Origin of the sequence: Kitasatospora sp. NPDC059795, from assembly GCF_042732175.1 — a bacterium.
Taxonomy (GTDB): domain Bacteria; phylum Actinomycetota; class Actinomycetes; order Streptomycetales; family Streptomycetaceae; genus Kitasatospora.
In genome coordinates, this window is the sequence record NZ_JBHWID010000002.1 from 642,528 (window position 1) to 700,198 (window position 57,671).

45 protein-coding genes and 1 riboswitch (2 of these 46 cut by a window edge) are annotated in these 57,671 nt (G+C 72.2%); of the genes, 32 read left to right on the plus strand and 13 right to left on the minus strand.

Annotation, left to right across the window (positions count from 1 at the left end; all coding sequences use genetic code 11):
* The 3 genes from ACFV4P_RS06835 to ACFV4P_RS06845 all read right to left on the minus strand — a co-directional run.
* Positions 1 to 9, minus strand: the beginning of a protein-coding gene (locus ACFV4P_RS06835; RefSeq protein ID WP_380468053.1) for a maltokinase. 1,479 nt of this gene lie to the left of the window's left edge; the window shows 9 of its 1,488 coding nt (coding positions 1–9); its start codon is at positions 7 to 9; its stop codon lies off the left edge, out of view.
* A 264-nt stretch (positions 10 to 273) separates the two neighbouring features.
* Positions 274 to 1,992 (minus strand): maltose alpha-D-glucosyltransferase, encoded by a 1,719-nt coding sequence (treS, locus tag ACFV4P_RS06840; RefSeq protein ID WP_380468055.1) that lies wholly within the window; start codon positions 1,990 to 1,992, stop codon positions 274 to 276.
* A complete protein-coding gene (locus tag ACFV4P_RS06845; RefSeq protein WP_380468181.1) occupies positions 1,989 to 3,944 on the minus strand; it encodes an alpha-1,4-glucan--maltose-1-phosphate maltosyltransferase in 1,956 nt (651 codons plus the stop codon). Before ACFV4P_RS06845 ends, treS begins: the two co-directional genes overlap by 4 nt.
* A gap of 968 nt (positions 3,945 to 4,912) precedes the next feature.
* Here ACFV4P_RS06845 and glgP point away from each other — a divergent pair.
* Complete coding sequence (gene glgP / locus ACFV4P_RS06850) at positions 4,913 to 7,588, plus strand: alpha-glucan family phosphorylase (RefSeq protein WP_380468057.1); 2,676 nt, start codon at positions 4,913 to 4,915, stop codon at positions 7,586 to 7,588.
* Between the two features lie 60 nt (positions 7,589 to 7,648).
* Here the strand turns inward: glgP and ACFV4P_RS06855 are convergent, their stop codons facing one another.
* Both ACFV4P_RS06855 and ACFV4P_RS06860 read right to left on the minus strand, forming a co-directional pair.
* Positions 7,649 to 9,370 (minus strand): ABC transporter ATP-binding protein, encoded by a 1,722-nt coding sequence (locus ACFV4P_RS06855; RefSeq protein WP_380468059.1) that lies wholly within the window; start codon positions 9,368 to 9,370, stop codon positions 7,649 to 7,651.
* Positions 9,367 to 11,091 (minus strand): ABC transporter transmembrane domain-containing protein, encoded by a 1,725-nt coding sequence (locus ACFV4P_RS06860; protein ID WP_380468061.1) that lies wholly within the window; start codon positions 11,089 to 11,091, stop codon positions 9,367 to 9,369. Before ACFV4P_RS06860 ends, ACFV4P_RS06855 begins: the two co-directional genes overlap by 4 nt.
* A 139-nt stretch (positions 11,092 to 11,230) precedes the next feature.
* Here ACFV4P_RS06860 and pnuC point away from each other — a divergent pair, with 139 nt between their 5' ends.
* Both pnuC and ACFV4P_RS06870 read left to right on the plus strand, forming a co-directional pair.
* Positions 11,231 to 11,806 carry a nicotinamide riboside transporter PnuC gene (gene pnuC, locus ACFV4P_RS06865; protein WP_380468063.1) on the plus strand — a complete coding sequence of 192 codons (576 nt, stop codon included), beginning with the start codon at positions 11,231 to 11,233 and terminating at the stop codon, positions 11,804 to 11,806.
* A complete protein-coding gene (locus ACFV4P_RS06870) occupies positions 11,803 to 12,921 on the plus strand; it encodes an AAA family ATPase (protein WP_380468065.1) in 1,119 nt (372 codons plus the stop codon). The genes pnuC and ACFV4P_RS06870 overlap by 4 nt, the downstream gene beginning before the upstream one ends.
* Positions 12,922 to 12,925: 4 nt before the next feature.
* Here ACFV4P_RS06870 and ACFV4P_RS06875 read toward each other — a convergent pair whose 3' ends face one another.
* Together ACFV4P_RS06875 and ACFV4P_RS06880 are read right to left on the minus strand one after the other, a co-directional pair.
* Complete coding sequence (locus ACFV4P_RS06875) at positions 12,926 to 14,758, minus strand: ABC transporter ATP-binding protein (protein WP_380468067.1); 1,833 nt, start codon at positions 14,756 to 14,758, stop codon at positions 12,926 to 12,928.
* Positions 14,755 to 16,599: an ABC transporter ATP-binding protein gene (locus ACFV4P_RS06880; protein ID WP_380468069.1), complete on the minus strand. Its 1,845-nt coding sequence runs from the start codon at positions 16,597 to 16,599 to the stop codon at positions 14,755 to 14,757. The genes ACFV4P_RS06875 and ACFV4P_RS06880 overlap by 4 nt, the downstream gene beginning before the upstream one ends.
* Before the next feature lie 319 nt (positions 16,600 to 16,918).
* Here ACFV4P_RS06880 and ACFV4P_RS06885 point away from each other — a divergent pair, with 319 nt between their 5' ends.
* The 3 genes from ACFV4P_RS06885 to ACFV4P_RS06895 are packed head-to-tail and all read left to right on the plus strand — an operon-like array spanning position 16,919 to position 20,447.
* Positions 16,919 to 18,328, plus strand: a complete 1,410-nt coding sequence (locus tag ACFV4P_RS06885; protein ID WP_380468071.1) for a family 2B encapsulin nanocompartment shell protein — start codon at positions 16,919 to 16,921, stop codon at positions 18,326 to 18,328.
* 29 nt (positions 18,329 to 18,357) lie between these two features.
* A complete protein-coding gene (locus ACFV4P_RS06890; protein WP_380468073.1) occupies positions 18,358 to 19,551 on the plus strand; it encodes a family 2 encapsulin nanocompartment cargo protein terpene cyclase in 1,194 nt (397 codons plus the stop codon).
* Positions 19,552 to 19,586: 35 nt separating this feature from the next.
* Entirely contained in the window at positions 19,587 to 20,447 is an 861-nt protein-coding gene (locus tag ACFV4P_RS06895) for a geranyl diphosphate 2-C-methyltransferase (RefSeq protein WP_380468075.1), read from the plus strand.
* 55 nt (positions 20,448 to 20,502) lie between these two features.
* On the opposite strand, the gene glgX is transcribed toward ACFV4P_RS06895, so the two are convergent.
* A complete protein-coding gene (glgX, locus tag ACFV4P_RS06900) occupies positions 20,503 to 22,725 on the minus strand; it encodes a glycogen debranching protein GlgX (protein WP_380468077.1) in 2,223 nt (740 codons plus the stop codon).
* A 214-nt stretch (positions 22,726 to 22,939) separates the two neighbouring features.
* Here glgX and ACFV4P_RS06905 point away from each other — a divergent pair, with 214 nt between their 5' ends.
* From ACFV4P_RS06905 to ACFV4P_RS06920, 4 genes are all read left to right on the plus strand, one after another.
* Positions 22,940 to 24,127 (plus strand): Ig-like domain-containing protein, encoded by a 1,188-nt coding sequence (locus tag ACFV4P_RS06905; RefSeq protein WP_380468079.1) that lies wholly within the window; start codon positions 22,940 to 22,942, stop codon positions 24,125 to 24,127.
* A gap of 166 nt (positions 24,128 to 24,293) precedes the next feature.
* Positions 24,294 to 25,541 (plus strand): Ig-like domain-containing protein, encoded by a 1,248-nt coding sequence (locus ACFV4P_RS06910; protein WP_380468080.1) that lies wholly within the window; start codon positions 24,294 to 24,296, stop codon positions 25,539 to 25,541.
* A gap of 164 nt (positions 25,542 to 25,705) precedes the next feature.
* Entirely contained in the window at positions 25,706 to 26,899 is a 1,194-nt protein-coding gene (locus ACFV4P_RS06915; RefSeq protein WP_380468082.1) for an Ig-like domain-containing protein, read from the plus strand.
* 103 nt (positions 26,900 to 27,002) lie between these two features.
* The gene (locus ACFV4P_RS06920) at positions 27,003 to 27,575 is read left to right on the plus strand and encodes an ATP-binding protein (protein WP_380468084.1); all 573 of its coding nucleotides are present in this window, start codon (positions 27,003 to 27,005) and stop codon (positions 27,573 to 27,575) included.
* 309 nt (positions 27,576 to 27,884) lie between these two features.
* Here ACFV4P_RS06920 and ACFV4P_RS06925 read toward each other — a convergent pair whose 3' ends face one another.
* From ACFV4P_RS06925 to gcvT, 4 genes are all read right to left on the minus strand, one after another.
* Positions 27,885 to 29,252, minus strand: a complete 1,368-nt coding sequence (locus tag ACFV4P_RS06925) for an L-serine ammonia-lyase (RefSeq protein ID WP_073814109.1) — start codon at positions 29,250 to 29,252, stop codon at positions 27,885 to 27,887.
* A gap of 147 nt (positions 29,253 to 29,399) precedes the next feature.
* Positions 29,400 to 30,668: a serine hydroxymethyltransferase gene (gene glyA, locus ACFV4P_RS06930; RefSeq protein ID WP_380468086.1), complete on the minus strand. Its 1,269-nt coding sequence runs from the start codon at positions 30,666 to 30,668 to the stop codon at positions 29,400 to 29,402.
* Positions 30,669 to 30,683: 15 nt separating this feature from the next.
* Positions 30,684 to 31,058 (minus strand): glycine cleavage system protein GcvH, encoded by a 375-nt coding sequence (gene gcvH, locus ACFV4P_RS06935; RefSeq protein WP_073814105.1) that lies wholly within the window; start codon positions 31,056 to 31,058, stop codon positions 30,684 to 30,686.
* A gap of 102 nt (positions 31,059 to 31,160) precedes the next feature.
* Positions 31,161 to 32,279 (minus strand): glycine cleavage system aminomethyltransferase GcvT, encoded by a 1,119-nt coding sequence (gcvT, locus tag ACFV4P_RS06940; RefSeq protein WP_380468088.1) that lies wholly within the window; start codon positions 32,277 to 32,279, stop codon positions 31,161 to 31,163.
* A gap of 150 nt (positions 32,280 to 32,429) precedes the next feature.
* A riboswitch (glycine riboswitch) is annotated at positions 32,430 to 32,534 on the minus strand.
* A gap of 138 nt (positions 32,535 to 32,672) precedes the next feature.
* Here gcvT and ACFV4P_RS06945 point away from each other — a divergent pair.
* The 10 genes from ACFV4P_RS06945 (at position 32,673) to ACFV4P_RS06990 (ending at position 43,636) form a co-directional block, all read left to right on the plus strand.
* Entirely contained in the window at positions 32,673 to 33,440 is a 768-nt protein-coding gene (locus ACFV4P_RS06945) for an enhanced serine sensitivity protein SseB (protein ID WP_380468090.1), read from the plus strand.
* Between the two features lie 119 nt (positions 33,441 to 33,559).
* The gene (locus tag ACFV4P_RS06950; protein ID WP_073814099.1) at positions 33,560 to 34,384 is read left to right on the plus strand and encodes an enhanced serine sensitivity protein SseB C-terminal domain-containing protein; all 825 of its coding nucleotides are present in this window, start codon (positions 33,560 to 33,562) and stop codon (positions 34,382 to 34,384) included.
* Positions 34,385 to 34,930: 546 nt separating this feature from the next.
* Positions 34,931 to 35,929, plus strand: a complete 999-nt coding sequence (locus ACFV4P_RS06955) for an ABC transporter permease (protein ID WP_380468092.1) — start codon at positions 34,931 to 34,933, stop codon at positions 35,927 to 35,929.
* Positions 35,930 to 35,957: 28 nt separating this feature from the next.
* Positions 35,958 to 37,718 carry an ABC transporter substrate-binding protein gene (locus tag ACFV4P_RS06960; protein WP_380468094.1) on the plus strand — a complete coding sequence of 587 codons (1,761 nt, stop codon included), beginning with the start codon at positions 35,958 to 35,960 and terminating at the stop codon, positions 37,716 to 37,718.
* Between the two features lie 121 nt (positions 37,719 to 37,839).
* Complete coding sequence (locus ACFV4P_RS06965) at positions 37,840 to 38,838, plus strand: ABC transporter permease (RefSeq protein WP_073814093.1); 999 nt, start codon at positions 37,840 to 37,842, stop codon at positions 38,836 to 38,838.
* On the plus strand, positions 38,835 to 39,899 hold the full coding sequence (locus tag ACFV4P_RS06970) for an ABC transporter ATP-binding protein (protein WP_380468096.1): 1,065 nt from the start codon (positions 38,835 to 38,837) through the stop codon (positions 39,897 to 39,899). The genes ACFV4P_RS06965 and ACFV4P_RS06970 overlap by 4 nt, the downstream gene beginning before the upstream one ends.
* Positions 39,900 to 39,927: 28 nt before the next feature.
* On the plus strand, positions 39,928 to 40,977 hold the full coding sequence (locus tag ACFV4P_RS06975; protein WP_380468098.1) for an ABC transporter ATP-binding protein: 1,050 nt from the start codon (positions 39,928 to 39,930) through the stop codon (positions 40,975 to 40,977).
* Positions 40,978 to 41,093: 116 nt separating this feature from the next.
* Positions 41,094 to 42,008 carry a DUF6891 domain-containing protein gene (locus ACFV4P_RS06980; protein WP_380468100.1) on the plus strand — a complete coding sequence of 305 codons (915 nt, stop codon included), beginning with the start codon at positions 41,094 to 41,096 and terminating at the stop codon, positions 42,006 to 42,008.
* 143 nt (positions 42,009 to 42,151) lie between these two features.
* A complete protein-coding gene (locus ACFV4P_RS06985) occupies positions 42,152 to 42,931 on the plus strand; it encodes a ferritin-like domain-containing protein (protein ID WP_380468102.1) in 780 nt (259 codons plus the stop codon).
* Positions 42,932 to 42,976: 45 nt separating this feature from the next.
* The gene (locus ACFV4P_RS06990; RefSeq protein WP_380468104.1) at positions 42,977 to 43,636 is read left to right on the plus strand and encodes a trimeric intracellular cation channel family protein; all 660 of its coding nucleotides are present in this window, start codon (positions 42,977 to 42,979) and stop codon (positions 43,634 to 43,636) included.
* 4 nt (positions 43,637 to 43,640) lie between these two features.
* Here the strand turns inward: ACFV4P_RS06990 and ACFV4P_RS06995 are convergent, their stop codons facing one another.
* Positions 43,641 to 44,462: an IclR family transcriptional regulator gene (locus ACFV4P_RS06995; protein ID WP_073814083.1), complete on the minus strand. Its 822-nt coding sequence runs from the start codon at positions 44,460 to 44,462 to the stop codon at positions 43,641 to 43,643.
* Positions 44,463 to 44,565: 103 nt separating this feature from the next.
* Here ACFV4P_RS06995 and ACFV4P_RS07000 point away from each other — a divergent pair, with 103 nt between their 5' ends.
* The 12 genes from ACFV4P_RS07000 to gatA form a co-directional block, all read left to right on the plus strand.
* The gene (locus ACFV4P_RS07000; RefSeq protein WP_380468106.1) at positions 44,566 to 45,747 is read left to right on the plus strand and encodes a cysteine desulfurase family protein; all 1,182 of its coding nucleotides are present in this window, start codon (positions 44,566 to 44,568) and stop codon (positions 45,745 to 45,747) included.
* Between the two features lie 51 nt (positions 45,748 to 45,798).
* Positions 45,799 to 46,293 carry a MarR family winged helix-turn-helix transcriptional regulator gene (locus tag ACFV4P_RS07005; protein WP_380468108.1) on the plus strand — a complete coding sequence of 165 codons (495 nt, stop codon included), beginning with the start codon at positions 45,799 to 45,801 and terminating at the stop codon, positions 46,291 to 46,293.
* A gap of 104 nt (positions 46,294 to 46,397) precedes the next feature.
* Complete coding sequence (locus ACFV4P_RS07010; RefSeq protein ID WP_380468110.1) at positions 46,398 to 47,789, plus strand: MFS transporter; 1,392 nt, start codon at positions 46,398 to 46,400, stop codon at positions 47,787 to 47,789.
* Between the two features lie 41 nt (positions 47,790 to 47,830).
* Positions 47,831 to 48,958 (plus strand): tRNA 2-thiouridine(34) synthase MnmA, encoded by a 1,128-nt coding sequence (gene mnmA, locus ACFV4P_RS07015; RefSeq protein WP_380468112.1) that lies wholly within the window; start codon positions 47,831 to 47,833, stop codon positions 48,956 to 48,958.
* Between the two features lie 77 nt (positions 48,959 to 49,035).
* The gene (locus tag ACFV4P_RS07020; RefSeq protein ID WP_073814072.1) at positions 49,036 to 49,569 is read left to right on the plus strand and encodes a TIGR00730 family Rossman fold protein; all 534 of its coding nucleotides are present in this window, start codon (positions 49,036 to 49,038) and stop codon (positions 49,567 to 49,569) included.
* 8 nt (positions 49,570 to 49,577) lie between these two features.
* Entirely contained in the window at positions 49,578 to 50,267 is a 690-nt protein-coding gene (locus tag ACFV4P_RS07025) for an SDR family oxidoreductase (protein WP_380468114.1), read from the plus strand.
* 77 nt (positions 50,268 to 50,344) lie between these two features.
* Positions 50,345 to 51,157 carry an alpha/beta fold hydrolase gene (locus tag ACFV4P_RS07030; RefSeq protein WP_380468116.1) on the plus strand — a complete coding sequence of 271 codons (813 nt, stop codon included), beginning with the start codon at positions 50,345 to 50,347 and terminating at the stop codon, positions 51,155 to 51,157.
* A gap of 83 nt (positions 51,158 to 51,240) precedes the next feature.
* Entirely contained in the window at positions 51,241 to 52,212 is a 972-nt protein-coding gene (locus tag ACFV4P_RS07035; protein WP_380468183.1) for a methionine synthase, read from the plus strand.
* Entirely contained in the window at positions 52,209 to 54,608 is a 2,400-nt protein-coding gene (ligA, locus tag ACFV4P_RS07040; RefSeq protein ID WP_380468118.1) for an NAD-dependent DNA ligase LigA, read from the plus strand. Before ACFV4P_RS07035 ends, ligA begins: the two co-directional genes overlap by 4 nt.
* A gap of 296 nt (positions 54,609 to 54,904) precedes the next feature.
* Positions 54,905 to 56,494: a putative bifunctional diguanylate cyclase/phosphodiesterase gene (locus ACFV4P_RS07045; protein ID WP_380468120.1), complete on the plus strand. Its 1,590-nt coding sequence runs from the start codon at positions 54,905 to 54,907 to the stop codon at positions 56,492 to 56,494.
* A gap of 185 nt (positions 56,495 to 56,679) precedes the next feature.
* The gene (gene gatC, locus ACFV4P_RS07050; protein ID WP_035866399.1) at positions 56,680 to 56,976 is read left to right on the plus strand and encodes an Asp-tRNA(Asn)/Glu-tRNA(Gln) amidotransferase subunit GatC; all 297 of its coding nucleotides are present in this window, start codon (positions 56,680 to 56,682) and stop codon (positions 56,974 to 56,976) included.
* A gap of 5 nt (positions 56,977 to 56,981) precedes the next feature.
* A protein-coding gene (gene gatA, locus ACFV4P_RS07055; protein WP_380468122.1) for an Asp-tRNA(Asn)/Glu-tRNA(Gln) amidotransferase subunit GatA crosses the window boundary here: on the plus strand, positions 56,982 to 57,671 show its 5' portion. Its footprint extends 804 nt past the window's final position; only the first 690 of its 1,494 coding nucleotides appear in the window; its start codon is at positions 56,982 to 56,984; its stop codon lies off the right edge, out of view.

Genomic DNA, 57,671 nt, shown 5'->3' on the forward strand with positions numbered 1-57,671 from the left:
TTCGGACATGACTCCCTTTCCCCGGAAGCGGGCGACTGCCCGACGGGTCGTGGCCGGGCCCTTCACTCTTCCGGATTTCGACGGCGCGGCGGCGACGGCACGCGAGCCGCGGGCTCGGTGTCACGCCTTCGTGTGGATGGCCGTTGGGCTGTTCTCCGTACGCGGTGGTGCGAAGACCTCCGGGGGCGCGCGGAACGATTCGCGCGCCCGCGGAAGGGGTGTCCCGATCGGGGCCTGCGGGATCTTCGGTGCACGGGCGTGCGGCCCCTGCCGCTACTTGGCCCCGGACGCCTTCGCCGGGGACTGGCGCAGCTGGAACCAGTAGAAGCCATGGCCGGCCAGCGTCAACAGGTACGGCCACTCGCCGATGGTGGGGAAACGCACGCCGCCGATCAGCTCGACGGGGTACCGCCCTCCGTACTGCCGCAGGTCCAGTTCGGTCGGCTGCGCGAACCGCGAGAAGTTGTTCACGCACATGACCAGGTCGCCCTCGTACTCGCGCACGAAGGCCAGCACCGCGGGGTTGCTGGAGGGCAGCTCGGTGTAGCTGCCGAGGCCGAACGCGGGATTGAGCTTGCGGATCTCGATCATGCGACGCGTCCAGTGCAGCAGCGAACTCGAACTGCTCTGCTGCGCCTCGACGTTGGTCACCTGATAGCCGTACACCGGGTCCATGATGGGCGGCAGACTGAGCCTGCCCGGGTCGGCCGAGGAGAAACCCGCATTGCGGTCCGGCGTCCACTGCATCGGGGTGCGGACGCCGTCGCGGTCGCCGAGCCAGATGTTGTCGCCCATGCCGATCTCGTCGCCGTAGTACAGCACCGGGCTTCCCGGCAGCGAGAGCAGCAGGGCGGTGAACAGTTCGACCTGGTTGCGGTCGTTCTCCAGCAGCGGGGAGAGCCGGCGGCGGATGCCCACGTTGGCCCGCATCCGCGGGTCCTTCGCGTACTCCGCGTACATGTAGTCGCGCTCCTCGTCGGTGACCATCTCCAGGGTCAGCTCGTCGTGGTTGCGCAGGAAGATGCCCCACTGGCAGCCGGACGGGATCTCCGGGGTCTTCGCCAGGATCTCGGAGACCGGGTAGCGGGACTCCCGGCGGACCGCCATGAAGATCCGCGGCATCACCGGGAAGTGGAACGCCATGTGGCACTCGTCGCCGCCGGAGCCGAAGTCGCCGAAGTAGTCGACGACGTCCTCCGGCCACTGGTTGGCCTCCGCCAGCAGCACGGTGTCCGGGTAGTCGGCGTCGATCTCCTTGCGGACCCGGCGCAGGAAGTCGTGGGTCTCCGGCAGGTTCTCGCAGTTGGTGCCCTCGCGGGCGTACAGGTACGGCACCGCGTCCAGCCGGAAGCCGTCGATGCCGAGGTCCAGCCAGAACCGCAGCGCCGCCATCACCTCCTCCTGCACCCGCGGATTGTCGTAGTTCAGATCCGGCTGGTGGCTGAAGAAACGGTGCCAGTAGTACTGCTTGCGGACCGGGTCGTACGTCCAGTTGGAGCTCTCGGTGTCGACGAAGATGATGCGGGCGTCCGGGTACTGCTTGTCGTCGTCGGCCCACATGTAGAAGTCGCCGTACGGGCCCTCCGGGTCGCTGCGGGAGGCCTGGAACCACGCGTGCTGGTCGCTGGTGTGGTTCACCACGAAGTCGATGATCACCCGCATGCCGCGGGCGTGCGCCGCGTCGACGAACTCCACGAAGTCGGCCAGATTGCCGAACTCCGGAAGCACCGACTGGTAGTCCGAGACGTCGTAACCGCCGTCCCGCAGCGGGGAGTTCATGAACGGGGGGAGCCAGAGGCAGTCCACACCCAGCCACTGGAGGTAGTCGAGCCGCGAGGTGAGCCCCTTGAGGTCTCCGACGCCGTCGCCGTTGCTGTCCTGGAACGACCGCACCAGGACCTCGTAGAAGACCGCGCGTTTGAACCACTCGGGGTCGCGGTCCCGGGCGGGGGTGTCGGCGAAGGTGTCGGGGACGGGCTCGTTGACTGTCACTGCGGGTTCCTCCGAACCGTGAGGAGGTGGGCCGGCCCGGTAGAGGGATCGAGCCGGACGTAGTTGTGACGGCCCCAGGCGTACGTCGCGCCGGTCAGCTCGTCGTGCACCGTCAGCGGCCCCGGCACGTCGAGCGTGACGGTGGCCTCCTGGACGTGGTGCGGGTCCAGGTTGACCACGCAGATCACCCGGTCCTCCAGGCCGTCCTCGGTGACGGCGCTCTTCGAGAACGCGAGGATCCACTCGTTGTCGACGGGGTGGAAGCGCAGGTCCCGCAGCTGCTGGAGCGCGGGGTGCCGGCGGCGCAGCCGGTTCAGGGCGGTGAGCAGCGGCGCGAGGGAGTCCGGGCGGGTCCAGTCGCGGGGCCGCAGCTCGTACTTCTCCGAGTGCAGGTACTCCTCCGAGCCGGGCTTCGCGGGCTCGTTCTCGAACAGCTCGAAGCCCGCGTACACCCCGAAGGTCGGCGACAGCGTCGCCGCCAGCACGGCGCGCACCGCGAACGCCGCCGGGCCGCCGGTCTGCAGGTACTCGGGCAGGATGTCCGGGGTGTTGGCGAAGAAGTTCGGCCGCATCCAGGCGGCGGACTCGCCGGTCAGCCCGGTCAGGTACTCCGTCAGCTCGGCCTTGTCGTTGCGCCAGGTGAAGTACGTGTAGGACTGGTGGAAGCCGACCTTGCCCAGGGCGTTCATCATCGCCGGGCGGGTGAACGCCTCGGCCAGGAACAGCACGTCGGGGTCGGTGCGGGCGATGTCCGCGAGCACCTTCTCCCAGAAGTTCACCGGCTTGGTGTGCGGGTTGTCGACGCGGAAGATCCGCACCCCGTGGCCCATCCAGTAGCGCAGGATCCGCACCGTTTCGCGGACGATCCCGTCGAAGTCCTGGTCGAAGTTGACCGGGTAGATGTCCTGGTACTTCTTCGGCGGGTTCTCGGCGTACGCGATGGTGCCGTCCGCGCGGTGGCTGAACCACTCCGGGTGCTTGTGCACCCAGGGGTGGTCCGGGGAGCACTGCAGCGCGAAGTCCAGGGCCACTTCGAGGCCGAGCGCGCCGGCCTCCGCGACGAAGTGGTCGAAGTCCTCGATGGTGCCGAGGTCCGGGTGGACGGCGTCGTGGCCGCCCTCCGGGGAGCCGATCGCCCACGGCGAGCCGACGTCGTGCGGGCCGGCCGTCAGGGAGTTGTCCGGACCCTTGCGGTAGGCGCGGCCGATCGGGTGGATCGGCGGCAGGTAGACCACGTCGAAGCCCATCGCGGCGACCGCGGGCAGGCGTTCGGCGGCCGTCCGGAAGGTGCCGGAGACCGGCGGCTGCACGCCGCTCGGGTCCACCACCGCGCCCTCCGAGCGCGGGAAGAACTCGTACCAGGCGCCGAACAGCGCCCGCTTGCGGTCCACCTGGAGCGGCTGCGGACGGGTGGCCGAGAGCAGCTCGCGCAGCGGGAAGCGGTCCAGCAGCGCCGTCACCTCCGGCACCAGCGCCGCCGCGTAGCGGCTCAGCGGCGGCAGGCCGGCGTCGCGCAGCGCGTCCACCGCCGCCAGCACCTGGGCCCGGCCCTCCTTCTTCGGCACCCCGGCCGCCGCGCGTTCCAGCAGCTGGGCGCCCTCCTCCAGCACCAGCGCGGTGTCGATCCCGGCCGGCAGCTTCACCGCGGCGTGCTTGCGCCAGGTCGCCACCGGGTCGCTCCACGCCTCCACCAGGTACGACCAGCGGCCCGTCGCGGTCGGCGTCACGTACGCGCCCCAGCGGTCGCTGCCCTCGGACAGCTCGCGCATCGGCGTCCACGGGCCGGAGCGGCCGCGCGGATCGCGCAGCACCACATTGGCCCCCACCGCGTCGTGGCCCTCGCGGAACACCGTCGCGGAGACCAGGAAGCGTTCGCCCTCCACGGCCTTGGCCGGACGCCGGCCGGCGTCGACGAGCGGGGTCACGTCAAGCACGGGGATGCGGCCGATCACGGTGTCGCTCTCTGTCGTCGTGCGGGCGGTGCGGGCCGGCCGGGCGGCCGGGGACTTGCGGGGGGAGGAGGCGGTGCCGGTGGTGGGCGCAGTGGGTGCGGTGGCCGAAGGCGCGCCGGTCGGCGGGGCCGTGGCGGACCTGACGGTGGTGGTCCGTTTCGACGCGGCCTTGCGCGGGGCGGCCGCACGCTTCGCGGCCGGTGCGGCCGCCCGCCTGCGGGCCGCCGCGGTGCGCGGGGCCGGCACCGGGGGCTCCCCGGCCGACGGTCCGTCAGGGGTGTGGTCCGTCGGTACCGTGGACTGGTCCCGCGTGTCGCCGTGCATGCCAAGCTCCTGCCCGAGATCGGCGGCAGCTCTGCCCGGCGGGCGACGCCGGGAGAGTACCGGGAGGACTGCTGGGTGAGGAAGGACGTGCGGCCCGAACCGGCCCCGTGTCGACGGACCCGGCACACCCCGCCCGCCGACCGCCGCAGCGAGCCCGCTGCGGCGAAGAGCGCACATACCCCGGCGCGTGCCGCTCGGTGCACGCCCTCGCATGACCCAACCCACCGGGGAACGACCGGTCGGAGCACAAGGACACGCGAAGGCACGGCGACAGGGGCCGAATGGGCTAAGGGGTGTGAGGGCACGTCAAAACCGGACCTGCACCGGCCGGAGGCAGCGGGGGAACGATCGTCCGATCGTGCACCGGCGGCACCCACGACCTTGTTGCATCCTCGCACCACCGGCAAGGGCTACGACGCGGTAGGCGCGCGGTTTCAGCCGGTGGACCGGGCCGAAACAGGCACCCGCAACACCTCCGTTCCCAGAAGTTCACACCCGACGGCGCGTCTTTTCCCAGCCTGCGCCCTCCGTGCGCCGTCATTTGCCACCACGCGCCCGGAACGATCTCAACGCTGCTCCGAACGGGTGCAGCGACCGCAAGTTGACGACCGATCAGACGTATCTGCGGGTCTACGCTTCAAGCCGTGAAGGCAATCCGCAGGTTCACCGTCCGCACCGTCCTGCCCGAACAACTGCAGCCACTGCACGAGCTCGCGCTGAACCTCCGATGGTCCTGGCACCCGGAGACCAGGGAGCTGTTCCGCTCCGTCGACCCGGACGTCTGGGCCGCCGTCGGGGAGGACCCGGTCCGACTGCTCGGCGAAGTCCCCGCGGCCCGACTGGCCGCCCTCGCCACCGACCGGCGCTTCCTGCGGCGGCTCGGCGACCTGGCCGACGACCTGCGCGACTACCTCACCGGACCGCGCTGGTACCAGTCCGCCGACCCCGAGGGCGGGCTGCCCGCCGGCATCGCCTACTTCTCGCCCGAGTACGGCATCGCCGCCGCCCTCCCGCAGTACTCCGGCGGCCTCGGCATCCTGGCCGGCGACCACCTCAAGGCCGCCTCCGACCTCGGCGTCCCGATCATCGGCGTCGGGCTCTTCTACCGCCACGGCTACTTCCGCCAGTCGCTCAGCCGCGACGGCTGGCAGCAGGAGCGCTACCCGCTGCTCGACCCCGACGCGCTCGCCGTCACCCTGCTCCGCGAGGCCGACGGCGCCCCCTGCCGGATCGACCTCGCCCTGCCCGGCGGCCGCACCCTCGCCGCCCAGGTCTGGCGCGCCCAGGTCGGCCGGGTCCCGCTGCTGCTGCTCGACTCCGACATCGAGGCCAACAGCCCGGCCGAGCGCGACGTCACCGACCGCCTCTACGGCGGCGGCAGCGAACACCGGCTGCTGCAGGAAATACTGCTCGGCATCGGCGGCGTCCGCGCCGTCCGCACCTACGCCCGGCTCACCGGACACCCCGAACCCGAGGTGTTCCACACCAACGAGGGCCACGCCGGCTTCCTCGGCCTGGAACGCATCTCCGAACTCACCGCCGCTCACCCCGGCCTCGGCTTCGCCGACGCCCTCGAAGCCGTCCGGGCCGGCACCGTCTTCACCACCCACACGCCCGTCCCCGCCGGCATCGACCGCTTCGACCGGGAGCTGATCGCCCGCCACTTCGGCGGCGACGCCGCGCTGCCCGGCGTCCCCGTCGAGCAGGTGCTCGCGCTCGGCGCCGAGAGCTGGGGCGGCGGCGACCCCAAGCTCTTCAACATGGCCGCGATGGGCCTGCGGCTCGCCCAGCGCGCCAACGGCGTGTCCACGCTGCACGGCGCCGTCAGCCGGGAGATGTTCCGCGGCCTGTGGCCCGGCTTCGACGCGCCCGAGGTCCCCATCACCTCGATCACCAACGGCGTCCACGCCCCCACCTGGATCGACCCCGCCGTGGTCCGCCTCGGCGCCACCGAGATCGGCCAGGAACGCGCCGAACAGGCGATGGCGGTCGGCACCGCCAACCAGTGGACCGGCCTCGAACGCATCGGCAACGCCGAGGTCTGGGAACTGCGCCGCACCCTGCGCGCCCAACTCGTCGACGAGGCCCGCCGACGCCTCCGCGCCTCCTGGCAGCAGCGCGGCGCGGGCGACGCCGAACTCGGCTGGACCGGCACGGTCCTCGACGCCGACGTCCTCACCATCGGCTTCGCCCGGCGCGTCCCGTCCTACAAGCGGCTCACCCTGATGCTCCGCGACCCGGCCCGGCTGCGCGCCCTGCTGCTGCATCCCGAACGGCCCGTGCAGATCGTCGTCGCCGGCAAGGCCCACCCCGCGGACGACGGCGGCAAGCGACTCATCCAGCACCTCGTCGCCTTCGCCGACGACCCCGCCGTGCGGCACCGGATCGTCTTCCTGCCCGACTACGACATGGCGATGGCCACGGCGCTCTACCCCGGCTGCGACGTCTGGCTGAACAACCCGCTCCGGCCGCTGGAGGCCTGCGGCACCTCCGGAATGAAGGCCGCGCTGAACGGCTGCCTCAACCTGTCGATCCTCGACGGCTGGTGGGACGAGTGGTACGACGGCCAGAACGGCTGGGCCATCCCCACCGCGGACGGCGGCACCGGCGAGGACGTGCTCGACCCGGAGAGCAAGGAGGCCGAGCGGCGCGACGACATCGAGGCCGCGGCGCTCTACGACCTCATCGAGAACCAGGTCGCCGCACGCTTCTACGACCGGGCGGCGGACGGGCTGCCGCACCGGTGGATCTCGATGGTCCGGCACACGCTGGTGACGCTGGGACCGAAGGTGCTCGCCGGGCGGATGGTCCGCGAGTACGTGGAGCGCCTCTACGTTCCGGCGGCGGAGGCGCGCCGGCGGCTGGCGGGCGGGGCCTCCGACTACGCCGGCGCGAAGGCGCTGGCGGGCTGGAAGGCGACGGTCCGGGACGCGTGGCCCGCGGTGCGGGTGGAGCACGTCGAGGCGGACGGGGTGGGCGAGGCGCAGGAGCTCGGCGCGACGCTGGCCCTCCGGGTGCAGGTCGCGCTCGGGCGGCTCGGGCCGGAGGACGTCGAGGTGCAGGTGGTCTCGGGGCGGGTCGACGAGAGCGACCGGATCTCCGAGGCGACGACCCTGGTGCTCAAGCCTGCGGCGGCCGGCGGGACGGACCTGGACGGGCGGCTGCGCTACGAGGGGCACCTGGAGCTCTCGCGGACGGGGCCGTTCGGGTACACGGTGCGCGTGCTTCCGGCGCATCCGCGACTGGCGTCGATCGCCGAGCTGGGGTTGGTGGCGGTGCCGGTGGAGTTGGGGGGCTTGGAGGCCGGGGTGCTCAGGTAAGGGCGTTCAGGGGCTCGTGGGGGTACCTCCACGAGCCCCTGACTTCGCACCCGCGAAGTGCTACCCCTGCCAGGAGTGCCAGAGGCGGGCGTACGGGCCGTCAGTGGTGACGAGCTTCTCGTGGGGGCCGAGGTCCGTGAGCCGGCCCTGGGTGAGGACGGCCACGCGGTCGGCGTCGTGGGCCGTGTGGAGGCGGTGGGCGATGGCGATGACGGTGCGGCCGGTGAGGGTGGCGGCGAGGGCGCGTTCGGTGTTGCGGGCGGCGGTGGGGTCGAGGAGGGCGGTGGCCTCGTCGAGGATCAGGGTGTGGGGGTCGGCCAGGATGACGCGGGCCAGGGCGAGTTGCTGGGCCTGGGCGCCGTCGAGGCGGTGGGCGGGGCCGAGGTCGGTGTCCAGGCCGTCGGGGAGGTCGTGGTGCCAGCCGACGGCGTCGAGCGCCGCGGTGAGGGTGGGGTCGTCGGCGTCGGGGGCGGCTATGCGCAGGTTGTCGCGGAGGGTGCCGAGGAAGACGTGGTGCTCCTGGGTGACCAGGACGACCTGGCGTCGCAGCCGTTCGGGGGAGAGGTCGGCGAGCGGGACGCCGCCGACGGTGATGGTGCCGGTGCGGGGGCGGTCGATGCCGGCGAGGAGGCGGCCGAGGGTGGTCTTGCCGGAGCCGGACGGGCCGACCACGGCGAGGCGTTCGCCGGGACGCAGGTCGAGGTCGAGTCCGTGCAGCACGTCGGGCCCGTCCGGGTAGGCGTAGCGGACGTCGGTGACCCGGATGCGGTCGTCGGCGGGTTCGCGGTCGGCGGTCGGTGCGGGCGCCGGGGCGGCGGCGAGGCCTTCGACGCGGGCGTACGCGGCGGTGCTGCTCTGCACGGATTCGAGCAGCACGACGATGGTGTCGAGGGGTTCCTCGACGCGCCGCAGGTACAGGACGGCGGAGACGGCGGCGCCGAGGGTGACGGTGTGGTGGGAGACCAGCAGGGCGCCGAGCGGGAGGACCAGGACGACGGGGAGGGTGTACGAGAGGTTGATGACGGCGAAGAAGCGCAGCCGCAGGTGGAGGGTGCGCAGCCGGGCGCGGTTGGCGGTGTCGATGGCGTCGCGGCCGGCGTCGAGGCGCTGCTGTTGGAGGCCGAGGGCGTCGATGGTGCGGGCGCCGTTCGCCGTGGCGGAGAGGGTGCCGGCGAGGGTGGCGTTGGCGGCCCGGTCGGCGAGGTAGGCGGCGCGGGCGCGGCGCAGGTACCAGCGGGCGCCGAGGGCGATGCCGACGACGCCGAGCAGGCCGCAACTGCCCAGCAGGGGGCTGACGGTGAGGATCGCGCCGAGGACGAACAGGGCCTGGGCGGCGGCCACGAAGAGTTCCGGCGCGGCGTCCCGGAGGGTCTCGCCGACGGCGGTGGCGTCGGTGGTGCCGCGGGAAGTGAGGTCGCCGGTGCCGGCGCGTTCGGCGGTGGCGGCGGGCAGGGCGAGGACCCGGCCGAGGAGCTGTTCGCGGACCCGGGCGGCGGCCCGCTCGCCGAACCGGTGGGCCAGGTACCGGGCCTGGCGGTTCATCAGGATCTGGGCGACCGCGCAGCCGAACAGCAGCAGGCCGAGACGGTCGATGTCGCCGGTGGTGGCGCCGTGGGTGACCCGGTCGATGATCCGGCCGAGCAGCCAGGGCCCGGCCAGGCCGAGCAGGGCGGCGAGGCCGTTGAGGAGGAGGACGGCGGCGAAGGCCCGGCCGTCCTCGCGGACCAGCCGGACGGCGGCCTGCCGGACCTGGCGGGCGGTGGCGATCGGCAGGGTGTTCATTCGGCCACCTCGGCGTTCTCGGATTCGGGGCCGCGCGTGACCAGGGAGCGGTAGCCGGGCTGGGTGCGGAGCAGCTCGCGGTGGGTGCCGACGGCGGCGACCTTGCCGTCCACCAGGTAGTGGACGGTGTCGGCCCGGTCGAGCAGCAGCGGAGAGGTGCTGGTGAGGGCGGTGGTGCGGCCGGCGCGGGCGGCGCGCAGACCGGCGGCCATCGCGGCCTCGGTGTGGGCGTCCACCGCGGAGGTCGGTTCGACGGCCAGCAGGACGTCCGGTTCGGCGGTCAACGCGCGTGCGAGGCGCAGGCGTTGGCGCTGTCCGCCGGACAGGTTGCGGCCGTCGGCGGCGATCGGGGCGTCGAGTCGGCCGCCCAGGGAGCCGAGCACGTCGAGGGCGGCGGCGATCTCCAGGGCGGACAGCAGGGTCTCGTCGGGGGCGTCGGTGCGGCCGCGCACGGTTTCGCGCAGGGTGCCGGCGAACAGCGTCGCCTCGTTCTCGGCGAGGGTGATCCGGGACCGGACGTCGGCCAGCGGCAGGTCGGCGAGCGGGGTGTCGCCCCAGGTGACGGTGGTGGCGGGGGCGAGCCGGGCGAGGCGTTCGACGACGGCGGCGGTGTCGGCGGGGCGGGCCGCGGCGAGCACCGTCAGCTCACCGGGGGCGAGCCGGACGCCGGACTCGTGGTCGGTCAACTCGGCGGTGGAGGCCGGGAGTCGGTCGGTTCCTCGGTCCGGGTCCGGGGTCAGGCGGAGGAAGTCGGTGACCCGGCGGGCGCAGACCAGGGCGCGGCCGATGTCCTGGCTGTTCTCGATCAGGAAGTACACCGGGGCGACCAGCACGGCGGCGTACGCGAACACCGCCGTCAACTGGCCGGGCGTCAGGTCGCCTTCGGCGGCGAGGCGGGCGCCGAGCCAGGTGACGGCGGCGAGCAGCAGCACCGGGAGGCCGCCGCCGAGTGCCTGGATCCAGCTGACGGCCGCGCCGACCCGGTAGCCCTCGGCGCGCAGCGCCTGGGAGTCGGCCCGGTAGCGGGCCGCGTACACGTCCTTGCCGCCCAGGCCGTTCAGTACCCGCAGGCCGCCCGCCAGGTCCTCGAACCGGGCGGTCAGGCGGCCCTGGTGGTCGCGGAAGCGGCTCTCGGCAGCCTGTTGACGGACCATCAGCGGGCGGAGGGTCAGGGCGAGGAAGGGCAGGCCGAGCAGGACGACCAGGGCCAGCAGCGGGGAGAGGGTGAGCAGGATCGCGGCGACCGTCAGGTAGCAGATCACCGCGCCCACGCCGGGCCCGATGAAGGTCAGCGCCATGGCGATCCGGGACACGTCGGAGATGCCGATGGTGACCACCTCGCCGGCCGAGACCTGGCGGGGCAGCGCCGCGCCGAGCCGCACGCTGTGCCGAAGCACCACGCCGATGGTGCGGAAGGACGCGTCGTTGCGGACCAGCGTCATGGTGCGGTGCCGGCACCAGGCCAGCACGGTGTTCAGCAGGCCGAAGCCGAGCATCGCCGCCGACCAGCCGAGCACCACTCCCGTCCGGCCCGGGCGCAGGCCGTCGTCCACGGCGCGGGAGAGCAGGTACGGCTGGACGGTCAGGCCGAGCATCCAGGCGGTGCCGTAGAACGTGCCCGCCAGCGAACGGCGGCGCTGGCTGCGGACCAGCCACCACAGGAAGCGGAACGGGCTGCGGGAGTCTGGGGGGCCGGCTCGGCCGGCGGTCGGGTCGTCCACGGGCCGAGGCTAGTGGCAGCTTCCGGAGCCGGTCGATCGGTTTCCGGTGCACCCGGACCTGGCCGGACGGGGGAAATGCCTTGTGGGGGCGGAGGTCTGCCTATTATCGTCACTTCGACGCAAAGCCTGAGGAGGGCACATGACGGAGTGGCTGGGGTTCGTCACCGGCGCGATATGCGTATGGCTGACGGTGCGGACCAACGTCTGGACCTTCCCGGTGGGCATCGCCAACAACGGCTTCTTCCTGGTGGTGTTCGCCACCGCCGGCCTCTACGCGGACGCCGGGCTTCAGGTGGTCTTCCTGGCGCTCGGCGCGCACGGCTGGTGGCAGTGGCTGCGGCGCGACACCGCCGGCGGACGGTTGGAGGTCCGCCGCGGCGGCCCGCGCGCGATCGGCATCGCGATCGCGGCGGTGGTGCCCGCCACCGCGCTGCTCACCTGGCTGCTGACGGCCGTTCACGACACCGCGCCGTTCTGGGACGCGCTCACCACCGCGCTGTCGCTGGCCGCGCAGTGGCTGCTGAACACCAAGCGGATCGAGACCTGGTACCTGTGGATGGCTGCCGATCTGATCTACATCCCGCTGTATGTGGCGAAGGGGCTGTACCCGACCGCCGCGGTGTACGTGCTGTTCCTCGGCCTGTGCGGATACGGGCTGCGCACCTGGCGGCGGACTCCCGGTCACCCGGGCGGGGTGGCGGTGGCTGTCGCATGAGCCTGTTCCAGCACGCCCTGGTGATCGGGAAGTTCTATCCGCCGCACGCCGGGCACCACTTCCTGATCCGCAGCGCGGCCGATGCCGCCGAACGCGTCACCGTGGTGGTGATGGCCGCCGACAGCGAGACGATTCCGCTGGACGACCGGGTCCGCTGGATCCGCGAGGTCTGGCGAGGGGACTCGCAGGTGCGGGTGGTCGGGACGGTCGACAACATCCCCGTCGACTACCAGGACCCGGAGATCTGGGACGGCCATGTCGCGCTGATGCGGGAGGCGTTGCGGCCGGGCGAGAGCATCGACGCGGTGTTCTCGTCGGAGGAGTACGGGTACGAGCTCGCCCGCCGCTTCGACGCCGCGCCCGTCGTGCTCGATGTGGACCGGGCCACGTTTCCGGTCTCCGGCACCGAGGTGCGCGCCGATCCGGCGGCGCACTGGGCGGACCTCGAACCCGCCGTCCGGGCCGGGCTCGCGCGGCGGGTGATCGTCCTCGGCGCGGAGTCGACCGGGACCACCACGCTCTCGCTCGACCTCGCCCGCGCGCTGCGGGCGCGGGGCGGGGTGCACGCACTCACCGGGTGGGTCGCGGAGTACGGCCGGGAACTCACCGCCGCGAAGCTCGCCGTCGCCCGGGGGGTGGCGGCGACGGCGGACGGCCCGATGCCGACGGTCGACCGACTGGAGTGGGACGGGCGGGACTTCGCGCTGGTGCGGAAGCGGCAGGCGGAGGCCGAGGAACGGGCGGCGAGGGCCGGGGGGCCGGTGCTGGTCTGTGACACCGACCTGCTGGCGACGGCGGTCTGGGAGGAGCGGTACTGCGGCCGCACCGCGCCGGAGACCTGGGCGGCGGTGGCGACGCAGGCGCGGCGCGAGCTGTACGTCCTGACCTCGCACGAGGGGGTGGCGTTCGAGGACGACGGGCTGCGGGACGGGGAGCACCTGCGGGAGTGGATGAGCGGTCGCTTCCGCGAGGTGCTCGGGGCCTCCGGGCAGCGGTGGATCGAGGTGCGGGGGAGCCGGGAGGAGAGGGTGGAAGCGGCGCTGCGGGCGCTTTTCCGGGGGCTGGGGGAAGAGCGCCTTCAGGGGTTCGTGGAGGTACCCCCCACGAACCCCTGAAGGGCTACACCAGGCTGTCCTTCCAGGTCTGGTGGAGCGTCGCGAAGCGGCCTTCGCCGGCGATGAGGGTGGCGGGGGCGCCGTCCTCGACGATCCGGCCCTGGTCCATGACGAGGACGCGGTCGGCGATCTCGACGGTGGAGAGGCGGTGGGCGATGATCACGGCGGTGCGGCCGGCCAGGACGGTCTGCATGGCGTGCTGGACGGCCTGTTCGCCGGGGACGTCGAGGGAGGACGTCGCCTCGTCGAGGATGAGGACGGCGGGGTCGGCGAGCAGGGCGCGGGCGAAGGCGACGAGTTGGCGTTGGCCGGCGGAGATGCGGCCGCCGCGCTTGCGGACGTCGGTGTCGTAGCCGTCGGGGAGGGCGGTGATGAAGTCGTGGGCGCCGATGGCGCGGGCCGCGGCCTCGATCTCGGGGCGGGTGGCGTCGGGCTTGCCGACGGCGATGTTCTCGGCGACGGTGCCGGAGAACAGGAACGACTCCTGGGTGACCATCACGACGTCGGCCCGCAGGTCGGCGGTGGTGAGGTCGCGGAGGTCGACGCCGTCGAGGGTGACGGCGCCGGCGGTGGGGTCGTAGAAGCGGGCGAGCAGCTTGGCGAGGGTGGACTTGCCGGCGCCGGTCGCGCCGACCACGGCGGTGGTCCGGCCGGCGGGGAGGACGAGGTCGAACGCGGGGAGGATCTCCTTGCCGTTGGCGTACGCGAACCGGGTGTCGCGGAAGGCGACTTCGCGGCCCTTGCCGGTGGCGGCGGGCAGCGGGGCGGGTTCGGTGGGCTCGGGGACGGAGGGCTCGTGGGCGAGCAGGCCGGCCATCTTCTCCAGCGCGGCGGCGGCCGACTGGTAGCTGTTCAGGAACATCGCCAGCTGGTCGATCGGGTCGTAGAGCCGGCGCAGGTAGAGCACGAAGGCGGTGAGCACGCCGAGTTCGAGGCTGCCGTCGCTGACCAGCAGGGCGCCGAGGACGACCACGCCGGTGATCCAGGTGTTGGCGGTCATCCGGGAGAGGAAGACGTACCGGGCCATCTCCAGGAGGCCGTCCGCGGTGGCGGTGGCGGACTGCTGGTTGACGGTGTCGAAGGCCTTGTTGTTGGCGGCTTCGCGGCGGAACGCCTGGACCGGGCGGATGCCGTTCATGGTCTCGGTGAAGCGGACGATCAGCCCGGCCACCGCGGTGCGGGAGCGGCGGTAGACCTGCTGGGAGCGGCGGCGGAACGACCTGATGATCAGGTACATCGGCAGGAAGGACACCAGGGAGGCCAGGCCCAGGCGCCAGTCCATCAGGCAGAGCACCACGGTGATGTAGCCGACGGACAGGCAGACCATCAGGAGTTCCTGGAGGCCCTCGGCGAGCAGTTCGCGCAGGGTGTCCACGTCGCTGGTGGCGCGGGAGATGATCCGGCCGGAGGTGTAGCGCTCGTGGAAGTCCAGGCTGAGCCGCTGGGCGTGCCGGAAGATCCGGCCGCGCAGGTCGAGCAGGATGTCCTGGTTGATCCGGGCCGCGAACCTGATGAAGAAACGTTGCAGCAGGGTGGCGACGAGCGCGCAGCCCAGGTAGCCGGCGGTGACGGCGATCAGCGGACCGGAGTCGTGGTCGCGCAGGGCGGGGATGCCGCGGTCGATGGCGAAGGCGACCAGCAGCGGCCCGGCCTGCAGGGCGGCCTGCTGGACCAGGACGGCGAGCACGGCGAGGACGATCCGGCGGCGGTGCGGGGCGAGCAGCGAGCCGAGCAGGGCGCGGGGCGCGCCGGGCGGGACGGGGATGTCCTGGTCGTCGTCGGCCGCGGGGGGCAGGTCGTCCTCTTCGACGGAGGGTTCCGCGACGGCGGTGGTCATCGGGCCAGCGCCCCTTCCAGTTCGGATTCGCCGGACATCAGGGCCCGGTAGGCGGGACAGGACTGCAGGAGTTCGTGGTGGGTGCCGACGGCGGCGATCCGGCCGTCGTCGAGCAGCGCGACCCGGTCGGCCAGCAGCACGGTGGACGGGCGGTGCGCGACGACGAGCGCGGTGGTGTCGGCGAGGACCCGCCGCAGGGCGCGTTCCACCAGGGCCTCGGTGTGCACGTCGAGCGCGGACAGCGGGTCGTCGAGGACCAGGAAGCGGGGTTCGCCGACCACCGCGCGGGCCAGCGCGAGGCGCTGGCGCTGGCCGCCGGAGAGGCTCAGGCCCTGCTCGCCGACCTCGGTGTCCAGGCCCTCGGGGAGCCGCTCGACGAAGCCGGCCTGCGCGGTGTCGAGGGCGCCGGCGAGCCGCTGCGGGTCGGCGCCGGGGGCGCCCATCAGGACGTTCTCCCGGACGGTGGCGGAGAACAGGGTGGGTTCCTCGAAGGCGACGGCGACCAGGCGGCGCAGCTCCTCGCGCGGCAGGTCGCGGACGTCGGTGCCGTCCAGCGTGATCGACCCGGCGGTCGGCTCGTACAGGCGGGGGAGCAGCGCGGTGAGGGTGGTCTTGCCGCTGCCGGTGGCGCCGACCAGCGCGAGCGTCTCGCCGGGGCGGATGTGCAGGTCGATGCCGGCGAGCAGGTCGGGGGTGCCCGCCGGGGCGTCGGGGTAGCGGAAGCGGACGCCGCTGAAGCGGATGCCGCGGTCGTCCGAGGGGGCCTCGCCGGAGGGAGGATCGGTGGGCTCCGGCTCGTCCATCACCTCGAAGTAGCGGTTGGCGGCGCTGGCGGCCTCGGCGGCGAAGCCGAGCAGCCAGCCGATCGACTCGACCGGCCAGCGCAGGGCGAGCGCGGTGGAGAGGAAGGCGACCAGGGTGCCGGCCGAGAGTTCGTCGTGGGCGACCAGGACGGCGCCGGTGGCGAGGGCGGCGCCGAGGGCGAGTTCGGGCAGGCCGACGATGGCCGCCCACAGGTTGCCGAGCAGGTCGGCCTTGCGCAGTTCGGTCTCGCGCAGGTCGGCGCTGTGCCGGCGGAACTCCTCGGCCATGGTGCGGTGCCGGCCGAAGGCCTTGAGGATGCGGATGCCGAGCACCGACTCCTCGACGACGGTGGCGAGGTCGCCGTTCTGGTCCTGGGCGAGCCGGGAGGCGGCCGAGTACCCGGCCTCGAAACGGCGGGTGTAGATCATCAGCGGGATCGCCGGGATCAGCGTGATCAGCGCGAGCCGCCAGTCCAGGGTGAACATCAGCGCGGTGCCGGTCAGGAAGACGGTGGAGTTGACCACCAGGAAGACCAGCGGGAAGGCCAGGAACAGCCGCATTACGAACAGGTCCGAGGTGGCCCGGGAGAGCAGCTGCCCGGACGGCCAGCGGTCGTGGAAGGAGATCGGCAGGCGCTGGAGCTTGGCGAACAGGTCGCCGCGCAGCTTGGTCTCCACCTTGGCCAGCGGGCGGGCCACGATGATCCGGCGGACACCGAACAGGGCGGCCTCGGCGAGGCCGAGCAGCAGCAGGGCGAGGGCCAGCGGCCACAGCCCGGACAGGTCGTGGTGGGCGATCGGCCCGTCCACGATGCCGCGCAGCACGATCGGCACGGCCAGCACGCTGAGCGAGGCGAGCCCGGCGGCGGCCATCGAGCCGAAGATCCGCCAGCGCGCCTCGCGGGCGTACGGCCACAGGCGCAGCAGGGAGCGTACCGGCGATCGGGGTACCGATCCGGGTGAACTTCCGGTGCCGCCGGTTGACGGAGTGTTCGAGTCCGCTGGGGTGGGCGGAGTGGGGTTCTGGTTCTCGGCCATCGCCGAGAGGGTAGGCGCACTCGCTGACATTTCTCATCCGCTTTTTTGCCCCTGTCGGCGAGATCCGGCCAGGAAGAAGGGGGCGTCAGGGCCGATCGCGGCGCTCCCCATTGCGCCGTTCGGGTCGCCCGCAGCGCCGCGCGCCGTCGGCGGAAGCCCCCCGGCGCAGGGGCGCGCTCCCGGCGGGAAATGGAGTGAGGGGCGTACGTTTGGCGATTTTCGCGCTCCGAGCGCCTGCTTGCAGGCCCCCCGGCGTCGCCGTGTCTGATCTGGCCGACGTGATCGCGGTGGATCACCCCGAGCAGCGCAGGAGAACAGCATGTCGGTCGAGACCGAGCACGCCCCCGAAGCCCAGGCGCCGGCACCGCAGAGCCTGAGCACCGCGGCGGCGCGCAACCTCGCCACCACGACCAAGTCCAAGCCGCAGATGCAGGAGATCAGCTCGCGCTGGCTGCTGCGCAAGCTGCCCTGGGTCCAGGTCTCGGCCGGCACCTACCGGGTCAACCGCAGGCTCAGCCACGCGGTCGGCCGCGGCCGGGTGTCCTTCGTGCAGACCGGCCGGGAGGTCAAGGTGGCGGGGCCCACCCTGACCGAAGTCCCGGTGCTGCGCGGCTTCGAGGACTACGCCGTCCTGAACGAGCTCGCCGACCGCTTCGTCCAGCGCGGCTTCGCCGCCGGCGAGGTGCTGGTCCAGGAGGGCACGCCGATCGGCGAGGTCTTCCTGATCGCGCACGGCAAGGTCGAGCGGATCGGCACCGGCAAGTACGGCGACGACACCGTGCTCGCCGTGCACGCCGACGGCGACCACCTCGGCGACGAGGCGCTCAACACCGCCGACGGGCGCTGGCCGTACACCGTGAAGGCCGCCACCGCCGGCACCGCGATGTCGCTGCCCTGGGCGGCCTTCCAGGAGATCGTGGACCGCTCCCCGGCCCTACAGGCGCAGGTCGCCCTCTTCCAGGCCGGGCAGGCCGCCGAGCAGAACGAGCACGGCGAGGCCCGGATCGACATGTCGGCCGGCCACGAGGGCGAGTACCGGCTCCCCACCGCCTTCGTCGACTACGAACTCGGGCCGCGCGAGTACGAGTTGAGCGTCGCCCAGACGGTGCTGCGGGTGCACAGCCGGGTCGCCGACCTGTACAGCAGGCCGATGGACCAGACCGAGGAACAGCTGCGGCTGACCGTCGAGGCGCTCCGCGAGCGCCAGGAGCACGAGATCGTCAACAACCCGGAGTTCGGGCTGCTCGCCAACTGCGCCTTCGACCAGCGGATCCAGACCCACGCCGGCGCGCCGAGCCCCGACGACCTGGACGAACTGCTCGCGATGCGCCGCGACACCGACTACCTGTTCGCCCACCCCAAGGCGATCGCCGCGTTCGGCCGGGAGGCCAACCGGCGCGGCGTCTACTTCTCCACCGCCGAGGTCAACGGCCACCGGGCGCCCGCCTGGCGCGGCGTCCCGCTGCTGCCCTGCAGCAAGATCCCGGTCCGCGGCGGCACCAGCTCGATCCTCGCGATGCGCACCGGCGAGCACAACCAGGGCGTGGTCGGCCTCACCCAGGTCAACATCCCCGACGAGGTCGAGCCCGGCCTGAACGTCCGCTTCATGGGCATCGACGAGAAGGCCGTCGTCAACTACCTGGTCTCCACGTACTACTCCGCCGCGATCCTGGTCCCCGACGCGCTGGGCGTGCTGGAGAACGTCGAGGTCGACCAGCCGCGGTCCTGACCGCCCCCCACGTCGAACAGAGGACCGACATGCCCTCACTGCTCACCCGGACGCTCGCCCCGCACGGCACCCACGAGCTGGCGGCGCTGGTCTCCGCCATCCTCACCCACCCCGAGCGCCCCGCCCCCGAGCGGCTCACCTGGCACGCCCCCGGCCCCACCGGCCTCGGCACCAGCGGCCTGCTCACCCACCGCCCGACCGTCCCCCACCAGGGCAAGGGCGCGACCGACGACATCGTCCGGGACGCCCCCGCCGCCCGGCCGATCACCAACGGCAAGGCCCCCGCGCTGTACTGCCCGCCCGCGGTGCGCGACGACCCGGCGCTCGGCGACCTGGTCAACGAGCGGCTGATCGAATGGGCCGAGGGGATCGGCATCTACCCCGGCCGCACCGACATGCTCCGCAAGGCCAACTTCGGCCGGCTGATGATGCTCGGCCACCCCGAGACCGACGACCCCGACCGGCTGCTCGCCGCCGCCAAGTGCGGCCTCTCCGAGTGGTCCGTGGACGACCACATCGTCGACGCCGAGGTCGAGGAAGCCCGGCACGAGGTGCTCGGCCAACGCCTGGCGATCTGCCACTCCACCATCGACCAGGCCCACCTGCCGCGCCGCTACGCCCCCCAACTGGAGGCGCACATCCAGCGGGACCCGGTCGCCAAGGCGCTCCGCTCCGCGCTGGACGGCCTTGCCCCGTACGCCAGTTGGAACCAGGTCCGGCGGCTGCGGCACGAACTGGCGATCATGTTCGTGGCGTACGGCCAGGAAGGCATGTGGCACACCACCGGGCACCGCCCGCCGGTGTGGGAGTACCTGATGCACCGCCACGAGAACTCCTTCATCCCGTGCATGGTGCTGGTCGACGCGATCGCCGGCTACGAAGTCCCGCAGGCCGAGTTCGCCGACCCCGCCGTGCGCCGCGCCTTCACCCTGGCCGGCACCGCCACCGTGCTGATGAACGACCTGTACTCGATGGCCAAGGAAGACCCCGGCGACTTCAGCCTGCCGATGCTGATCGCCACCGAGGAGGGCTGCTCCCTGGAGGAGGCCGTCCAGCAGAGCGTGGCGATCCACGACGAACTGATGCACACCTTCGAGGCCGAGGCCTCCGCCCTCGCCCTGACCGGCTCGCCCGAGCTGCGCCGCTTCCTGGCCGGCACCTGGGCCTGGGTCGGCGGCAACCGCGAGTGGCATGCGGGCAGCGCCCGCTACCAGACCGACTGATCCCCCGTCACCGCCAGTTGAGGAGCACGCCGTACATGACCACCACCGTCCCGAGCGCCACCACCGTGCTGCGCACCGCGTTCCAGAAGTCGGTCGCGAACTACTGGAACCTGGAGAAGGACCCGGTCAACATCAAGCTCGGTGAGGTCGACGGCCTCTACCACCACCACTACGGCCTCGGCCCGGTCGACCCCTCGGTGTTCGAGGGCCCGGACGAGACCCGCGACGAGCGCATGATCGAGGAGATGCACCGGCTGGAGACCGCCCAGGCGGACGTGCTGCTCGACCACCTCGGCGACATCGCGCCCACCGACGCGCTGCTCGACGCCGGCTCCGGCCGCGGCGGCACCAGCATCATGGCCAACCTGCGCTTCGGCTGCGAGGTGGACGGCGTCTCCATCTCCGAGCAGCAGGTCGCCTTCGCCAACGGGCAGGCGCACGAGCGCGGCATCGCCGACCGGGTCCGCTTCCACTTCCGCAACATGCTGGACACCGGCTTCGAGACCGCCTCCCGCCGGGCGATCTGGACCAACGAGACCACCATGTACGTGGACCTCTTCGAGGCGTTCGGCGAGTTCTCCCGCCTGCTCGCCCCCGGCGGCCGCTACGTCTGCATCACCGGCTGCTCCAACGACGTGATGGGCCTGCGCTCGAAGGCCGTCAGCCGGATCGACGAGCACTACATCTGCAACATCCACCCGCGCAGCCAGTACTTCAAGGCGCTGGCCGCGAACAACCTGGTGCCGATCAGCGTGGTCGACCTGACCGCCGACACCATCCCGTACTGGGAGCTGCGCGCCCGGTCCTCGGTGGCCACCGGCATCGAGGACCCGTTCCTGACGGCGTACAAGGAAGGCAGCTTCCACTACCTGATGATCGTCGCCGACCGGGTCTGACGGACCGCGTACGGACGGCGGGCCCGGGACGCCGCCCGGGCCCGCCGTCATGCCGTCATGCCGTCGCGCCGTCCTGCCGTCGCGCCGTCAGCAGCATCGCCGAGCGGCCGGTCAGCGTGACCTCGGTGACCGGGACCGGCGCCGGCGGGCCGGCCAGGGCGGTGTCGACCAGCGGGCGGTGCGGGCCGGGCAGGGTGAACCGGCGCGGCTCCGCGTCCGCGTTCAGCAGCAGCAGGAAGTCGGCGTCGTGCACCTCCCGGCCGTGCTGGTCGCGCTCGGCCATCGCGGTGCCGGACAGCCGCATCGCCAGCGCGTGGGTCGGGGCGAACCAGTCCGCCTCGGTCATCTCACGCCCCGCCGGGGTGAGCCAGCACAAGTCCCGCGGGCCGTCCGGCGCGGCCGGGCGACCGGAGAAGAACGCCCGCTGCCGCAGCACCGGGTGGCTCCGGCGCAACCGGATCAGCCGGGCCGTCAGCTCGGTCAGCGACCGCCACTCGGGGTCGTCCAGCAGCGACCAGTCCAGCCAGCCGATCTCGTTGTCCTGGCAGTAGGCGTTGTTGTTGCCGCGCTGGGTACGGCCCAGCTCGTCGCCCGCCGTCAGCATCGGCACGCCGCTGGACAGCAGCAGCGTGGTCAGCAGGTTGCGCAGCTGGCGCACCCGCAGCGCCCGGACCGCCGGGTCGGACGTCTCGCCCTCCCGGCCGTGGTTCCAGGAGCGGTTGTCGTCGGTGCCGTCCCGGTTGTCCTCGCCATTGGCCAGATTGTGCTTGCGGTCGTAGGAGACCAGGTCGCGCAGGGTGAAACCGTCGTGCGAGGTCACGTAGTTGACGGAGGCGTAGGGCCGTCGGCCGCCGCGCTGGTAGAGGTCCGAGGAGCCGGCGATCCGGGTGGCCAGCTCGCGGACGTCCGGCCGGGCGCCGCGCCAGAAGTCGCGCAGGGTGTCCCGGAAGCGGTCGTTCCACTCGCCCCACAGCGGGGGGAAGCCGCCCAGCTGGTAGCCGCCCGGGCCGACGTCCCACGGCTCGGCGATCAGCTTGACCCGGCTGAGCACCGGGTCCTGCGACACCGCGGCCAGGAACGGGTGCTCCATCTCCACCGCGTCGCTGCCGCGGGCCAGCGCCGCCGCCAGGTCGAAGCGGAAGCCGTCCACGCCCATCTCCTGCACCCAGTAGCGCAGCGAGTCGGTGACCAGCCGGATCACCTGCGGCCGGCGGGTGTCCAGGGTGTTGCCGCAGCCCGTGTAGTCGGCGTAGCCGCGGCGCGAGCGGTCCGGCCGGTAGTAGCCCGCGTTGTCGATGCCGCGGAAGGACAGCGCCGGGCCCATCACCCCCGACTCGGCGGTGTGGTTGTACACCACGTCGAGGATCACCTCGATGCCCGCCGCGTGCAGCGCCCGCACCATCCGCTTGAACTCGCCGACCTGCTGGCCCCGGCTGCCCGAGGACGAGTAGCCCGCGTGCGGGGCGAAGAAGCCCAGCGTGTTGTAGCCCCAGTAGTTGACCAGCCCGCGCTCCTGCAGGTGGTCCTCGCTGACGTGGTGGTGCACCGGCAGCAGCTCCACCGCCGTCACCCCTAGCCCGGTCAGGTGCGCGACCGCCGCCGGGTGCGCCAGGCCCGCGTAGGTGCCGCGCAGCCCGGGCGGGATGTCGGGGTGGCGCATGGTGAAGCCGCGCACGTGCAGCTCGTACAGCACCGTGTCGGCCCACGGCGTCTTCGGGCGCTGGTCGTCGTACCAGTCGTCGGCGTCGTGCACCACCACCGACCGGGGCACGTACGGCGCGGAGTCCCGATCGTCCCGGACGGTGTCCGCGACGTCCCGCTCGGGCCAGTTGCGGACCGCCGAGCTCACCGCCTCGTGCGTGGTGCAGCCGCCGTCGATGGCGCGGGCGTACGGGTCGATCAGCAGCTTCGCCGGGTTGTGCCGGGCGCCCGTCCACGGGTCCCACCGGCCGTGCACCCGGAAGCCGTAGCGGGTGCCGGGCAGCACGCCCGGCAGGTAGCCGTGCCAGGTCTGGTAGGTCTGCTCGGCCAGCCGGTGCCGGCTCTCCCGCCCGTCCTCGTCGAACAGGCAGACGTCGACGGCCTCCGCGCCCGGCGCCCAGAGCGCGAAGTTGGTGCCCCGGCCGCCCTCGCCGTCCGCCCGGAACCGGGCTCCGAGCGGCTGCCAGCTGCCCGGCCAGGGCAGTGCCCGGGCGGGCCGGGGCGCCGTGCCGTTCAGCCGGGCGACCGCGCGCGCCTCCCGGTCGGTGCCCGTACCCAGCTCCTGCCACGCCGTCATGGCGAACCTCCCAGCCGTCCGGGGGCCCGTCCCCGTTCTTCCGGTTGTTCCCTGTGCGACCGCGCGCGTCACCCCGGGTCGGGCGAGGTGACGTACCGTGACCAATCCTGTGCCCAACGGAGCCGGGTGGGGAAACCATCCGGTCGTGTCCGGGAGCCGCGATCGGTCGTTGTGACCGGCATCGGGTGGTTTCGCACGACAGCGGGAGGACGGCATGCACGCCGCGGTACGGCTCTGGGCTCGACGGGCGGCCGCGGCCGGACTGGTCCTGCTGACCGGCTGCAGCTGGCCGGGCTTCTCGGCCGACGGCGCCCCGCCGGTCTCCCGCGCCCAACTCGCCGTCAGCCCCGCCGACGGTGCGCAGGGCGTCCCGGTGGACGGCGCGGTCAAGGTGACGGTCGCCCAGGGACGGCTGCTGGACGTCCGGTTGACCGACGACCGGGGCGCCGCGGTGCCCGGCACGCTCACCGCCGACGCCACCGCCTGGACGCCCGACGCCCGGCTCGCCACCGCCACCGCCTACACCCTGGACGCCACCGCCGAGGACGCCGACGGCCAACGCGCCGTCCAGCACGCCGGGTTCGCCACCGTGCCGCCCGAGCACGCCTTCGTCGCCTTCTTCACCCCCGAGGACGGCTCCACCGTCGGCGTCGGCATGCCCGTGTCGCTGCGCTTCTCCCGCCCGGTCCAGAACCGGGCCGCCGTCGAACAGGCCGTCGCCGTCACCGCCGACCCGCCGCAGGAGATCGCCGGCCACTGGTTCGGCGACCAGCGCCTCGACTTCCGCCCGCACGCCTACTGGCCGCCCGGCACGAAGGTCACCCTCGGGCTGCGGCTCAAGGACGTCGAGGCCGCGCCCGGCTACCTCGGCACCCAGACCAAGGACGTGCACTTCACCGTCGGCCGCGCCCTGATCGCCGCCGTCGACCTGGACCGGCACCTGATGACCGTCCATCAGGACGGCCACCTGCTGCGCACCCTGGAGGTCAGCGGCGGCAGCCCCGAACACACCACCTACCTGGGCACCATGGTGGTCTCCGAGCGCTTCGAGGTGACCCGGATGAACTCGCAGACCGTCGGCCTCGGCGACGAGTACGACATCAAGGACGTCCCGCACGCGCTGCGGCTGACCGCCTCCGGCACCTTCGTGCACGGCAACTACTGGACCGACCGGGCCGTGTTCGGGGCCGCCAACACCAGCCACGGCTGCATCGGTCTGGCCGACAGCAAGGGCGGCAACGCCAACACCTCGGCCGGCTGGCTGTTCCGGCACGTCCTGGTCGGCGACGTGGTGGAGGTGCGCGGCTCGCACGGCGACCGGGTCTCGCCCGACAACGGCCTGAACGGGTGGAACCTCCCCTGGGCGCAGTGGACGGTCGGACGGCCGGCGGCAGTTCACTGAACGGGCACTCGGCTCGCTCCGAAGATTCACTCAGCTTCGCCGGTTATCCTTGCCCCCGCGCGCGCCCGAAACGTGATCGGGGACGCGGTGGGCGCAGCGGATCCGGCGGAGCCGACTCCGGGCGCCCCACGGGTATCGCTGTGCAGACCTGGAGGGGAGCAGCGCGGTGGAGGCGGTTCAGAAGGCCGGGTCCGGAATAGCCGGGGCCGGGAACGGGCGGCGGGCGCGTCGGGCGGCGGCGGCCCTGCTGGTGGGCGGCGTCCTGCTGCTCGGGACGGCCTGCAGCAGTGGCGGCGGCGGCTCGACCGACGCCAAGGGCGGCGGCGGTTCCTCGTCCGCGTCGGACGCCCCGGCGAAGGTGTCGACCGCCCAGCTGACGGTCACTCCGGCCGACGGCGCGGCCGACGTGGCGCCCAAGGACGGTCTGCAGGTGACGGTGGCCGGCGGCAAGCTGACGACCGTCGCGGTGACCGACAAGAACGGCAAGGCGGTGGCCGGCGAGATCGCCGCCGACGGCCTGGGCTGGAAGCCCACCGAGCAGCTGACGGTCGGCACCACGTACACGGTGAACGCGCAGGCGGTGGACCAGGCCGGCCTGGTGGCCGCCTCCACCAGCACCTTCACCACGCTGACCCCGGCCAAGAAGGTCGCCACCAACGACAACATCGCCGACAACGGCACCTACGGCGTCGGCATGATCGTCTCGGTGAACTTCAGCAAGGCGGTCAAGAACAAGGACGCGGTGCTGGCGGGCATCACCGTCGAGGGCTCGGACGGCACGGTCGCCAAGGGCCACTGGTTCGGCACCTCCCGGCTGGACTTCCGGCCGGAGAACTACTGGAAGCCGGGCACCAAGGTGACCGTCAAGTACCGGCTGAAGAACGTCGAGGTCGCGCCCGGCGTGTACGGCGACGTCGACAAGGACGAGCCGTTCACCATCGGCCGCTACCAGGTCTCCACGGTGGACGCCGCGTCCCACATGATGACGGTCTCGCGCGGCGGCGGCGACACCCAGTCCGTCCCGATCACGGCGGGCAACGACCAGAACCCGTCCTGGAACGGCACCATGGTGATCTCCACCAAGGAGAAGGTCACCCGGATGAACTCGGCGACGGTGTCCAACGTCAAGGGCGACGAGTACGACGTCCCGGACGTGCCGCACGCGATGCGGCTGACCACCTCGGGCACGTACGTGCACGGCAACTACTGGGGCAGCGCGTTCGGCAAGTCGAACGCCAGCCACGGCTGCATCGGCGTCTCCGACGCCAAGGGCGGCAGCGACAGTTCGGCCGCCGGCAAGTTCTTCAACTCGTCGATCGTCGGCGACGTGGTGAAGATCGTGAACTCCAAGGGCAAGACCGTCTCCGGGGACAACGGCCTCAGCGGCTGGACCGTCCCGTGGAGCCAGTGGTAACCGATCCCAACCGACAGTGACGGCCCGGCGGTTCGCACCCGCCGGGCCGTCGGCCGTTCGTGACCGGACCGGGACACTCGGCGCGCAACGTTTCGCCCGGTCGACCCGTCATATGAAGCGAAAGACCTGTCAGCCGACAGGCAGGTGTGTGGGGAGAGCGGAACGTGAAGGCTATACGCGGGGGTTACGCGGTGGGCGCGCTCGCAGGCGCCCTGGTGCTGATGGCCACGACCGGCTGCAGTACGGACCCGGCCAAGGCGGACAGCCCGAAGGCGGCTGCCAGTTCGGCCAAGCCGACCGTGTCGGCCGCGACCATCGCCATCGAACCCGCCAACGGCGCCACCGACGTCAAGACGTCCGGCGCGGTCAAGGTCTCCGCCAACGGCGGCAAGCTGACCTCGGTCAAGGTCACCGGCCCCGACGGCGTCGAGGTGCAGGGCGCGCTGGCCTCCGACGGCACCTCGTGGACGCCCAGCAGCAACCTCAAGATCTCCACCGCCTACACGGTGGACGCGCTCGCCGAGGACCCCCAGAGCGTGGTCGCCAACGCGCGCTCCACCTTCACCACCCTCACCCCCGAGAAGGACGCCGGCGTCAGCGACAACATCGCCGACAACGAGCAGTACGGCGTCGGCATGATCGTCTCGGTCCGGTTCAACCGGGCGGTCAAGAACAAGGACGCGGTGGCGGCCGGCATCACCTTCGAGGCCTCTGACGGCACCGTGGTCAAGGGCCACTGGTTCAACGAGAAGCGGCTCGACTTCCGTCCCGAGAAGTACTGGAACCCCAACACCAAGGTCACCATCCACTACAAGCTCAAGGACGTGGAGACCGCCCCCGGCGTGTACGGCGGCGTCGACAAGGACGAGCCGTTCACCATCGGCCGCTCCCAGATCTCCACCGCCGACGTCAACACCCACCGGATGAAGGTCGAGCGCGACGGCCAGCAGACCGACTCGATCGCGTTCACCGCGGGCAAGCCCGGCTACGACACCTGGGGCGGCTCGATGGTCGTCGAGGGGATGGAGGGCACCACCCGGATGACCTCCGCCGGCGTCACCAAGGCGGGTTCCGGCGACGAATACGATCTGGTGGTTCCGCATGCCATCCGGTTGACCGACACCGGCACCTACGTGCACGGCAACTACTGGGGCGCGGGCGTCATCGGCGTCTCCAACGGCAGCCACGGCTGCATCGGCCTGACCGACGTCCAGGGCGGCAGCGCGAGCAGCTCGGCGGGCAAGTTCTACGCCTCCACGCTGGTCGGCGACGTGATCACGGTGGTCAACTCCAAGGGCGCGACGGTCGACCCGGCCAACGGGCTGGGCGGCTGGAACCTCTCCTGGGCCAAGTGGTGATCGTCGGGCACCAGTTCGGTTGCTGACGGCATATGCCAGAAGGGCCGTGATCGTTTGCTCATTGTCCGTACGCGGCCGCCCACGTTCCGCAATGATGGGCCCCATGGCGGGATGGGGCGAAGCGGAACGGGCATCACTATCTCTGGTCGGCACCCGCGGTGACGGCCCCTCGGGGGCCGGAGCCGCGGGTCTCGGCACCGCAGTGGTGCTCGCCGACCTGGAACGGATGACCGCGGACGAGATGGAGCACGTCTTCCTCGGCGTGCTCGGCGATCCCGACGCCGCGGAGGAGGTGCGACTGCCCTCCCGCCCCGAGTCGGCCGGGGTCGCGCGGCGGCTGGTGCTCTCGGTGTTGGCGGCCTGGAACCTCCACCACCTGCTGGAGGTCGGGGAGTTGCTCACCGGCGAACTGGTCGCCAACGCGGTGCGGCACGCCGGCGGGCGGATGATCGGGCTGAAGCTGGTCCGGCGGCCCGGCTGGCTGCGGATCGAAGTCCGGGACTCCTCGCGGGCGTTGCCCTGCCTGATCGTCGCGCCCGAGACCGGCCGCTACCAGAGCGGCCACGGCCTGCGCGTGGTCGACGAACTCTCCGACCGCTGGGGAGCCGATCTGCTGCCGCGCGGCAAGGGCGTCTGGTTCGAGATGCGCACCCGGGACCGAACCACCGCGCTCTGACACTCTTTTCTGCCCACAAACGATGCGGGGCCCCTGTCCGCCTGTGTTCGCGGTCCGGGGCCCCTGCGCGTCATCCGGCAGCCAAGGGGGTGCGTGCCGCCGGATGGGAAGTGGCCGGGCGATCACGCCCGACACGCATAACTATCGCACGCCGCTACCCCAAAAACAAGTCGAAACCAAGGCGTGCGCCGCGCTCAACCTTAGGATTCCAGGTAGCCTCCGGATCATCCCACAATCCGGACGCCACCCACCAGCCCTCGAAGGTCCCGGAACCCGGGACCTTCGAGCTATGCCCGGACGGTGTCGGCGTCAGCACTCGATGACGTTGACCGCGAGGCCGCCGCGGGAGGTCTCCTTGTACTTGATCTTCATGTCGGCGCCGGTCTCCTTCATGGTCTTGATGGCCTTGTCGAGGGAGACGTGGTGGCGGCCGTCGCCGCGGAGGGCCATCCGGGCGGCGGTGATGGCCTTGACGGAGGCCATGCCGTTGCGCTCGATGCAGGGGATCTGGACGAGGCCGCCGACCGGGTCGCAGGTGAGGCCGAGGTTGTGCTCGATGCCGATCTCGGCGGCGTTCTCGACCTGCTCGGGGGTGCCGCCGAGGACCTCGGCGAGGCCGCCGGCGGCCATCGAGCAGGCGGAGCCGACCTCGCCCTGGCAGCCGACCTCGGCGCCGGAGATGGAGGCGTTCTCCTTGAAGAGCATGCCGATCGCGCCGGCCGCGAGGAGGAAGCGGACGATGCCGTCCTCGTCCGCGCCCGGGATGAAGTTCAGGTAGTAGTGCAGGACGGCGGGGATGATGCCGGCGGCGCCGTTGGTGGGGGCGGTGACGACGCGGCGGCCGGAGGCGTTCTCCTCGTTGACGGCCATCGCGTAGAGGGTGACCCACTCCATCGCGTTGCCGGGGCCGATGCCCTCGGCGCGCATCGCGCGGGCGGCGGACGCGGCGCGGCGGCGGACCTTGAGCCCGCCCGGCAGGATGCCCTCGCGGGACATGCCGGCGGCCACGCACTCCTTCATGACGGCCCAGATCTCCAGCAGGCCGGCCCGGATCTCCGCCTCGGTGCGCCAGGCCTTCTCGTTCTCCAGCATCAGGCCGGAGATGGACAGGCCGGTCTCCCGGGTGAGGCGGAGCAGTTCTTCGCCGGTGCGGAAGGGGTGGCGCAGCGCGGTGTCGTCGGGCTTGATCCGGGCCTCGCCGATCGCGTCCTCGTCGACCACGAAGCCGCCGCCGACGGAGTAGTAGGTCTTCTCCAGCAGGACGGCGCCGGTGGCGTCGTACGCCCACAGGGCCATGCCGTTGGCGTGGTAGGGCAGGGCCTTGCGGCGGTGCAGGACGAGTTCGGTGTCGGGGTCGAAGGCGATCTCGCGGCGGCCCACCAGGTTGAGCCGCTTGGTGGCGCGGATCCGTTCGACGTCCAGGTCGGCCTGGTCGACGTCGACGGTGCGCGGGGAGTTGTTCTCCAGGCCGAGCAGGACGGCCTTGGGGGTGCCGTGGCCGTGGCCGGTGGCGCCGAGGGAGCCGTACAGCTCGGCGCGGAGCGAGGCGACCTGGTCGAGGAGTCCCTCGGAGGCGAGCCGGCGGGCGAACATCCGGGCGGCGCGCATCGGGCCGACGGTGTGCGAGGAGGACGGTCCGATACCGACGGAGAAGAGGTCGAAGACGCTGATGGCCACGGGGTGACGTCCTTGTCTGGTCTCGTGGAGTGGTCCGTCCGGTGGGACGGGGGCGGCGCATGGAACGGGGCACCGCGCACGTTCCAGTGTGCGCGGTGCCCCGGGGTTTCCGGGCGTCCGCCGGGTGCGGGCGGACGCGGGGAAGGGTTACAGCTCGGGGTACAGCGGGTGCTTGGCGGCGAGCACGGTCACCCGGCCCTTGAGCGACTCGGCCTTGGCCTCGTCGAAGCCCGGCTTCAGGGTCTCCGCGATGATGTCGGCGACCTCGGTGAAGTCCTCGGTGTCGAAGCCGCGGGTGGCGAGCGCCGGGGTGCCGATGCGCAGACCCGAGGTGACCATCGGCGGGCGAGGGTCGTTCGGGACGGCGTTGCGGTTGACGGTGATGCCGACCTCGTGCAGGCGGTCCTCGGCGTCCTGGCCGTTGAGCTCGCTGTTGCGCAGGTCCACCAGGACCAGGTGCACGTCGGTGCCGCCGGAGAGGACGGAGACGCCGGAGGCGGTCACGTCGTCCTGCAGCAGGCGCTCGGCGAGCAGCTTCGCGCCCTCCAGGGTACGGCGCTGGCGGTCCTTGAACTCGTCGGTGGCCGCGACCTTGAAGGCCACCGCCTTGCCGGCGATGACGTGCTCCAGCGGGCCGCCCTGCTGGCCGGGGAAGACCGCGGAGTTGATCTTCTTGGCGAACTCGGCCTTGGACAGGATGACGCCGCCGCGCGGGCCGCCCAGGGTCTTGTGGGTGGTGGTGGTGACCACGTCCGCGTACGGCACCGGGGAGGGGTGCAGACCGGCGGCGACCAGGCCGGCGAAGTGCGCCATGTCGACCATCAGCAGGGCGCCGACCTCGTCCGCGATGCGGCGGAACTCGGCGAAGTCCAGCTGGCGCGGGTAGGCGGACCAGCCGGCGATGATCAGCTTGGGCTGGTGCTCCTTGGCGAGGCGCTCGACCTCGGCCATGTCGACCTGGCCGGTCTTCTCGTCCACGTGGTACGCGGCCACGTTGTAGAGCTTGCCGGAGAAGTTGATCTTCATGCCGTGGGTCAGGTGACCGCCGTGGGCCAGGCTCAGGCCCAGGATGGTGTCGCCCGGCTGGATCAGCGCGAACATCGCCGCGGCGTTCGCCTGCGCGCCGGAGTGCGGCTGCACGTTGGCGTGCTCGGCGCCGAACAGCTCCTTGACCCGGTCGATCGCGATCTGCTCGACCACGTCGACGTGCTCGCAGCCGCCGTAGTAACGGCGGCCGGGGTAGCCCTCGGCGTACTTGTTGGTGAGCACCGAGCCCTGGGCCTCCATGACCGCCACCGGGGCGAAGTTCTCGGAGGCGATCATTTCCAGGGTGGTCTGCTGGCGGTGCAGCTCGGCGTCGACCGCGGCGGCGATCTCCGGGTCGAGCGCGTGGAGGGACTGGTTGAGAACCGTCATGAGGGGGTCTCCCGGTCAGGCGCCGGTGAAGGCGGTGTAGCCGTCGGCGTCGAGCAGCTCGTCGGTGGCCGTGGCCCGGACCTTGAACAGCCAACCGCCCTCGAAGGGCTCCGAGTTGACCAGGGCCGGGTCGTCGATGACCTCCTGGTTGACCTCGGTGACCTCGCCGGTGGCGGGGGAGAAGAGGTCGCTGACCGACTTGGTGGACTCGAGCTCGCCACAGGTCTCACCCGCGGTGACGGTGTCGCCGACATTCGGGAGCTGGACGTAGACGATGTCGCCGAGGGCGTCCGCGGCGTGCGCGGTGATGCCGATCGTCGACACCCCGTCCACGGCGGCCGTCAGCCACTCGTGCTCCTTGGTGTACTGCAGGTGCGTGGGGTTGCTCATGACGTCATTCTCCAGGATCGCGGGAGGGGAGGGCGCGGCCGTCCGCTGGGCGGACGAACCGGAAAGAACTGCTCGAACAGGCAGGTGAAGGGGCGACGGAGGTCAGCGGGCGCGCTTGTAGAACGGCAGCGCGACGACCTGGACCGGCTCGGCCTTGCCGCGGACGTCCACGGCGACGGTGGCGCCCGGCTCGGCGTGCGCGGCGTCCACGTACGCGATGGCGATCGGCTTGCCCAGGGTCGGGGAGGGCGAGCCGGAGGTGATCCGGCCGATCGCGGCGCCCTCGGCGTCCACCACGGCGTACTCGGCACGCGGGACGCGGCGGCCCTCGGAGACCAGGCCGACCAGCTTGCGCGGGGGGTTGGCCTCGGCGGCCGCGGCGGCCTCCTCCAGGGCCTTGCGGCCGACGAACTCGCCGTTGTTGGTGGTCTTGTCGAAACGCACCACGCGGCCCAGGCCGGCGTCGAACGGGGTCAGCTCGGTGGACAGCTCGTGCCCGTACAGCGGCATGCCGGCCTCCAGGCGCAGCGTGTCGCGGCAGGACAGGCCGCACGGGACGAGGCCCTCGGCGGTGCCGGCCCCGGTCAGCGCGGTCCACAGGTGTTCGGCGTCGGCGGGGGCGCAGAAGACCTCGAAGCCGTCCTCGCCGGTGTAGCCGGTGCGGGCCAGCCAGACCTGACGGTCCGCCACGGTGGCGGGCAGCAGCGCGTAGTACTTGAGGCCGGGCAGGTCGGCGTCGGTGAGCTTGGCCAGGATGCCGTTGGCCTCCGGGCCCTGGACGGCGAGCAGCGCGTAGGCGTCGCAGTCGTCGCGGACGGTGGCGTCGAAGCCGGCCGCGCGCTCGGTCAGGGCGTCCAGCACGACCTGGGCGTTGGAGGCGTTGGCGACCACCAGGTACTCGTTCTCCGCGGTGCGGTAGACGATCAGGTCGTCCAGGATGCCGCCGTCCTCGCGGCAGATCATGGTGTAGCGGGCGCGCAGCACGCCGAGCGCGGAGATGAAGCCGACCAGGGCGTGGTCGAGCAGTTCGCCGGCCTGCGGGCCGGAGACGGTGATCTCGCCCATGTGCGACAGGTCGAACAGGCCGGCCTTGGTACGGACCGCGAGGTGCTCCTCGCGCTCGCTGCCGTAGCGCAGCGGCATGTCCCAGCCCGCGAAGTCGGTCATGGTGGCGCCGAGCGAGCGGTGCAGCGCGTCGAGCGCGGTGAGGCGGAGGGACACGACAGGACTCCCGGGATCTGGAAACGGGCAGGCTGGGGCGAATCTCCCCGTCTGTCGTCGAACCTGAGAGCTTCACCGCATCCCGGACAGGATGGCGGTTTGCACCGTGGGTGGGCGCACGGCACGGCCGTGTCCACTTTCCAGATCTGCCTCGCCCGGGCGGTAGGGGGGCCTGAGAGATTCCGGGGAGGACTTGCTCCTTCGGCGCCGGTCGCGACCGGGTGACGGTCGTTCCGGCTCTCCCGCGCGGGTTCGAGCGGCCGGTATGAAGTTAGGGCGGGCCCATCATGGCATGCCGCGGGGTGCTTGCGGCAGTGGGGATGGATCACACTCGCACCGGCCCGCCCGCCGACGCCGCTAACCTGAACGCAACCGTGAGTGTGGAGGGGCGAGATGGGGTTCCCGCTGGGTCAGGTTCCGGAAGGCGGGAGCTGGCCGGCCAACGAGCTGGAGCAGGTGCTGATGGCGGCCCTGGGCGACCCGGGGGCGACGCCCCGGGTGATCGAGGTGCTGGCCCGCAGTCAGGTGTGGATCCCGCTGCCGTCCGGCGCCGATCCGCAGTCGGGCTCGCTCGACCTGCCGACCCTGGAGCTCGCCGGCGCGCCCTACGTGCCGGTGTACAGCTCGCAGGAGCTGTACCTGCAGCACGCGCCGGGCATCCCGTTCGCGATCGCCCCGATGTGGGAGTTCGCCCGGGGTCTGCCGCTGGGCATCGGCGTCGCGGTCAACCCCGAGGCGCCGGTGGGCATCCCGGTGCCGCCGGAGGGCGTCGGGGAGCTGCGGCGCGGGCCGCGCGGCGAGGACTGGGAGGCGCAGGGCGTCACCGAGGGGGCCCGGGTGGCGCTCAAGGAGCCCGAGCCGCACCAGGAGCCGTACGCCTTCCTGGCCGCCGCCACCGGTGAACTCGCCGCCGTGCCGGGCGTGCTGACGGCCCGTCGGGCGCTGGCCCGGGTGGAGGGCGAGTCGACCCTGCTGTACATCGGCGTCCAGCTGGACCCGGCGTCCCCGGCCGACCCCGGCGACGTCAACCTCGCGCTCGGCCGGGCGCTCGGAACCGCGCCGCCGAGTTGGGGCGTCCACCTGGTGCTGCTCGACCTGGTCGCGGACCCGGTGGTGGACTGGCTGCTGGGGCGGGTACAGCCCTTCTACGTGCGGCCGTGAGGCCCGAGGGATCCGGTACGGCGGCATGACGGTTGACGGGCGCGACCCATAGGGTTGCCCCGGCACACCGCGGGGCGGTGGACGGGCGGACGAGGGAAGTCGAGAAAGAGGGCGGCGACGTGACGGGAGCAGCGGGCGACCCGGGCGCGATCGAGCGCGCCCTCGGAGCGGTCGCACCGGAGCGCTGGGAGGCGTACGAGGGGCTGTTGCGCGCCCTCGCGCACGGGCAGGTCTGGATGCTGCTCTGGCACGGAAGCCCGGGCAGCCCGGACGCCCAGTACGGGAACATGGACGTCGGCGGGCACGGCTACGCGCCCTGTGTGACCTCGCCGGGGCAGCTGACGGCCAGCGGCTGGTCGCGCGGCCACGAGGTGGTGTCCGGGCCGGAGATCGCCGGCTCGCTGTACCGCTCCCGCTGGGGCCTGTGGCTGGACCCGCACCGCCCGGGCGGCGGCATCGGCGTGCCGTGGGCCGACCTCCGGCGGATCGCGGTCGGCCTGGACCGGCTGCCGGCCGGGCCGCTGCGGATCTCCGAACCGACCGGCCAGGCACCGCAGTTCTTCGCCGTGCTGAACCAACAGGCCGCCGAGGTACGCCCGTTGCGTTCGCTCTGGCGGGCCTGGGTCGAACCGGTGCTGGGCGAACCGCACTTGGCGATCGGTCTGGACCTGTACGACACCTCGCCGCCGGCCGTGGAGGCCGCCCGGGCGCTGGTGCAGCGGGCCGCCGCGCAGGCCCCCGAGGGGCCGGCCGTCTCGACCGTGCTGATGGCCGACGAGTTCGACCCGGTGGCGATGTGGCTGCGGGCCGGCACCCGCCCGTTCTTCGACCGGCAGGCCGCGGCCGGTCCCTACCCCACCGGTTTCGGTTACGCAGCGCAACCACCGTCCGGGCCCGCACCGGGCTGGCCGGGGCCCCAGTGGCCGGGATACCCGGGTCGATGACCGAGTTCTGACAAAACGTCCGAAAACCCCCGCCCCCGCCTCCTCCCGAGGCGGGCGGGGGCTTTTCGCGTTCCCGGGGTCTACGCGCGGCGCCACCGGCGCCACCTGGCGTTTCCCCGCCAATGGCGGGGTGTCGTCAAAGCGACTCTTGACGGGCGTGTGACCCCTGTGTGAAGAGCGATATGCCAGCGCAACGGTTGTGCATGCGGGCAGATCACAGTTAGGCATCCTTCGTCATGAGGGTCTTCCGTCGGGTACATCCCATGACAGAGAGTGCTGCCCAATGCGGAGCGCGAGACGATCCTCACGAAGGTGAACGTGCCGCCGCCACAGCATGAACCGCACGATGCGCATCTCCGTGCGGCCGCACCATGCGCGCCGGGGCAATCCACCCGGCGTCCTCGGCACCACCCCGTAACGCTCTGCTTGCCAAACGCACTTCTGCACCGCCGCATCGGCACCCGGCACCACCGCAACCGCTCTGCCTTCCGCACCAAACGCGACTCCGTGGGCCGGCCACCGTCGGCGAGGGGAACGAACTGACTCATGACCACACCCACCGAGACCTCGGGTCCGCCGTCCGGCGCTCAGCCTGACGGTGCGTCAACCACCGCGCCGGCCAAGAAGATCGAGGGTCGCTCGCCGGGCCGCATCGCCTGGGACCGCCTCAAGCGCGACAAGGTCGCCCTGGCCGGCGGTGTCGTGGTGATCCTGCTGGTGCTGGCCGCGATCTTCGCGCCGGTGCTGTCCTCCATGTTCGGACACCCGCCGAACGAACCGCACCCGGACCAGATCAACCCGGACCTCGGCCTGCCCAGGGGCTCGTTCGGCGGCATCAGCGGCGACTTCCTGCTGGGCGTCGACCCGACGTTCGGCCGCGACGTGTTCTCCCGGATCCTCTACGGTGCGCAGATCTCGATGCTGGTGGCGCTCGGCGCGGCCGTGCTGTCGGTCTGCATCGGCGTGGTCATGGGCGTCACGGCCGGCTACTTCGGCGGCTGGGTGGACGCGTTCATCAGCCGGGTCATGGACATCCTGCTGGCCTTCCCGCAGCTGCTGTTCAGCATCGCCCTCGTGTCGGTGATGCCCACCTCGGCGTTCGGCATCCCGGACCAGTGGCTGCGACCCCTCATCCTGGTCTTCGTCATCGGCTTCTTCGGCTGGCCCTACATCGGACGCATCGTCAGGGGCCAGGCGATGTCGCTGCGCGAGCGGGAGTTCGTGGACGCGGCCCGCAGCCTCGGCGCCGGCCGCACCCACATCCTGTTCCGCGAACTCCTGCCCAACCTGGTGGCGCCGATCCTGGTCTACGCGACCCTGATCATCCCCACCAACATCCTCAACGAGGCGGCGCTCAGCTTCCTCGGGGCCGGTGTCCGGCCGCCGACCGCGTCCTGGGGGCAGATGCTCTCCGAAGCGGTCCGGATCTACCAGGCGGACCCCATGTACATGGTGGTGCCCGGCCTCGCCATCTTCATCACCGTGCTCGCCTTCAACCTCTTCGGTGACGGCCTGCGCGATGCGCTCGACCCCAAGGGCAACTGAGCCCGCGACTCTGGAGGTTCTCCAACCAATGAAGCGAAACAGGACGCTCGCGGTCGCCGCCCTCGCGGCCACCCTCGCGCTCACCGCCACCGCGTGCGGCGGTAGCAAGAACGACACGGGCGGCAACAACAAGGGCGGCGCGGGCTTCAACGCGGCCGTCGACAAGGTGGTGAACCCGTCCACCCAGAAGGGCGGCACCCTCAACATGTGGACCACCACCGACGTGGACTCGCTCGACCCCGGTCGCGCGTACTACGCCTCGGTGTGGAACTTCGAGCGCTTCTACTCCCGCACCCTGCTGGCCTTCGACGGCAAGCCGGGCAAGGACGGCCTGAAGCTGGTCCCCGACCTGGCCGCAGCCCAGCCGGAGATCGCCGCCGACGGCAAGACCTACACCTTCAAGCTGAAGCCGGGTCTGAAGTTCGAGGACGGCTCGGTCATCACCTCGAAGGACATCAAGTACGGCGTCGAGCGCATCTTCGCGCAGGACGTCATCTCCGGTGGCCCGACCTACCTGATCAACGAGCTCGACCAGGGCCAGGATTACAAGGGCCCGTACACCGACACGGACCCGAACAAGCTCGGCCTGAAGACGGTCGAGACCCCGGACGACACCACCATCGTCTTCAAGCTGGCGAAGCCCAACTCGGACTTCCCGTACCTGCTGGCCATGGGCTCGGCCGCGCCGGTCCCGCAGAAGCTCGACACCGGCTCCAAGTACGGCGAGAAGCCGGTCTCCTCCGGCCCGTACAAGTTCAAGTCGGCCGAGCCGGGCAAGGGCTACGAGCTGGTCCGCAACGAGAACTGGGACCCGGCCTCCGACCCGTTCCGCAAGGCGCTGCCGGACGTCGTCAAGCTGACCGTCACCACCAACGCCGACGACATGGACCAGCAGCTGCTGGCGAACAGCGCCGACCTCGACTGGGCCCAGACCGGCCTGTCGCAGGCCGCGCAGGTCAAGGTGCTGCAGGACGACTCGCTGAAGGCCAACACCGACGACCCGTACAACGGCTTCATCCGCTACATCACGCTGGCCCCGTCGGTCGCCCCGTTCGACAACCAGCACTGCCGCAACGCGGTGCTGTACGCGGCCGACACCACCGCCCTGCAGACCGCCCGCGGCGGCTCGGTGGCCGGCTCGATCTACGGCTCGATGCTGCCCCCGAACATCCTCGGCTCGGACAACTACGACCCGTTCAACCTGACCCAGGGCAAGCCGAACGTCGAGAAGGCCAAGGAAGAGCTGAAGGCCTGCGGCAAGCCGGAGGGCTTCAAGACCAACATCGCGGTCCGCGGCAACAAGCCGAAGGAGGTCAACTCCGCGGTGGCGCTGCAGACCGCCCTCAAGGCCGTCAACATCGACGTCACGGTCCAGCAGTACGACGGCAAGCTGATCGCCTCCGAGATCGGCGCGCCCGACGTGGTCAAGTCCAAGGGCTACGGCCTGATCGTGATGGGCTGGGGCGCCGACTACCCGACCGGCTCCGGCTACATGCAGCCCCTGATGGACGGCCGCTTCATCCCGAGCAACGGCAACAGCAACTACGCCGAGATCAACGACCCCGAGGTCAACGGCTGGTTCGACCAGGCCGCGCAGCAGACCGACCCGGCCAAGGCCGCCGACCTCTACAAGAAGATCAACCACAAGGTGATCGACGGCGCCTACTACCTGCCGATCGTCGCCGACAAGGCCCTGAACTGGCGCAACCCGCGCCTGACCAACGTCTACATCACCGACGCGTTCGGCGAGGTGGACTTCCAGGCCCTCGGCGTCAACGACGGCAAGTGACCTGACCTTCCCCCTTTAGTTCGCACCGCTAGTCCGAAGGGCAGGTGAAGGCCCTGCCCGGGCCGGCCGGATCAGTCCCCCACCGGGGAAGTCCGGCCGGCCCGTGGCAGGGCCGACCGCAGTGCTCGTGTATCTCTTCAGGCGACTGATCAACGTCGTCCTCATGCTGCTGGTGGTCGCTGCGGTGACCTTCGGCATCTTCTTCATGGTGCCCAAGCTCACCGGAACCGACCCCGCGCTGCTCTATGTGGGCAAGATCGCGGACAAGGTGGCCGTCGAGGGTATCCGCCACAAGATGGGCCTCGACAAGTCGATCGTCGAACAGTTCTGGCTCTTCCTGAAGGGCATCGTCGTCGGCCGCGACTACAACGCCGGCACCGACATGACCCACTGCTACGCCCCCTGCCTGGGTTACTCGTTCAAGACCGAGCGGGAGGTCTGGCCGCTGCTGCTGGACCGGGTCGGCGTGGACTTCTCGCTCGCCGTCGGCGCCTCGGTGCTCTGGCTGGTGTTCGGCACCGCCACCGGCATCGTCTCCGCGCTGCGCCGCGGCACCGCGCTGGACCGCATCACCATGTCCGTCGCGCTGGCCGGCGTCTCGCTGCCGATGTACTTCACCGGCCTGGTCTCGCTCGCCGTCTTCGTGCACCAACTCGGCTGGTTCCCAAGCAAGTACACGGACTTCGCGAACGATCCGGTGGCCTGGTTCCAGGGGCTGGTACTGCCCTGGATCACCCTGGCCTTCCTGTTCGCCGCGACCTACGCCCGACTCAGTCGCGCCACCCTGCTCGACGTGCTCGGCGAGGACTACATCCGCACCGCGCGTGCCAAGGGCCTCAAGGAACCCGTGGTCATCGGCAAGCACGCCATGCGCTCCACGCTGACCCCGATCCTGACCGTCTTCGGCATGGACCTCGGCGGCCTGCTCGGCGGCGCGGTGCTCACCGAGTCCACGTTCAACCTGCGCGGACTCGGCTACGAGGCGGTCCAGTCGATCGCCTCCAGCGACCTGCCGGTGATCATGGGCGTGACGCTCTTCGCCGCGTTCTTCATCGTCATGGCCAACCTGCTGGTTGACCTGCTGTACGCCGTCGTCGATCCCCGGGTGAGGCTGGCATGAGCAACACCGACAAGCCCAACCTGGCCGACAAGAGCTTCCTCTCTGTTCGCGACCTGAAGGTGCACTTCCCGACCGACGACGGACTGGTCAAGTCCGTCAACGGCCTGAGCTTCGACCTGGAGCGCGGGAAGACCCTGGGCATCGTGGGTGAGTCCGGCTCCGGAAAGTCCGTCACCTCGCTGTCGATCATGGGCCTGCACCGCACCGGCACCAAGCGCGGCGCCCCGCAGATCTCCGGCGAGATCTGGCTGGACGGCGAGGACCTGGTGTCCGCAAACCCCGACCGGGTGCGCCAACTCCGCGGCCACAAGATGGCGATGATCTTCCAGGATCCGCTGACCGCGATGCACCCGTACTTCACGGTCGGCGCCCAGATCGTCGAGGCCTACCGGGCGCACCACCCCGGCACCTCCAAGAAGGTGGCCAGGACCCGGGCCGTCGAGATGCTCGACCGGGTCGGCATCCCGCAGCCCGACAAGCGGGTCGACAACTACCCGCACGAGTTCTCCGGCGGCATGCGCCAGCGCGCCATGATCGCGATGGCCCTGGTCAACGACCCGTCGCTGCTGATCGCCGACGAGCCGACCACCGCCCTGGACGTCACCGTCCAGGCGCAGATCCTGGACCTGATCCGGGACCTGCAGAAGGAGTTCGGCTCCGCGGTCATCATCATCACGCACGACCTGGGCGTCGTCGCCGAGATCGCCGACGACATCCTGGTCATGTACGGCGGCAAGCCCGTCGAGCGCGGCCCCGCCGCGACCATCTTCGAATCCCCCGAGCACCCCTACACCTGGGGTCTGCTCGGCTCGATGCCCCGACTCGACCGGGAGCTCCAGGACCGGCTGATCCCGGTCAAGGGCAGCCCGCCGAGCCTGATCAACGTGCCGTCCGGCTGCGCGTTCCACCCGCGCTGCCCGTACGCCGAGCTCACCGGCGGCCGCTCCACCGGCGAGGTGCCCGTGCTCGCCGAGGCCGCGCCCCGGCACTACGCCGCCTGCCACCTGCCGATCGCCGAACGCCACCGGATCTTCACCGAAGAGATCGCGCCCCGGCTGTGAGCACGTACCACCCACTTGGAGACAACCGATGACGGACAGCCAGACGGCGGCCCCGCAGGCCGCGAAGGTGCCCGCCCAGGCACCCGGCCCGGACCGTGAACCCCTGCTGCGGGTCACCGGGCTGACCCGACACTTCCCGGTCACCAAGGGCCTGCTGAAGCGTCAGGTCGGCGCGGTGCGCGCCGTCGACGGCATCGACTTCGAGGTCATGGCCGGCGAGACGCTCGGCGTGGTCGGCGAGTCCGGCTGCGGCAAGTCCACCATGGGACGTCTGGTCACCCGACTCGACGAACCGACCGGCGGGAAGATCGAGTTCGAGGGCGCCGACATCACCCACCTGGGAGTCGCGGCGATGCGGCCGTACCGCCGCGACATCCAGATGATCTTCCAGGACCCGTACTCCTCGCTGAACCCGCGGCACACCATCGGCACCATCGTCGGTGCGCCGTTCAAGCTGCAGAACGCCGTCCCCGCGGGCGGCGTCAAGAAGGCCGTCCAGGACCTGCTGGAACTCTGCGGACTCAGCCCCGAGCACTACAACCGCTACCCGCACGAGTTCTCCGGCGGCCAGCGCCAGCGCATCGGCATCGCCCGCGCGCTGGCCCTCCGCCCGAAGATGATCGTCGCGGACGAGCCGGTCTCGGCCCTGGACGTCTCCATCCAGGCCCAGGTGGTCAACCTGCTGGACGACCTCCAGCAGGAGCTCGGCCTGACCTACCTGATCATCGCGCACGACCTCTCGGTCGTCCGGCACGTCTCCGACCGGGTCGCCGTGATGTACCTCGGCAAGGTGGTGGAGATCGCCGACCGCGACTCCCTGTACGCCAAGCCGATGCACCCGTACACCAACGCCCTGATGTCCGCGGTGCCGGTGCCGGACCCGCAGCGCAAGGAGCGCCGCGAGCGCATCCTGCTCACCGGTGACGTCCCGTCGCCGCTCAACCCGCCGAGCGGGTGCCGGTTCCGGACGCGCTGCTGGAAGGCGCAGGACATCTGCGCCGGCCAGGAGCCCCCGCTCGCCGCCGCGCGGCCGGGGCACCAGGTGGCCTGCCACTTCCCGGAGAACGCGCCGGAGTAGGCACCGGAGCAGGTGCCGACTTTCGAGGTCCGCCCGTGGAGGGGAGTCCCCTCCGCGGGCGGACCTCGCCGTTCGTGCGCCCGCTCACTGACAGTGGCGGGTGGGAGGGTCGCCGCATGCTGGAGATAGCGGTGACGGACCAGGACGAGAACGCCAGGGTGCGCGTCTCGGAGGACGAACTGGTCGACATGGTGCGGGACATGGGGGCGTGGCAGGGCGCGTTCCTGGTGGTGCAGCGGGTGCCGGACCTGCCGGAGACGTACGCGCAGGCCTGCCCCGAGGGCGACGGGTGGACGGTGGAGCACCGGGCGGGCAGCCCGTCGCGGCACTACGCGACGCGGGTGCCCGCACTGGAGCGGGTCGCGGAGCTGCTGCTCGGGTGGTCGCGCGAGGACGCCGACTGGGACGCCGGCGTCGAGTGGGAGCGGATCGACTTCGGGCCGGACCCGGAGCCCGCGCCGCTGGAGCTGCCCGAGGAGGACGGGGCGAGCCTGGTCGCGGAGGTGCGCAACCTGCTCGCGGCGGGGTACACGACCCTCGCGGAGTGCGCCGAACTCGCGGAGGAGTACCTGGTCGACGGTGACGACCGGCCGGTGACGGCGGCCCAGGCGAAGCAGCTCGCGGAGCGGCTGTGGCTGGAGCGGGTCGCCGAGCAGCGGACGTGGACGGGCGAGACCGACCCGGAACGGGTCACCAGGGCGTTCGCCGCGCTGGAGGCGGCCGGCATCACGGCCCGGGAGAACTTCACCTGCTGCCGGAACTGCGGCCAGGAGGAGATCGGCGCCGAGGCGGCGGAGGGCTCGCGCGGGTTCGTGTACTTCCACTCCCAGAGCGCCGAGGGCGCCGCCGCCGGCCAGGACCTGTGGCTGCTGTACGGCGGCTGGGACGGCTCGGAGCGGACCACGGAGTCGGTCGGCCGGGAGGTCGTCGCGGCGCTGGCGGAGGTCGGACTGACGGCCCGTTGGGACGGCAGCCCGGACCGGGCGATCCGGGTCACCGGCCTGGACTGGCGGCGCCGGCTGGTGGGCTAGTGCCGCCCGGACAGGCCCTACTCCGAGCGCGGCACGGCTGTCCTCCGTCCGGCGCAGCGGGGGACGTGAGCTGTTGCCCGGGGGGTGGGGGTGCCTTGAGCTGGACCGGAATGTCCCGGCTCCCGCGCGAGGGGTAGGTCACCATGCTGTCGGCCCGCAGTCTGTTCCAGGAGATCCACGACGACGACCGGGCGTTCCGGCTGTTCTGCTCGATCGCGGCCAAGGGGGAGGACCAGGGCGGCTGGGAGAACGGCCGGATCGCCCGGCTCGTCCCGGACCGGGAGCTGGCCCCGAAGGTGGCCCGGCACGGCGCGGACGAGGACAAGCACGGGCGGATCTTCAAGGCGCTGATGCACAAGCGCGGCCTGGAGCCGACCGACGTCCCCGACGAGACCGACTACACGATGATCCTGGAACGGCAGGGCATCGGCCTGGCGCACGCCCGGCTGCGCCGGGACGAGCCGCTGACCGAGCAGGACGTGATCACGTACCTGGCGCACTCCCGGGTGACCGAGCAGCGGGCGTCCGAGCAGATGCGGATGCTGAAGCGGATCTTCGGCGACCACCCGGAGCTGGGCCGGGCGGTGCGGATGATCTCCAACGACGAGGACAACCACCTGGCGTTCTGCCACGAGGAGCTGCTGCGGCTCGCGTACCACGGGCACGGCCGGTCGATCCTGGACACCTTGCAGGACACCGCGCGCGCGGAGATCCGCACCTACCGGGACGTCAGCCTGGCCGTGATGGCGCACCTGGCGGAGCTGCTGCGCTGGCCGCGGGCGAAGTCGGCGGCGCTGACGGCGGGCATCCACACGGTGTACGGGTACGAACGGGCGGGCGGCTGGCGGCGGATGACGACGCTGCGGATGCCGGCGAAGCGGAACGCGCTGGGCGGGCCGGCGCCGCACGAGTCGTTCGCCTGACCGCCCGGCGACGGGTGCCGGTGGGCCGGCGTGGACACTGACCAGGTGACATCCGAGATCTTCCCGCACGACGTCCAACAGGTGCTCGACCTGGTGGGCATCTTCGTCTTCGCCCTGTCCGGCGGTCTGATGGCCGTCCGCAAGAACATGGACATCTTCGGCATCTGCGTGCTGGCCGAGGCCACCGCGCTCGGCGGCGGCGTGCTGCGGGACCTGGTGATCGGCGCGTTGCCGGTGGCCGCGTTCACCAACTCCGGGTACTTCCCGACCCCGCTGGTGGCCGGGGTGGTGGTGTTCTTCCTGCACCCGCAGGTGGAGCGGATCAACCGGGCGGTGATGGTGCTGGACGCGGCGGGCCTCGGACTGTTCGCCGTCACCGGCACGATCAAGGCGCACGACTACGGGCTCGGCGCGGTCGCCTCGGTGGCCTGCGGGATGCTGACCGCGGCCGGCGGCGGCGTGGTGCGCGACGTGCTGGCGATGGAGCCGCCGTCGCTGCTGCGCTGGGACCGGGAGATCTACGCGGTGCCGGCGCTGATCGGCGCGTCGATCACGGCGCTGCTGATCGCCGTCGGGCAGCTGACCCCGGTGAACGCCGCGCTGGCGGCGGTGGCCGCGTTCACGGTGCGGATGCTGGCGCTCAGGTACGGCTGGCGTGCACCGCGGGCCTGGCACCGGAACGGCTCACGGGTCGGCGAGGAGTAGCGCTTCAGTCGCGGGCGGCGCGCACCGCGTGCTTGGCGCCGCAGCGGTTCTCGCACCAGCGGGGGGTGGGGGAGCCGCCGTAGGCCAGCGAGATCGCCTCGACGGTGCAGAGCAGCTCCGGGAGCAGCTTGCTGAGCTCGACGACGGAGGCGACCCGGTCGGGGGCGGAGATCGAGCAGGCGGCGATCGCGGTGCCCTCGGTGCCGGCGATCGGGGCGGCGATGCAGTTCAGCGCCTCGTGGTGGTCGGCCTGGTCGGCGGCCCAGCCGAGCCGCTGCACCTCGGCCAGTTCGGCCCGCACCTCCTCGGGGTCGCGGGCGGGCTGCGCGGTGCGGGCCGGGAGTTCGGCCTCGGCGAGGAACGCGGCGAGCCGGTCCGCGGGCAGGTCGGCCAGCAGCACCTTGCCGGCGGCGGTGGCCATCGCCGGGGCGCGGCGGCCGATCCGGGCGTCCTCGGCGAGCCGGCCGCGGCCGGTGTCGGGGTAGCGGGCGTCCACCTTGTCCAGGTAGAGCACCTCGTCGCCCTCCAGTACCGACAGGTGGACGGTGTGCCCGTACCGCTCGTTGAGGACGGCCAGGTAGGGGGCGGCGACCTGGCGGATGTCGATGCCCTCCAGCGCCTGGTGGGCGAGGGCGAACAGCCGGCCGCCGAGGCGGTAGCGGTGGTCGGACTGCCGGGTGACGAAGCCGTGCTCCTGGAGGGTGCGCAGCAGCCGCAGGGCGGTGGACTTGTGCACGCCGATCCGGGCCGCGGCCTGCTCCAGCGAGGCCGGGCCCTCGCCGAGCGAGGCCAGGATGGTCAGCGCGCGGTCGACCGTCTGGGACACGGCCCTCCCCCTCTCACAGCGGCGTGGCCGGAAGGCTAACGGCGCGTTGCAGAGGGTGCAATGGCCAAATCGTGACCCGTGGGCCGCCTACACTGGACCCGCTATGGCTTACCTCGACCACGCCGCCACCACCCCGATGCTTCCCGAGGCGATCGCCGCGATGACGGCGCAGTTCGGGGTCGTCGGCAACGCCTCCTCGCTGCACGCCGCCGGGCGGCGGGCCCGTCGGGTGATCGAGGAGTCCCGGGAGTCGCTGGGCGAGTCGCTGGGCGCGCGGCCCAGCGAGATCGTGCTCACCGCGGGCGGCACCGAGTCCGACAACCTGGCGGTCAAGGGCCTGTTCTGGGCCCGCCGGGCCGCCGATCCGGCCCGTCGCCGGGTGCTGAGCAGCCCGGTCGAGCACCACGCGGTGCTGGACGCGGTGCACTGGCTGGCCGAGCACGAGGGCGCCGAGGTCGAGTACCTGCCGGTGGACGCGGTCGGCCGGGTGCACCCGGAGGCGCTGCGCGAGGCGATCGGGCGGGCGCCGGAGACGGTCGCCCTGGTCACCGTGATGTGGGCCAACAACGAGGTCGGCACCGTCCAGCCGATCCGTGAACTCGCCGCTGTGGCGGCCGAGTTCGGCATTCCGATGCACGCGGACGCGGTGCAGGCGCTGGGCCAGGTCCCGGTGTCCTTCGCCGACTCCGGGCTGACGGCGCTGACCGTCACCGGCCACAAGGTCGGCGGCCCCTGCGGGGTCGGCGCGCTGCTGCTGTCGCGCGCGGCCACGCCCGTCCCGCTGCTGCACGGCGGCGGCCAGGAGCGCGACGTCCGCTCCGGGACGCTGGACGTGCCCGGTGCGGCCGGGTTCGCGGTGGCGGCGGCGCTGGCCGTCGAACGGCAGCCCGAGTGCGCGGCGGGTGTCGGCATGCTGCGGGACGACCTGGTCGCGGTGGTCCGGGCGGCCGCGCCCGAGGCGCTGCTGAACGGGGACCCGGACCCGGCGGGCCGACTGCCCGCCAACGCGCACTTCTCCTTCCCCGGCTGCGAGGGCGACGCGCTGCTGATGCTGCTGGACGCGGCCGGTGTGGAGTGTTCCACCGGCTCGGCCTGCTCGGCGGGCGTCCCGCAGCCCAGCCACGTGCTGCTGGCGATGGGCGTGACCCCTGAACTCGCCCGCGCCTCACTGCGGTTCTCGCTCGGCCACACCTCCACCCGGGCGGACGTGGAGGCGCTGGCCGCCGCGCTGCCCGGCGCGGTGGAGCGGGCCCGCCGGGCCGGCCTGGTGCGCGCCTCCCGCTGACCGGATTCGATCCGTAGCGGAACAATCTGCCGCCGGACTTACTCTGGGGGGATGAACTCTCCCGTCCCGGAGCGGACCGTCCGCGACCTCACCGGCCTGCTGGTGCAGACCGGCCACGCCATGAACACCCGCCTGTCGCTGGCGCTGGCGGAGATCGACAGCTCCCCGCGCAAGCACTGCGTGCTGCTGCACGCCATGGAGGCCGATCGCACCCAGTCGCAGCTGGCCGCGATCGCCGGGCTGGACAAGACCACCATGGTGGTCACCGCCGACGAACTGGAGCGCGACGGCCTCGCCGAGCGCTGCCCGTCGGCCACCGACCGGCGCGCCCGGATCATCCGGGCCACCCCCGCCGGCGAGGAGCTGGTGCGGCGCGGCATGGCGATCGTGGACCGGGTGCACGCCGCCGCGCTGGAGGAACTCTCGCCGGGGGAGCGGCAGGTGCTGGTGGACGCCCTGGTCAAGCTGCAGCGGCTGCCCGACGGCGCGGAGCCGTGCGGAGCGGCGGAGAAGGCGGTGCGGCGGCCGCGCCGGCCCCGGCAGTAGGCGGCGGGCCGTCCCGTTTTAAAACGTCTATTACAAAACTATCTGCTACGGTCTCTCTTTGTTGGGGGAGCGCACGTCCGCGCGCCCCGGGGAGGGAGACACCCATGTCCGAAAACCCGTCACGCGCCCGCTGGTTGGCCCTCGCGGTGGTCTGCGCCGGCATGCTGATGGTGGTCCTGGACGGCTCGATCACCACCGTCGCGCTGCCCGCCATCCAGGACGACCTGCACATCGGCCCGGCCGGAGTGGCCTGGGTGGTGGACGCCTACGTGATCGCCTTCGGCGGCCTGCTGCTGCTCGCCGGCCGCCTCGGCGACCTGCTCGGCCGCCGCCGGATCTACCTCGCCGGCATCGCCGCGTTCACCGTCGCCTCCGTGCTGTGCGGCCTCGCCGCCGGCTCCGGGATGCTGATCGGCGCCCGCTTCCTGCAGGGCGTCGGCGGGGCGATGGCCTCCGCGGTCGGGCTCGGCATGGTGGTCGGGCTGTTCCCCGAACCCGTCGACCGGGCCAAGGCGTTCGGCGCCGTCGGCTTCACCGGCTCGGCCGGCGCCTCGCTCGGCCAGGTGCTCGGCGGCGTGCTCACCGAAGGCCTCGGCTGGCACTGGATCTTCTTCATCAACCTGCCGATCGGCGCCGCCGCGCTGCTCGCCGGCCTGCGCCTGCTGCCCCGCGACGCGGCGGGCCGCACGAAGGGCGGCGTGGACGTCCCCGGCGCGGTGCTGGTCACCGGCGGGCTGATGCTCGGCGTGTACACCATCGTCGAGGGCGGCCCGCACGGGTGGGCCCTGGCGGCCGGCGCGATCGTCCTGCTCGCCGCGTTCGTGCTGCGGCAGGCCCGCGCCGCCACCCCGCTGCTGCCGCTGCGGATCCTCGCCCGGCGCAGCACCGCCCTCGTCAACCTGGCGCAGGTCCTGATGCTGGCCGCGATGTTCGGCTTCCAGGTGCTGCTGGCGCTCTACCTGCAGAACGTCCAGCACTACGGCGCGCTCGGCACCGGCCTGGCGATGCTGCCCGCCGCGCTCGCCATCGGCGTGGTCTCGCTGCTGGTCGCCGCCCGCGCGATCGGCCGGTTCGGCGAGCGGCGCACCCTGCTGGCCGGCCTCGCCCTGCTCACCGTCGGCGTCGGCCTGCTGGTGCGGCTGCCCGCCGGACACCTGGACTACGCCACCGACCTGCTGCCCACCATGCTGCTCGGCGCCGGATTCGGACTCGCCGCCACCGCGCTCACCGCCCTCGGCATGGCCGACGCCCGGCCCGAGGACGCCGGACTCCTCTCCGGCGTGCTCAACACCACCCAGCAGGTCGGCGCGGCGCTCGGCGTCGCCGTCCTCACCGCGCTGGCGGGCGGCTCCGAATCCCCCGTCGGGGGCTTCCACCTGGCCTTCGGGGTGGCCGCCGCGCTGCTGTTCGGCGCGTTCCTGCTGGCCACCGCGCTGCCCGCGCGCACCGCCGCGGTCGCGACCGCGGCCGAGCCGCCCGTCCTGGTGGCCAACTGACCGTCCGGGGCGCGCCCGGCCCCCGTTACGCTGGACTCCTTATGACTGACTTCCCCGGCGCCCCGACCACCCCGTCCACCGGCCGTCTGCGCGTGCTCGCCGCGATGTCCGGCGGCGTCGACTCCGCCGTCGCCGCCGCCCGGGCCGTCGAAGCCGGCCACGAGGTGACCGGCGTCCACCTGGCGCTCGCCAGCAACCCGCAGTCCTTCCGCACCGGCGCGCGCGGCTGCTGCACCCTGGAGGACTCCCGGGACGCCCGCCGGGCCGCCGACGTGATCGGCATCCCGTTCTACGTCTGGGACTTGGCGGAGCGCTTCCGCGAGGACGTCATCGAGGACTTCGTCGCCGAGTACGCCGCCGGGCGCACCCCCAACCCGTGCCTGCGCTGCAACGAGAAGATCAAGTTCGCCGCGCTGCTCGACAAGGCGATCGCGCTCGGCTTCGACGCCGTCTGCACCGGCCACTACGCCCGGATCGTCGACCTGCCCGACGGCACCCGCGAACTGCACCGGGCGGTCGACGGCGCCAAGGACCAGTCGTACGTGCTCGGCGTGCTCGACGCCGACCAGCTCGCCCACTCGCTGTTCCCGCTCGGCGACACCACCAAGGACGTCATCCGCGAGGAGGCCGAGCGGCGCGGCCTCGCCGTCGCCAAGAAGCCCGACAGCCACGACATCTGCTTCATCACCGACGGCGACACCCAGGGCTTCCTCGCCGAACGCCTCGGCACCGCCACCGGCGACATCCTCGACACCGACGGCACCAAGCTCGGCGAGCATGACGGCGCGTACGGCTTCACCATCGGCCAGCGCAAGGGCCTCCGCCTCGGCCGGCCCGCCGCCGACGGCAAGCCGCGCTACGTCCTCGACATCTCGCCGGTCGACAACACCGTCACCGTCGGCCCCGCCAGCGGCCTCGACGTGCACGGCCTCACCGCCATCCGCCCCCGCTGGTGCGGCACCCCCGCCGCCGGCGAGGGCCGCTACACCGCGCAGCTCCGCGCCCACGGCGAAGAGGTCCCGGTGACGGCGACCCTGACGGACGACCGGCTCCACGTCCGCCTCGACACCCCCGCCCGCGGCATCGCCCCCGGCCAGGCCGTGGTCCTGTACGACGGCACCCGGGTGGTCGGCTCGGCGACCATCGCGAGCACCGAGCGGGCCGAGTAGGCCTGTCCGGCCGTTCCGCAGCCGGTCGTTATCGGGTTGACCCGGGCGTGGCGGGCGGTGATAGGACTGGTTGCACTATGAACATCACGGTCTTCTGTTCGGCGAACCTGCTCGATGCCAAGTACACCGCTCCGGCGGCGGAGTTCGCCCGGCTGCTCGGGGCCGGTGGGCACACGCTGGTGTGGGGCGGGTCGCACACCGGGCTGATGGGGCTGCTGGCCGACGAGGTGCAGCAGGCCGGGGGGCGGCTGGTCGGGATCTCGGTGGAGTTCCTGCGGCACAAGGCGTACGAAGGCGCCGACGAGCTGGTGGTGACGCCGGACCTGGCGACGCGGAAGGCCGAACTGCTGGCGCGCGGAGACGCGTTGGTGGTGCTGGTCGGCGGGCTCGGGACGCTGGACGAAGTCACCGAGGTGCTGGAGCTGAAGAAGCACGGCCACCACGACAAGCCGGTGGTGCTGCTCGACACCGAGGGCTTCTACGACGGGATGCGGACCCAGCTCGAACGGATGGACCGCGACGGCTTCCTGCCGCGCCCGCTCGCCGAGCTGGTGTCCTTCGCGCAGACTCCCGCCGAAGCCCTCGCCCTCGCGACCGTCCAGCAGAACTGAGGAATCCCATGGGTGTCCACCTGATCACCGGCGCCGGCTCCGGCATAGGCTCCGCCATCGCCGACCTCCTCACCGCCCGCGGCGAGGAGGTCTGGCTGCTCGCCCGCGACGCCCGCCGCGCCGCCCAGCTGCGCGAGCGCTACCCGGACGCGCAGACCCTGGCCGGCGACCTCGGCGACCCGGCCAAGCTGTCCTGGGCGTTCGGCCACCAGGCGCTGCCCGTCGAACTCGACTCGCTGCTGCACATCGCCGGCGTCGTCGAACTCGGCACCATCGGCGAGACCCCCGTCAAGGCGTGGCAGCAGCAGCTGAACGTCAACACCGTCGCCCCCGCCGAGATCACCCGCCTGCTGCTCCCCTCGCTGCGGCTCGCCCGCGGACACGTGGTCTTCGTCAACTCCGGCGCCGGGCTGCGCGCCGACCCGACCTGGGGCTCGTACGCCGCGAGCAAGTTCGCGACCCGGGCGCTCGCCGACGCGCTGCGACAGGAGGAGCACGCCCACGGCGTCCGGGTCACCTCGGTCTACCCCGGCCGGACCGCCACCGCGATGCAGGTGAAGGTGCACCAGCAGGAGGGCAAGGAGTACGACCCGTCGAAGTGGATCGCCCCGGAGTCGGTCGCCACCGCGATCCTCGCCGCACTCGACCTGCCGCGCGACGCGGAGATCACCGAGATCACGGTCCGCCCCGGCCAGTAGCCGGGGGCCCGGGCCTGCGGTCCACTGGAGGGGCGGGGGCCGTCGTCGCGGCCCCACCGGGTGAGGAGCGCGGTCGCATGCCGGTGATCAGGGTGAACGGGGTCGGGCTCTACTACGAGCTGGCGGGGGACGGGGAGCCGCTGGTGCTGGTCCACGGGTCCTGGAGCGACCACGGGACGTGGGCCGCCGTGCTGCCCGCGCTCGCCGAGCGGTACCGGGTGCTGGTCTACGACCGGCGGGGGCACAGCCGGAGCGAACGCCCCGCGGGGCAGGGGACGCGGACCGAGGACGAGCAGGATCTCGCCGCGCTGACGGAGGCGCTCGACCTGGCACCGACGCACGTGGCGGGCAGCTCCTTCGGGGGCTCGACGGCGCTGGGGCTGGTGGCGCGGCGCCCCGAGCTGTTCCGGAGCATCGCGGTGCACGAGCCCCCGCTGATGGGGATCGTGGGGGAGGACCCCGAGCTGGAGCCCCTGGTGCGGGCGATGGGGGAGAGGCTGGAGTCCGTGTTCGCGCACCTGCGCGCGGGCGAGGACCTCGCGGGCGCGCGGCAGTTCGTCGAGGAGGTCGCCTTCGGGCCGGGCGTCTGGGACCAGCTCCCGGAAGAGCTCCGGGAGACCGTTCTCACCAACGCCCCCACCTTCCTCGACGAACAGGCTGACCCTGGTTGGCCGTTCGTCGATCTCGCCGGGCTGTCCGGCTACCCCGGCCCCGCGCTGCTGACCACCGGCACCGAGAGCCCGCCGTGGTTCGCGGCGATCATCTCCCGCCTCGCCGAGGCGCTGCCCCGGGCCGAGGTCAGGACGCTGGAGGGAGCCGGCCACGTCCCGCACGTGTCGCACCCCGAGGAGTTCGTGCGCACCCTGACCGGCTTCCTCGATGCCGCCTGAGCGCAACGCTGCGTAGGCTCTGTCCCGTGACTGACGTGGACGTTTTCGGAGAGCTGGCCGGGGCCGCAACCGGGGTGGGGTCGATGCCCGGCGGGGATGTGCGGGACATGGTCCGGGGGGTGATGGCCGAGCTGGAGCAGCTGCCGCACCTGCCGGAGCTGCCCGGGCGCGGGCCCGGGGCCGACATGATCGGGCGGGGCGCGGGGCTGCTGACCGAGTTGTTCGTGCAGACCGAGCCGAGCGGGTGGCGCTTCACCGACCACCCGGGCCGGGACACCAAGCGGGCCCGGTCCTGGCTGGGGGAGGACCTGGACGCGCTGGAGGAGTACACCCAGGGCTACCAGGGGCTGCTGAAGATCCAGGCGGTCGGGCCGTGGACGCTGGCCGGGTCGATCGAGCTGCGGCACGGCGAGAAGGCGCTCAGCGACGCGGGCGCCTGCCGGGACATCGCGGGGTCGCTGACCGAGGGCCTGCGCCGGCACCTGGAGGACGTCCGCCGCCGGGTGCCGGGAGCAACGATCGTGCTGCAGCTGGACGAGCCGCTGCTGCCCGCCGTGCTGGCCGGCTCGGTGAAGACCGCCAGCGGGTTCCAGCGGCTGCGCGCCGTCGACCGCCAGCTCGCCGAGCAGACGCTGCGCGAGGTGATCCGCGGCGTGGACACGCCCGTGGTGGTGCACAGTTGTGCGCCGAAGGTGCCGATCCCGCTGCTGCGCCGGGCCGGAGTGGCCGGCATCAGCCTGGACTTCGCGTTCCTGACGGAGCGTGACGACGACGACCTGGGCGAGGCGGTCGAGGGCGGCACGCTGATCCTCGCCGGTGTGGTGCCGTCCGGCGACGTCACTGCGGTTCAATCAAATGCAGTGTCGGACCCGGCCGGTAGTGTCCACGGCGTCAGGACGTTGTGGCGCAGGTTGGGGCTGGCCCCGGAGCTCCTGGGCCGCCGGGTCGTGGTGACGCCGACGTGCGGGCTGGCGGGGGCGTCCCCGGCGTATGCCCGGCGGGCGTTGGCACAGGCCGTGAAGGCGGCGCGGAGCCTGGTGGACAACCCGGAGTGACGAGCGAGGAGGGCCCGGTGGCGGCTGCGGTGGAGGGCTGGGAGGACATCCCGGCGGAGGTGCGGACCCGGCACGCCGAACTGGCGACCGAGATCGAGGAGCACCGCTCCCGGTACTACGAGCTGGACGCGCCGACCGTCAGCGACGCCGAATTCGACCGGCTGATGCGCGAGTTGGAGGCGATGGAGGCCGAGCACCCGGCCCTGGTGACGCCCGACTCGCCGACCCAGAAGGTCGGCGGCGCGCCGACCGTGCTGTTCGCGCCGGTCGAGCACCGGGAGCGGCTGCTCAGCCTGGACAACGCGATGGACGCCGACGAACTCGCCGCCTGGGCCGAGCGCGTCGCCACCGAGCTCTCCGGCATCGACTACCACTACCTGTGCGAGCTGAAGGTCGACGGCCTGGCCGTCAACCTGACGTACGAGAACGGCGTGCTGGTGCAGGCCGCCACCCGCGGCGACGGCCGGGTCGGCGAGGACATCACCGCCAACGTCCGCACCATCAAGGAGATCCCGCACCGGCTCAAGGGCGACGACATCCCGGCGCTGGTGGAGATCCGCGGCGAGGTGTACTTCCCCACCGAGGAGTTCGACGCGCTGAACGCCTCCTTCGCGGAGGAGAACGAGCGCCGCCGGCAAGAGAACGAGGAGCGCGCCGAGGAGGGCAAGCGACCGCGGGCGATGATCCGGCTGTTCATGAACCCCCGCAACGCCGCCGCCGGTTCGCTCCGCCAGAAGGACCCGCTGGTCACCGCCTCCCGCCCGCTGCGGATGGTGGTGCACGGCATCGGCGCCCGGGTCGGCTTCGACATCGACTGCCAGTCGCACGCCTACCGGCTGCTGCACGACTGGGGCCTGCCGACGGCCAAGCACAACAAGGTGGTCGGCTCGCTCGACGACGTGCGGGCGTTCATCGCGTACTTCGGCGAGCAGCGGCACTCCGTCGAGCACGAGATCGACGGCGTGGTCGTCAAGGTCGACGAGATCGCCCTGCAGGGCCGGCTCGGCTCGACCTCCAAGTCGCCGCGCTGGGCGATCGCCTGGAAGTACCCGCCGGAGGAGGTCACCGGCAAGCTCGCCGAGATCAAGATCGGCATCGGCCGCACCGGCCGCGCCACCCCGTACGCGGTGCTGGCCGAACCGGTGAAGGTGGCCGGCTCGATGGTGCAGTACGCGACGCTGCACAACCAGCAGATCGTCAAGGCCAAGGACGTGCTGCTCGGCGACACCATCGTGCTGCGCAAGGCCGGCGACGTGATCCCGGAGATCCTCGGCCCGGTCTACGACCTGCGCGACGGCACCGAGCGGGCGTTCGAGATGCCCACCCACTGCCCGGAGTGCGGCGGAGAGCTGCGCCCGATGTCCGAGGGCGACATCGACCTGCGCTGCCCGAACGCCCAGCACTGCCCGGCGCAGATCCGCGAGCGGATCGCGTTCCTCGGCGGCCGCCAGTGCCTGGACATCGAGGGCCTGGGCTACGTCGCGGCCACCGCGCTCACCCAGCCGCTGGAGCCCGCCGACCCGCCGGTCAAGGACGAGGGCGACATCTTCGACCTGACCGAGGACCAGCTGCTGCCGATCAAGGTGCTGGTGCGCGACCCGAAGACCGGCATGCCCAAGCTGGACGACAAGACCGGCAAGGAGAAGAAGACGTCCTTCTTCGCCACCACCGCCGGCGCCCCGAAGAAGAACACCGGCGTGCTGCTGGACAACCTGCGCGCCGCCAGGGACCGCCCGCTGTGGCGGTTCCTGAACGGCCTGTCGATCCGTCACGTCGGCCCGGTCGCCGCGCAGGAGCTGGCCCGCGAATTCCGCGACCTGGACCGGATCTTCGCCGCCGACGAGACCGAACTCGCCGCCGTCGAGGGCGTCGGGCCGACCATCGCCCGGGCCATCAAGGAGTGGCACGCCGAGGAGTGGCACCGCGAGATCCTCCGCAAGTGGCGCGACGCGGGCGTGCGGTTCACCGAGGAGGCCGGCGAGGAGCCGGGCGAACGTCCGCTGGAGGGGCTGACGGTGGTGGTCACCGGCACCCTCGCCGGGCACACCCGGGACGGCGCGAAGGAGGCGCTGACCTCGCGCGGCGCGAAGGTGACCGGATCGGTGTCGAAGAAGACCCACTTCGTGGTGGTCGGCGACAACCCAGGCGGTAAGTACGACAAGGCGGTGCAGCTCGGTGTCCCGGTGCTCGACGACGCCGGCTTCGAGGTGCTGCTGGCGGAGGGCGCGGACGCCGCCCGGCGGCATCTGGGACTGGCCGTCGAGGGCGAGGGCGAGGGCGAGGGCGAGGGCGAGGGCGAGGGCAGCGGCGAGGGCGGCGGCGAGAGCAGCGGCGACGCGGGCGGCTCGGCCGGTGGGGAAAATGCCGGAGAAGTACCGGAGGAGCAGGTTTCCTGACAGGTCGTTACCGTCCTGATGCCGGACCGGTCGGGTGTTCGAGAGTGAAATCGGGCATTGTGTCACTGAGCAGCGCGCGGATATGACGTCGCGCTCGGAGGTGACCGGAAAGTGCGCCCCTGCGGCGGACCCCGGCTTACCCTGGGCGCTACGAACTGTCAGCAGGAGTGTGTGGCACCGGTCCTGCCGGAGCCCCGGGGACACGCCCTCGTCTGACGTCCACCGGCACCCCGAGGAGAGGGGTGCCTCACCGTGAGGCGGCCCAGCGGGGGCGGGCCCGACGGAGGACTGGGCTTATGGATCGTACGACCGGCGGCGCGCCCACACGCCCGCCGCAGGGGATGGCGGGGGCGGTGCTGCTGTTCGGCGTCCTGCTGGCCGGCGCCGCGCCGCTGATCCCGTTGGCCGTCCTGGTGTACCGCTACGAACCCGAGCTGCTCCCGCTGTTCGCGGTTCCGCTGGCCGTACTGGTCGCCGCCTGGCGGATCGCCCGGGACCGTGCCAGGGACCAGCTCACCGACCCGCTCACCGATCTGCCCAACCGGCAGGCCCTGCTGATCGCCACCCAGGAGGCGCTGGCCGCGCACGAGGGCGAACCCGACTACAGCGTCGGCCTGATCCTGCTCGACCTGGACCGCTTCCGGTCGCTGAACGACGCCCTCGGGCACACCGCAGGCGACCGGCTGCTGGTGCACATCGCCCGCCGCCTGCACCGCGCGCTGCGCTCCGGCACCGGCCTGGTGCCGAACCAGGAGACCACCGTGCTGCCCCCGCAGGTGCGCCGCCGCAGCGAACGCCCGGTGGTCGCCCGGATGGGCGGCGACGAGTTCGCGGTGCTGCTCCCCGGCGTCGGCAGCCCCGAGCTGCTGGAGCGGATCGCGCAGGGGCTGATCGCCGAACTCGCCGCCCCGATCCGGTTGGACGGGCTGCTGCTGGTGCTGGAGGCCAGCGCCGGGGTCTGTGTGCACCCGACGCACGCACAGGACGCAGAATCGCTTCTGCGCCGGGCGGACGTGGCGATGGGCCACGCCCAGCACAGCCGCAGCGGCGTCGAACTGTACGACGAGGCACGGGACTTGGACACGCCGTACCGGATCGGCCTGCTCGGCGACCTGCGGCGGGCGCTGGAGATGAACGAGGTCGCGCTGCACTACCAGCCGAAGGTCGCCTTCGACGGCCGGGTCGTCGGCCTGGAGGCGCTGGTGCGCTGGGAGCGGCCCGGACAGGGCCGGGTCGCCCCCGACGAGTTCATCAGCCTCGCCGAATCCTCCGGGCTGATGCCGCGGCTCACCGACTACGTCCTGGAGAGCGCCGTCGGCCAGATCGCCCGCTGGCGCAACCAGGGCCTGATGGTGCCGGTCGCCGTCAACGTCTCGCCGCGCGACGTCCTCAACCCCGGCTTCGCCGCCCGGGTCGCCGGCCACCTCACCCGGCACCAGGTCCCCGCCGAGGCGCTCCAACTGGAGATCACCGAGCGGCTGCTGCTCGACGACAGCCGGCGCGCCGCCGACACGCTGGCCGAACTGCGCCGCTACGGCGTGCGGATGTCGCTGGACGACTTCGGCACCGGGCACTCCTCGCTGGTGCGGCTGCGCAGCCTTCCGGTCGGCGAGCTGAAGATCGACCGCTCGTTCGTCTCGCGGATGGTCGCCGACGACCACGACGCGGCGGTGGTGCGCTGCTCGGTGGAGCTGGCGCACTCGCTGGGGCTGACGGTGGTGGCCGAGGGCGTCGAGGACGACGAGACGTGGGAGCGCTTGCACGACCTCGGGGTCGACGCGGTGCAGGGGTGGCTGGTGTCGGCCGCGCTGCCCGCCGATCAGGCCACGGCGTGGCTTCAGGTGCGGCAGACCGGCGCCGCGCCGGTGGAGTCGCTGCCGCGATAACGCTTTCACGGGGTCCGTCCGGGGAGGAGATTCCGTCCCCGGGCGGACCTTTCCACGCCTGCGCGGTTGCGCGCGCAGGTCCCCGCGCCCCTGAAGGGGCACATAGGATGGCCCCCAAGACCAAAAAGGGACGGGTGTGCCCAAGGCCGCCCGGTCCACCAGAACTCACCTTTGAGGATCGCTGCATGCCTGGCATCACGCGCGAGGAGGTCGCCCACCTCGCCCGGCTGTCGCGTCTGGAGTTGCAGGCGGAGGAGTTGGACCACTTCGCCGAGCAGCTCGACGTGATCATCGGCGCGGTCGCCCGCGTTTCCGAGGTCGCGGGGCAGGACGTCCCGCCGACCTCCCACCCGCTCCCGCTGAGCAACGTCATGCGGGCGGACGAGGTGCGACAGTCGCTGACCCCGGAGCAGGCGCTGTCCGGCGCCCCGGCGAGTGAGGACCAGCGTTTCCGCGTGCCGCAGATCCTCGGGGAGGACTGACCGAGATGACCGACCTGATCAAGTACACGGCGGCCGAGACGGCCTCCGCGATCGCCAAGGGCGAGGTCTCGGCCGTCGAGGTCGCGCAGGCCCACCTGGACCGCATCGACGCCGTCGACAAGAAGGTCAACGCCTTCCTGCACGTCGACAGCGAGGGCGCGCTGGCCGCCGCCCGCAAGGTCGACGACAAGCGTGCCAAGGGCGAGCAGCTCAGCCCGCTGGCCGGCGTGCCGCTGGCGCTGAAGGACGTCTTCACCACCAAGGGCATCCCGACCACCTGCGGTTCGAAGATGCTCGAAGGCTGGATCCCGCCCTACGACGCCACCCTGACGCGGCGTCTGAAGGACGCGGACGTCGTCATCCTCGGCAAGACCAACATGGACGAGTTCGCGATGGGCTCCTCCACCGAGAACTCGGCGTACGGCCCGACCGGCAACCCGTGGGACCTCACCCGGATCCCCGGCGGCTCCGGCGGCGGCTCCGCGGCGGCGCTCGCCGCGTTCGAGGCCCCGCTGGCCATCGGCACCGACACCGGCGGCTCGATCCGCCAGCCCGGCGCCGTCACCGGCACCGTCGGCGTCAAGCCGACCTACGGCTCGGTGTCCCGCTACGGCCTGGTCGCCTTCTCGTCCTCGCTCGACCAGGGCGGCCCGTGCGCCCGCACCGTGCTGGACGCGGCGCTGCTGCACGAGGCC

Excerpts from the sequence above, each read along its gene's own strand:
- ACFV4P_RS06855 (WP_380468059.1), bottom strand. The coding sequence starts at position 9,370 with ATGAACACCCTGCCGATCGCCACCGCCCGCCAGGTCCGGCAGGCCGCC.
- pnuC (WP_380468063.1), top strand. The coding sequence starts at position 11,231 with ATGACGGAGTGGCTGGGGTTCGTCACCGGCGCGATATGCGTATGGCTG.
- ACFV4P_RS06870 (WP_380468065.1), top strand. The coding sequence starts at position 11,803 with ATGAGCCTGTTCCAGCACGCCCTGGTGATCGGGAAGTTCTATCCGCCG.
- ACFV4P_RS06875 (WP_380468067.1), bottom strand. The coding sequence starts at position 14,758 with ATGACCACCGCCGTCGCGGAACCCTCCGTCGAAGAGGACGACCTGCCC.
- ACFV4P_RS06880 (WP_380468069.1), bottom strand. The coding sequence starts at position 16,599 with ATGGCCGAGAACCAGAACCCCACTCCGCCCACCCCAGCGGACTCGAAC.
- ACFV4P_RS06885 (WP_380468071.1), top strand. The coding sequence starts at position 16,919 with ATGTCGGTCGAGACCGAGCACGCCCCCGAAGCCCAGGCGCCGGCACCG.
- ACFV4P_RS06890 (WP_380468073.1), top strand. The coding sequence starts at position 18,358 with ATGCCCTCACTGCTCACCCGGACGCTCGCCCCGCACGGCACCCACGAG.
- ACFV4P_RS06895 (WP_380468075.1), top strand. The coding sequence starts at position 19,587 with ATGACCACCACCGTCCCGAGCGCCACCACCGTGCTGCGCACCGCGTTC.
- glgX (WP_380468077.1), bottom strand. The coding sequence starts at position 22,725 with ATGACGGCGTGGCAGGAGCTGGGTACGGGCACCGACCGGGAGGCGCGC.
- ACFV4P_RS06905 (WP_380468079.1), top strand. The coding sequence starts at position 22,940 with ATGCACGCCGCGGTACGGCTCTGGGCTCGACGGGCGGCCGCGGCCGGA.
- ACFV4P_RS06920 (WP_380468084.1), top strand. The coding sequence starts at position 27,003 with ATGGCGGGATGGGGCGAAGCGGAACGGGCATCACTATCTCTGGTCGGC.
- glyA (WP_380468086.1), bottom strand. The coding sequence starts at position 30,668 with ATGACGGTTCTCAACCAGTCCCTCCACGCGCTCGACCCGGAGATCGCC.
- gcvH (WP_073814105.1), bottom strand. The coding sequence starts at position 31,058 with ATGAGCAACCCCACGCACCTGCAGTACACCAAGGAGCACGAGTGGCTG.
- ACFV4P_RS06945 (WP_380468090.1), top strand. The coding sequence starts at position 32,673 with ATGGGGTTCCCGCTGGGTCAGGTTCCGGAAGGCGGGAGCTGGCCGGCC.
- ACFV4P_RS06955 (WP_380468092.1), top strand. The coding sequence starts at position 34,931 with ATGACCACACCCACCGAGACCTCGGGTCCGCCGTCCGGCGCTCAGCCT.
- ACFV4P_RS06960 (WP_380468094.1), top strand. The coding sequence starts at position 35,958 with ATGAAGCGAAACAGGACGCTCGCGGTCGCCGCCCTCGCGGCCACCCTC.
- ACFV4P_RS06970 (WP_380468096.1), top strand. The coding sequence starts at position 38,835 with ATGAGCAACACCGACAAGCCCAACCTGGCCGACAAGAGCTTCCTCTCT.
- ACFV4P_RS06975 (WP_380468098.1), top strand. The coding sequence starts at position 39,928 with ATGACGGACAGCCAGACGGCGGCCCCGCAGGCCGCGAAGGTGCCCGCC.
- ACFV4P_RS06980 (WP_380468100.1), top strand. The coding sequence starts at position 41,094 with ATGCTGGAGATAGCGGTGACGGACCAGGACGAGAACGCCAGGGTGCGC.
- ACFV4P_RS06985 (WP_380468102.1), top strand. The coding sequence starts at position 42,152 with ATGCTGTCGGCCCGCAGTCTGTTCCAGGAGATCCACGACGACGACCGG.
- ACFV4P_RS07000 (WP_380468106.1), top strand. The coding sequence starts at position 44,566 with ATGGCTTACCTCGACCACGCCGCCACCACCCCGATGCTTCCCGAGGCG.
- ACFV4P_RS07005 (WP_380468108.1), top strand. The coding sequence starts at position 45,799 with ATGAACTCTCCCGTCCCGGAGCGGACCGTCCGCGACCTCACCGGCCTG.
- ACFV4P_RS07010 (WP_380468110.1), top strand. The coding sequence starts at position 46,398 with ATGTCCGAAAACCCGTCACGCGCCCGCTGGTTGGCCCTCGCGGTGGTC.
- mnmA (WP_380468112.1), top strand. The coding sequence starts at position 47,831 with ATGACTGACTTCCCCGGCGCCCCGACCACCCCGTCCACCGGCCGTCTG.
- ACFV4P_RS07020 (WP_073814072.1), top strand. The coding sequence starts at position 49,036 with ATGAACATCACGGTCTTCTGTTCGGCGAACCTGCTCGATGCCAAGTAC.
- ACFV4P_RS07025 (WP_380468114.1), top strand. The coding sequence starts at position 49,578 with ATGGGTGTCCACCTGATCACCGGCGCCGGCTCCGGCATAGGCTCCGCC.
- ACFV4P_RS07030 (WP_380468116.1), top strand. The coding sequence starts at position 50,345 with ATGCCGGTGATCAGGGTGAACGGGGTCGGGCTCTACTACGAGCTGGCG.
- ACFV4P_RS07035 (WP_380468183.1), top strand. The coding sequence starts at position 51,241 with ATGCCCGGCGGGGATGTGCGGGACATGGTCCGGGGGGTGATGGCCGAG.
- ACFV4P_RS07045 (WP_380468120.1), top strand. The coding sequence starts at position 54,905 with ATGGATCGTACGACCGGCGGCGCGCCCACACGCCCGCCGCAGGGGATG.
- gatC (WP_035866399.1), top strand. The coding sequence starts at position 56,680 with ATGCCTGGCATCACGCGCGAGGAGGTCGCCCACCTCGCCCGGCTGTCG.